31 protein-coding genes (2 of these 31 only partly in view) are annotated in these 57,671 nt (G+C 42.3%); 7 read left to right on the top strand and 24 right to left on the bottom strand.

Annotation, left to right across the window (positions count from 1 at the left end; genetic code table 11):
- From FFJ24_RS06120 to FFJ24_RS06100, 5 genes are all read left to right on the top strand, one after another.
- On the top strand, positions 1–820 hold the 3' portion of the coding sequence (locus tag FFJ24_RS06120; protein WP_168202399.1) for a FecR family protein. The gene continues 206 nt to the left of window position 1, outside the view; only the last 820 of its 1,026 coding nucleotides appear in the window; the start codon falls outside the window, past its left edge; it ends in the stop codon at positions 818–820.
- Positions 821–917: 97 nt separating this feature from the next.
- Positions 918–4,370 (top strand): SusC/RagA family TonB-linked outer membrane protein, encoded by a 3,453-nt coding sequence (locus tag FFJ24_RS06115; RefSeq protein ID WP_138823511.1) that lies wholly within the window; start codon positions 918–920, stop codon positions 4,368–4,370.
- An 11-nt stretch (positions 4,371–4,381) separates the two neighbouring features.
- The gene (locus FFJ24_RS06110; RefSeq protein ID WP_138823509.1) at positions 4,382–5,854 is read left to right on the top strand and encodes a SusD/RagB family nutrient-binding outer membrane lipoprotein; all 1,473 of its coding nucleotides are present in this window, start codon (positions 4,382–4,384) and stop codon (positions 5,852–5,854) included.
- Positions 5,855–5,879: 25 nt separating this feature from the next.
- Positions 5,880–7,166, top strand: a complete 1,287-nt coding sequence (locus FFJ24_RS06105) for a metallophosphoesterase family protein (protein WP_246862753.1) — start codon at positions 5,880–5,882, stop codon at positions 7,164–7,166.
- Positions 7,167–7,169: 3 nt separating this feature from the next.
- Positions 7,170–8,006, top strand: a complete 837-nt coding sequence (locus FFJ24_RS06100; RefSeq protein ID WP_138823505.1) for a glycerophosphodiester phosphodiesterase family protein — start codon at positions 7,170–7,172, stop codon at positions 8,004–8,006.
- 514 nt (positions 8,007–8,520) lie between these two features.
- On the opposite strand, the gene FFJ24_RS06090 is transcribed toward FFJ24_RS06100, so the two are convergent.
- The 22 genes from FFJ24_RS06090 to FFJ24_RS05985 form a co-directional block, all read right to left on the bottom strand.
- The gene (locus tag FFJ24_RS06090) at positions 8,521–10,503 is read right to left on the bottom strand and encodes a DUF4832 domain-containing protein (protein WP_210419474.1); all 1,983 of its coding nucleotides are present in this window, start codon (positions 10,501–10,503) and stop codon (positions 8,521–8,523) included.
- 1,026 nt (positions 10,504–11,529) lie between these two features.
- Complete coding sequence (locus FFJ24_RS06085; protein ID WP_210419473.1) at positions 11,530–12,744, bottom strand: prolyl oligopeptidase family serine peptidase; 1,215 nt, start codon at positions 12,742–12,744, stop codon at positions 11,530–11,532.
- Between the two features lie 59 nt (positions 12,745–12,803).
- The gene (locus FFJ24_RS06080; protein ID WP_210419472.1) at positions 12,804–14,459 is read right to left on the bottom strand and encodes a RagB/SusD family nutrient uptake outer membrane protein; all 1,656 of its coding nucleotides are present in this window, start codon (positions 14,457–14,459) and stop codon (positions 12,804–12,806) included.
- Positions 14,460–14,471: 12 nt separating this feature from the next.
- Positions 14,472–17,294, bottom strand: coding sequence for a SusC/RagA family TonB-linked outer membrane protein (locus FFJ24_RS06075; protein WP_138823501.1), 2,823 nt, complete (start codon positions 17,292–17,294; stop codon positions 14,472–14,474).
- A gap of 33 nt (positions 17,295–17,327) precedes the next feature.
- A complete protein-coding gene (locus tag FFJ24_RS06070) occupies positions 17,328–19,001 on the bottom strand; it encodes a RagB/SusD family nutrient uptake outer membrane protein (RefSeq protein ID WP_138823499.1) in 1,674 nt (557 codons plus the stop codon).
- A 15-nt stretch (positions 19,002–19,016) separates the two neighbouring features.
- On the bottom strand, positions 19,017–22,187 hold the full coding sequence (locus FFJ24_RS06065; RefSeq protein WP_138823497.1) for a TonB-dependent receptor: 3,171 nt from the start codon (positions 22,185–22,187) through the stop codon (positions 19,017–19,019).
- A gap of 496 nt (positions 22,188–22,683) precedes the next feature.
- Positions 22,684–23,628 (bottom strand): DUF4886 domain-containing protein, encoded by a 945-nt coding sequence (locus FFJ24_RS06060; RefSeq protein ID WP_138823495.1) that lies wholly within the window; start codon positions 23,626–23,628, stop codon positions 22,684–22,686.
- Between the two features lie 10 nt (positions 23,629–23,638).
- A complete protein-coding gene (locus tag FFJ24_RS06055; RefSeq protein ID WP_246862752.1) occupies positions 23,639–24,781 on the bottom strand; it encodes a glycoside hydrolase family 105 protein in 1,143 nt (380 codons plus the stop codon).
- 20 nt (positions 24,782–24,801) lie between these two features.
- On the bottom strand, positions 24,802–25,665 hold the full coding sequence (locus tag FFJ24_RS06050; RefSeq protein ID WP_138823492.1) for a family 16 glycosylhydrolase: 864 nt from the start codon (positions 25,663–25,665) through the stop codon (positions 24,802–24,804).
- A 10-nt stretch (positions 25,666–25,675) separates the two neighbouring features.
- Positions 25,676–26,788: an alginate lyase family protein gene (locus tag FFJ24_RS06045; protein WP_210419471.1), complete on the bottom strand. Its 1,113-nt coding sequence runs from the start codon at positions 26,786–26,788 to the stop codon at positions 25,676–25,678.
- Between the two features lie 113 nt (positions 26,789–26,901).
- Positions 26,902–30,984, bottom strand: a complete 4,083-nt coding sequence (locus tag FFJ24_RS06040; protein WP_210419470.1) for a hybrid sensor histidine kinase/response regulator transcription factor — start codon at positions 30,982–30,984, stop codon at positions 26,902–26,904.
- Positions 30,985–31,495: 511 nt separating this feature from the next.
- Positions 31,496–33,058 carry a DUF4832 domain-containing protein gene (locus FFJ24_RS06035; protein WP_138823490.1) on the bottom strand — a complete coding sequence of 521 codons (1,563 nt, stop codon included), beginning with the start codon at positions 33,056–33,058 and terminating at the stop codon, positions 31,496–31,498.
- A 52-nt stretch (positions 33,059–33,110) separates the two neighbouring features.
- Positions 33,111–34,334, bottom strand: coding sequence for a SusE domain-containing protein (locus FFJ24_RS06030; protein ID WP_138823488.1), 1,224 nt, complete (start codon positions 34,332–34,334; stop codon positions 33,111–33,113).
- 64 nt (positions 34,335–34,398) lie between these two features.
- Entirely contained in the window at positions 34,399–36,045 is a 1,647-nt protein-coding gene (locus FFJ24_RS06025; protein WP_138823486.1) for a RagB/SusD family nutrient uptake outer membrane protein, read from the bottom strand.
- Positions 36,046–36,058: 13 nt separating this feature from the next.
- Positions 36,059–39,049 (bottom strand): TonB-dependent receptor, encoded by a 2,991-nt coding sequence (locus tag FFJ24_RS06020; RefSeq protein WP_138823484.1) that lies wholly within the window; start codon positions 39,047–39,049, stop codon positions 36,059–36,061.
- Positions 39,050–39,490: 441 nt separating this feature from the next.
- On the bottom strand, positions 39,491–41,698 hold the full coding sequence (locus FFJ24_RS06015; protein WP_138823482.1) for a glycoside hydrolase family 3 N-terminal domain-containing protein: 2,208 nt from the start codon (positions 41,696–41,698) through the stop codon (positions 39,491–39,493).
- An 11-nt stretch (positions 41,699–41,709) separates the two neighbouring features.
- Entirely contained in the window at positions 41,710–42,480 is a 771-nt protein-coding gene (locus FFJ24_RS06010; protein ID WP_138823480.1) for a hypothetical protein, read from the bottom strand.
- A 14-nt stretch (positions 42,481–42,494) separates the two neighbouring features.
- A complete protein-coding gene (locus FFJ24_RS06005; RefSeq protein ID WP_138823478.1) occupies positions 42,495–45,224 on the bottom strand; it encodes a sugar-binding domain-containing protein in 2,730 nt (909 codons plus the stop codon).
- Positions 45,225–45,292: 68 nt separating this feature from the next.
- Positions 45,293–46,474, bottom strand: coding sequence for a glycoside hydrolase family 88 protein (locus tag FFJ24_RS06000; protein ID WP_138823476.1), 1,182 nt, complete (start codon positions 46,472–46,474; stop codon positions 45,293–45,295).
- 4 nt (positions 46,475–46,478) lie between these two features.
- On the bottom strand, positions 46,479–48,269 hold the full coding sequence (locus tag FFJ24_RS05995) for a glycoside hydrolase family 2 protein (protein ID WP_138823474.1): 1,791 nt from the start codon (positions 48,267–48,269) through the stop codon (positions 46,479–46,481).
- Positions 48,270–48,282: 13 nt separating this feature from the next.
- On the bottom strand, positions 48,283–50,277 hold the full coding sequence (locus FFJ24_RS05990; protein WP_138823472.1) for a glycoside hydrolase family 97 protein: 1,995 nt from the start codon (positions 50,275–50,277) through the stop codon (positions 48,283–48,285).
- Between the two features lie 4 nt (positions 50,278–50,281).
- The gene (locus FFJ24_RS05985; RefSeq protein WP_246862751.1) at positions 50,282–52,459 is read right to left on the bottom strand and encodes an alpha-galactosidase; all 2,178 of its coding nucleotides are present in this window, start codon (positions 52,457–52,459) and stop codon (positions 50,282–50,284) included.
- 185 nt (positions 52,460–52,644) lie between these two features.
- Here FFJ24_RS05985 and FFJ24_RS05980 point away from each other — a divergent pair, with 185 nt between their 5' ends.
- Positions 52,645–53,856, top strand: coding sequence for an AI-2E family transporter (locus FFJ24_RS05980; protein WP_168202398.1), 1,212 nt, complete (start codon positions 52,645–52,647; stop codon positions 53,854–53,856).
- Positions 53,857–54,155: 299 nt separating this feature from the next.
- Here the strand turns inward: FFJ24_RS05980 and FFJ24_RS05975 are convergent, their stop codons facing one another.
- Positions 54,156–55,730 (bottom strand): S41 family peptidase, encoded by a 1,575-nt coding sequence (locus tag FFJ24_RS05975; protein ID WP_138823468.1) that lies wholly within the window; start codon positions 55,728–55,730, stop codon positions 54,156–54,158.
- Positions 55,731–55,793: 63 nt separating this feature from the next.
- A complete protein-coding gene (locus FFJ24_RS05970; RefSeq protein ID WP_138823466.1) occupies positions 55,794–56,639 on the bottom strand; it encodes an AraC family transcriptional regulator in 846 nt (281 codons plus the stop codon).
- 718 nt (positions 56,640–57,357) lie between these two features.
- On the opposite strand from FFJ24_RS05970, the gene FFJ24_RS05965 reads away from it, so the two are divergent.
- A protein-coding gene (locus FFJ24_RS05965; protein ID WP_138823464.1) for an alpha/beta fold hydrolase crosses the window boundary here: on the top strand, positions 57,358–57,671 show its start. Its footprint extends 511 nt past the window's final position; only the first 314 of its 825 coding nucleotides appear in the window; the start codon lies at positions 57,358–57,360; the stop codon falls past the right edge of the window.

Raw genomic sequence — 57,671 nt, 5'->3', positions numbered from 1 at the left:
TTTTGCCAGTATCAAAGAACAAATCCATCCGGCTCCGGTCAGAAAATTGAAAAAATTAAAATGGTGGCCAGCGGCAACTGCTGCAGCAATTATTGGAGCACTGATCTTTTTTATTGCTAAAGATAAAAGGCCATTGACTATTAACCAAAATCAGGTTGTGTGGACAACCAAAACTGCAGCGCCCGGTAAAATCATTAATGTGCTGCTTCCGGATAGTTCCGAGATCTGGTTAAACTCAGGAAGTAGCATCAGCTTTCCGCAAAACCTGAAACGTGCCGGCATCAGAACAGTTAAACTCAATGGCGAGGCTTTTTTTAAAGTAAAAAGAGATCCTGCTCATCCTTTTGTAGTAAAAAGCCAGAATATCCAAACCAGGGTACTTGGAACCAGTTTTAACATCCGGGCATGGAAAAATTACAGGCCAGAAGTAACCGTACTCACCGGAAAGGTAGCAGTTTCGAGAGATTCAGCAGGCACACAATCAGCAGCTGTCCACCTTCTTCCAAATCAAAAAGTAATTTACAATACGAAATTGGCACTCCTGGTACGCGAAGATGTGGAAGATGCCAAAACATCAACTGACTGGCGGATCGGAAAAATGTATTTCAACAAAACGCCGATGGAAGATGTATTCCAGACCATATCACGCAAATATGCCCTTAAGGTAGTTTCAGACAGCTCGTTTGATAACTGTGAACTGACAGCAAAATTTGATAATGTAAGCATAAGAGAGGTGTTGCGCACACTGGAGCTTACATTTGACATCCATTATACCATAAACAAACAGATTATTTATATAAAAGGAGGTAAATGTAACTAAACAACGAGTAAAAGATAGCTGCAGCATGTTGGCGCATGCCGCAGCTAAGAAATTTTAAATTTTATTTTAACCCATCAAGATTAAAACAAACAAAGTTATGAAAAAGTCCGCAGTGACTAGTCAATTAATTTTTAGCGTAATGCGTTTTTTTACCCTTATTTACATCATGCTCTCCACCATGCTCTTTGTAGGGCAGGCATCGCCGGTAAATGCACAACAATTAAACGTTAAAGTAAGTATCAATATTAAAAAGGGAGCATTAACGGAACTTTTCAAAACCATTGAAAAGAAAACCGGCCTGTATTTTGTATACACCAACGAAGATGCCGTAGAGAAACAAAACCTAAGTGGTTTTAAGGCAGAAAATGAGGCTGTAAGCGCTTTGCTCGACCGGATATTACCTACTTTTCAACTCACTTACCTGACCGAGAAAAACCAGATCATTATCAAAAAATCAATACGAATTAAAGGTAAGGTAACTGATGAAAAAGGTGTGCCACTGCCGGGGGTAAACGTAATTGAAAAAGGCAGCAACAATTCTACCAGCACCAACTTAAATGGAGAATTTAACCTGAATGTATTAAACAATCAGGCCCTGCTGGTCTTTAAAATGATCGGTTATCAAAGCAGGGAGATTGCCCTGAAGGGCGAAACTGAACTAAACATCAACCTCTCTCCTGATGAAACGGCGCTCTCTGATGTGGTGGTTACCGCCTTAGGTATTAAACGTGCCGAAAAAGCTCTTGGTTATTCCATTGCCACGGTAAAAGGCAGTGATGTAAACACGGTAAAAGAAGTCAATGTGATCAACTCACTGGCCGGAAAGGTGGCTGGTGTAAATGTAGTAAGCACGGGTGCTGATCCCGGATCAAGTTCATTTATCACCATCCGGGGGCAATCGTCAATCGCTACGGACAACCAGCCTTTATTTGTGGTAGATGGTGTTCCGGTGGCACATTCGCTACGTGCAACATCAGAAGTTGGCCGCTCATCGGTTGATTACGGTAGCCCGATTGCGGATATCAGTCCGGATGATGTAGAAAGTATCACCATATTAAAAGGTGCAAGTGCAGCAGCATTATATGGCAGCAGGGCCGGAAGTGGTGTGGTTTTGATTACCACAAAAAGTGGCTTGGTAAACAAAAAGGGATTAGGGATAAACTTTAACTCAAACGCCATGTACGATCAGGCATGGATGTTCCCACATTTTCAGCACACCTTTGGAGGAGGCGAATATACCGACGATCCGGCATCTTCCACCTCATCTGCCTGGGGGCCGCGGCTCGATGCAGGTACCAAACACCTGCAATGGAACAGTCCTTTGGATGCCAGCGGAAAACCAATTGCCACCGATTGGGTATCGCATCCTAATAATCCACAGGATTTTTATGAAACCGGCTCTACCTACACCAACAACATTTCCATCAGCGGAAAAAATGCGGATGGTAATTATCGCTTATCCTACACCAATCTGGCCAATAAAGGGATTGTACCCAATACCGACCTCAAACGGAATACGCTTAACCTTTCTGCCACCTATGTGCTGCATCCTAAATTAAAGATCAGTACCAATATTGGTTATGTAAACAATAAAAGCGACAACAGACCGTCGGCTTACCGGGAAAGTGTTACGCAGATGCTGTATTCACTTCCACCTAATATGAACATCAACGACCTGAAAAACTACTGGAAACCAGGAAGGGAAAACATCGAGCAGTTTTCAGCAGATGATTCTGATAACCCTTATTTTGTAGCTTATGAGCATACCAATGGCTACGACAGAAACCGGTTAACCGGAAATGTACAGGCTGTTTACGACATCACCAAAAACCTGAGCTTAATGGTACGTACCGGACTTGACATGTACAATGAAGCGCACGAAACCAAACGCCCTTTTAGTTCGAAAAGATTTAAATTCGGTGGATATGGTATAGATAATTCCTTCTTTAAGGAACAAAACACTGATTTTTTACTGAGCTATAAAAAACTGTTAAATCAGGATTGGTCTTTGAGTCTTTCTGCCGGAGGCAATCAAATGGATCAGACCAACAGGTCAACCGCGCAGAAAACAGAGAGCCTGAGTATTCCGGGTGTTTACAACATTGCCAATGCGCAGGCAGGTACTATTGTAAATTCGCAATATAATTCCCGCAAACGCATCAATAGTATTTATGGTCTTGGCCAGGTATCGTTCAGGGATATGGTTTTTCTTGATGTAACGGGCAGAAATGATTGGTCGAGTACACTTCCAGCCGGCAGCAATTCTTACTTTTATCCTTCTGCATCTTTAAGCACAATTGTAACGGATGTGTTCCAGATCAAATCAGACGTGCTTTCGTTCGTTAAACTAAGGGCCAACTGGGCGCAGGTGGGTAGTGATACAGACCCTTATCAATTGTACAATACCATCCCTTTTAACCAGGACTGGGGCGATGTAAAAAGAGCGACCATTGAGTTTAACCTTAAAAACAACTTCCTGAAGCCTGAAATTGCTACTTCATACGAGTTTGGCGGAGACCTGCGCTTTTTCAAAAGCCGTGTGGGCATCGATGTAACCTGGTATAAAACAAACAAAAGGAACCAGATCATTAACATCCCAACCACCATTGCATCAGGTTCATCCAACCGCTTAATTAATGCCGGAAATATCCAGAACAGCGGTTGGGAAATCGGATTAAATGCTGTTCCTTTTGATGGCAGCTTTAAATGGGAAACCAATGTCAATTTCACCAAAAATGAAAATAAAGTTATTGAGTTATCAGAAGGTTTAAAAGAATATTCGATGGGCAGTGCCGACGGGGATAATATTCGTTACCTGATTAAGGAAGGTACAAAAATCGGCGACTTCTATACCCCGAGTTATACCAAAGTAACCAGCGGACCAAATGCGGGAGCAGCCTTGCTGGATAAAACAGGTCATTATATCCGCAACAATTCTGAATACATCAAGGTAGGAAACTACAATCCAGATTTTACTATTGGTTTTAACAATACTTTCAGTTATAAAAACTTCACCTTAAATGTACTTTTAGACTGGCGCAAGGGCGGTAATTTTTATTCTTATGTAGTTAAAAGCCTGATCAATGCCGGTTTGACCGACAACACCCTGACAGGTAGGGATGCAGAAACCGGCGGTTTACCATGGACGGATTCGCAGGGCAGAAAACGGAACGATGGCATGATTATTCCGGGTTATATTGCAGATGCCAACGGAAACCTTACCCCAAATACAGTAATTATTGCAGCATCTGACTTTTATAACAACACTTATAATAAATACTACGAAAGATTAACTTATTCTGCTTCATTCCTGAAAATCAGGGAAGCTTCGTTAACCTATCTGTTTGATAAAAAACTGACCCGCAAACTGCCCATCAGTAACCTATCGTTATCACTTATTGGAAGGAACCTGTATACCTGGACCGCCAATGGACTGGGTTATGACCCGGAAACGACCATGAGTGTTACCGAAGGCTTTAAACTGGGCGTAGGCCACTGGACTTTACCGGGTACACGCTCATTCGGTTTTAAACTAAGTTGTAACTTTTAAACTGTACAAAAATGAAATTCAAATATACAACGCTTCTTTTCTTACTGCTTGCATTGATAACAAGCTGTACTAAAGATTTTGAAGAAATAAATACCAATCCCAATGCACCTGAAACTACAAATACGGAGTTTTTACTATCGGATGTATTGGTTTCCACCGCTTATGCCTACCAGGAAAATGCGGTTAACAGAAGACCGGCTTCGGCAGCGCGCTACCTTACCCTGGTTCGAAATACCGGTTATGATCTGTTAGATTGGGGTCCGGTTGACTGGGATGATATTTATGCGCGCTTAGCGGTGAATAAAACCTTTATGGAAACTGCACAGAAACGTTCGGAGAACCAGTATGTTGCCATCGGTAAAATCATGAAGGCTTTTAACTTTGGCTACCTTACCGATTTATATGGCGATATCCCCTATTCGCAGGCATTAAAATCGAAAGAGGCTAACCTCATCTACCCTGAATACGATCAGCAACAGGCCATTTACCCGGATCTTTTGAAAGAATTAAAGGAAGCGAACGAAATATTGAGGGGTAACAGTCAGGAAATAAATGCTAAGGGCGATGTGATGTTTAAAGGAAAAGCGCTTGGCTGGCGAAAGTTTGCCAACTCGCTGCGCTTAAGGATGTTGCTGCGCATCTCGAAAAACTATACACCTGCCTTTACCGAGATGCAGGAAATTGTTAATGATAAAACAGCATATCCTATCTTCGAAAGCAGTGCAGACAATGCCGAAATGGCCTATTTAGGCAATATTGCGGCTTATAGCTGGCCTGGTGGGCCTTTGGCTATGATCGATTTCGATTACCAGAAAACCAAAGTAAGCAAGGAACTTGTAGACAGGCTGATCCAAAGGACCGACCCAAGACTTGGCGTTTGGGTAGAACCGGTAAAAAGCACCACAGGTTCTACCGTAGATCTGAGCCGGTATGTGGGAGTACCCAATGCCATCGATGCACCATCTGCCTATAACGGTGGCGAAGATCATGTTTCGGTTTTCTCTTCTACGTTTTTCAGAAAAAACGGAGGCGCTTCTAACGCATTGTTAAAAGCCAGCCTGATCACTTATACTGAGCAATGTTTTATTTTAGCAGAAGCCATACAAAAAGGAAAACTTACCGTACCCGGCGAAACGGCAGAATCGCTGTACTATAAAGGCATAAGGGAATCGATGAGCAGTTATGCCGTAACTGCTGCCCAAAGTTATTACGATCAACCGCTGGTAAAATACGATGGTACGCTTGAGCAGTTAATTACCCAAAAATGGCTGGCCATGCTGTTTAAAGGCTCAGAAGGGTGGTTTGATCAGCGCCGTACCGGCTACCCTGCTTTTGTTACTGGTCCGCTCGCTGCCGGAAGAGGTATACCAAAACGTTATACCTATCCTGATTCAGAAAGTGCAAAAAACCGCGTTAATTACCAAAAAGCCGTTTCTGTTTTCGGTGCCGATAATCAGTACACCTTAATGTGGTACCTGAAATAAATTAAATTCCATAACGATGACAACCATGAAATTATATATAAAAGCTCTTTTTCTATTTACACTCTCTGTTTTAGCTGTTGAGGTTAACACTTATGCCCAGGATTTTAAACCTGGGCATTTCCCGGACCGCGTGATTTTAACCTGGGCCGCAGACCCTGCCACCAGCCAGACCGTTAACTGGCGGACCGATACTACGATTAAGGCTTCAAAAGCGCAGATCAAGGCCGAAGACTCCAATCCGGCACTCGAACAATCCATCACCAGTTATGATGCAACTTCTACCCTGTTGGGAAGCGGAAATAATTATGAAATAGCGAAATACCACCATGTTACTTTTACCAACCTTAAACCGGAAACGGTTTATGCCTACCGTGTTGGGTCGGGAGAGCATTGGAGCGAGTGGTTTCAGTTTACCACCGCTTCGGTTAAAAGTAAGCCGTTTTCTTTTATTTACCTGGGCGATGCACAGAACGACATCCGTTCAAAATGGTCGAGAGTAATCCGTAAGGCATTTTCCCACCAACCTGATGCAAGGTTTATCATCCATGCCGGCGACCTGATCAACCGTTCCAATAACGATCAGGAATGGGGCGAATGGCATTATGGAGGTGGTTTTATCAACGGTATGATTCCCAGTCTCCCCGCTCCCGGAAACCATGAATATATACGGGATGACAAAAGAAAACTGGTACTTGATCCACATTGGGGCGTACAGTACACTTTTGCCGGCAACGGACCAAAGGGATTGGAAGAATCGGTTTATTATGTAGATTACCAGGATATGCGTATCATTTCCCTGGATTCACAAATGATTATATTGGACGAAGCTTCAGCCAAAGCTGAATATGAGTGGCTAGAAAAAGTACTGAAAGAAAATAAAAAGCTGTGGACAGTAATCACCTTTCACCACCCTATTTTCTCGACGGCAAAAAGCAGGGACAATAAGGAATTCAGGGAACGTTTTAAACCCTTGTTTGACAAATATCATATCGATTTGGTGCTACAGGGGCACGACCATACCTATAGCCGTGGGCAAAACCTGCCAAGGGGACTATCTGGAAGGGAAATTAGCGGACCCGTTTACCTGGTTTCGGTTGCAGGCCCTAAAATGTACCAGGTAGATGGTGCAAAATGGATGGATGTATCGTTAGAAAATACGCAGCTTTTCCAGGTGATCCACGTTGATGGGGCAAATCTTAAATTTGAGGCTTATAAAACTTCGGGTGAACTATTTGATGCTTTTTCGTTAAAAAAAGCAGACCGGGATCATGCTGCAGCATTTACAGATATGAACCCAGCACTAAAACCTTAAAATATGAGACTTAATGTAAATATACTATTGATAACAATGGTATTGAGCGGTTTCTGCCCCACGGTATTTGCACAGCAGGCGCTACAGCCATTACCTGAAAGCAAAAATGCTTTCATTGTTATTGCCCACAGGGGAAGCCACTTAATCAAGCCTGAAAATACGATCGCCTCTATTGAGGAGGCAATTTCAATAGGGGCCGACTATGTGGAACTGGATCTGCGCACCACGAAAGACGGAAAACTTGTGCTTTTGCATAATGATCAGGTAGACCAGGTGAGCAATGGGAAAGGAAAGATAAAAGACCTTGATCTGGAGGAAGTGAAAAAACTCATCCTTAAAGGCAAAGATGGCGGTTTACACCATATTGCCACTTTCCAAGATGCCTTAAAGACCTGTAAAGACAGAATCAACATTTACCTGGATTTTAAAGCTGCAGATGTAGCACAAGCTTACAGCGAGATAAAAAAAGCCGGGATGGAAAAAGAAATCCTGGTTTACGTTAACAGCAGTGAACAATATGCTTCCTGGAGAAAAAATGCACCAAAAATGCCTTTGATGTCCACGCTCAGCAGAATGGCTGTAACAAAAGAAGATCTGTTGGAATCGCTTAAGAAAATGCCTTTGGAAGCCATAGACAATATCCCATCAAAAGAACTCTTGCCCATCATCAGGTCTATGGGCATCAGTATTTTTGTTGATGTCCAAAACAGTAGTGAAACGCATGAAGACTGGTCGGCGGCGATGAAAAAAAGCATTCAGGGTATGCAAACCGATCATCCGCAGGCACTAATCGAATACCTGGAAAAGAACATGATCAGAAACGGCCTTAAGGAAAATTAGATCTATTCACCAGGCATTATCATCATCACCTCTGTGATATTTTTTTCTAAATAAAGTATCGCTGGGATGAAATTCCAGAAGCCAAAAAAAGAGGCTGTCTCATAAATTGTAATTCAATTGAATTTGTCACGTTGAACCTGTCGAAACGCCTTGTAAGAAACTTAAAACAGGTCCTTCGACAAGCTCAGGATGACAATTCTACATTTATGAGACAGCTTTTTTTGTGTTTAAATAAATCCTGTGTGTTATTTGTTCGTTACTAAGCTAGAAATGTTTTGAAATGGCGGAACTGTTCAGCCTAATTCAATCGCTTTTAAAACTATATCCGGTTTACGTCCGAGTTTTCTCCGGACATAAAAAAGCAGCCCCAGGCGATTACGTTCATGAGACGAGGGTTGCCCATGAAGAGCAACCCATTATAATTAATCAACACATTATACGCAAACATCAGATGATGGTGATCAGCTGAAAAATTTGGGAGGGAACAATCACTTATTCTAACCCTTCTTCAGCATTATTCCAGGGAAAAGGCCTCCCAGCCGGCAATAGCAGCCCTGTTACATTTCATTACCGACTGACCATCTTCAGAAGAAATGTATTTGCCATTACTTCCTTTAAGGGAAATTTTCCCGTTTGCGTTTACCACCCAATCAAATTTTTCCCAATCACTAATGGTTGTGCGGTTGCAGGTGATCCCGGTTGCAGCGCCATTTTCAGAAGATACATATTTGTTCATGCTTTTCAGTGCGATTTTTCCCCCACCTGCATCAACAATGGTAAAGGTTTCCCAACCAGAAGCACTCGCGCGATTACATCTCATCGGCGCTTCACCATTTTCGCCCGATACAAACAGGTTATTGGGACCTTTTAATTTAACGGTTTGACCAATGGGAGGCTCAGCCTGTATCTGCAGGCTACCCAGTTCCAGCCAGCCGTTTTTAAAGTCGCCGGTAACTGCGAGCGCAATTCCAGGTTTGTTAGCATTTGTTTTATCAATGATGGCTACCCCCCATTTATAACTACCAGCAGGCAAGTTAATTGCCGGTGTTGTAAAATTATACGTAACAGGATTATCTTTCAGCCACTTGGAAGGGTCACCATTTTCATCAATAAAAAGTTTTTTTACCACACCGGCAGTATCCAGAATGGCAAAGGCCACTTTATATTTATAATTCCATTGGGGAATGTTATTGGGGCAGTAACCCCAGCCCATATTTCTCCAGCGATGGCTCAATGTAGCGGTGGCACCGTTAGCCATCGCATTTGGTAATGATACCTCATCGGGATAAAGTCGGTAGCCTCCCTCCGCATTGAAGCGTTTTACCAGAGGAAAACTGGTTTGAAACCAGGAAGTTGTTTCGCCAACCCTAAAATCCATCATGTTTACAGCAGCTTCCGCCGACCTGTCAAATTCGCCTTTTCTTACATCTTCAGGATGCCCTTCGCGATATTGGCCACTCGAGTCAATCCAATATCGGTGTGTACCACTCACAATCCATCCTCCTTCCATAATAATCGGGCGTTTATGTTTCCAGGTTGCCGCAAAATTTTTCTCCCAGCTTTGGTAATAATCGGTCATTCCAAATGCATCGTGCCTCAGGCTATATCCTTGATTTATCGCTTTCACCAATAAGCGGTCACTGTTAGGGTTTGCTGCACCCCAGCTGGTAGGATGGCCTATTAGTCTATGATAATTGATCACCAGCGGCACTTTGGTGAAGGTCCTGTTGTAGAGCGCCATGATCCAGTCCAGTACTTCTTCCTTTACGGTTTCTGTTTGTGCGGCCGTTAATACCCCTGGAGCAGCATATACGGTATTATGTGCTTCTCCCCATTTGCCTAATCCATAGGCATCAATAAAAGAGGTGCGAACGGGATCATTAAAGTCTTTGGCGAGCTCTTCAATGAACGTGGTGTAATATTGCCTGAAAACCGGATCCTGTGGAAAGGGTGTTTTCTGTGAAGGCACTGCAGGGTTGGATAACCAATATTGAGCGCCGGCAGTGAACACAAAGGCCGGAGTATTTTCTCCCTGGTCACGTCCATCTACCACAATCCGCAGGGCGATAGGCAAACCCCTGGTTTTAACGCCATTGATTAATTTACCAATCTGCGAGTTAAGGTCTCTCCAGGCATAAACGCCAGGACTGGGATTAAGCGATCTCCAACTGGTGCGGATATAACAGGCAGAGGCATAATCTATCGCCTTTACGTTGGTACCCAATTCAGGGACAAAAAACTGACTGTCCCAATAAGTATCGGTAGCATCACGTTTGCCATACATTACCCACCCGTTTAGTGGATTCCTTAATACCGCCGTACTGTTATATACCGGTTTGACCAGCAAATTATTGGCAATAACAGCCATTTTTTTAGGCCCCTTACTAAAGGTTTCCGAAAAATCTTCTTCCACCTTTTTTGAACAGGAAAGCGAATGCAAGCATAGAAAAGCAAGCAGAGCAGCCTTTCCGGTATGCCCGAAAATGATTTTTTTCATGGTAATAAATATTAAATTTTGGATTAAAAGTTTGCTATATTAATGCTGCATCGATTTTGAAACTTAAGGCAATAGTTTGCTTCTACGCTAAATTGAGTGCGCACCAGTTGTTACCTAACTACGGGATTGACATTAAGAGACATTACCAATTCGGGGAAAGATCGTCGACAAATCTTTGTTCCGAATCAGCATGAAAGGTTAAAAACCGGTGACCAAAGTAAACTGTCTACTTCGGATATGAAAAGCGTTGCGCACGTTTTAATCCATCATATATGAATTAACCGACATGTATCAGCCTTCCATTTCACCTTGCGATCCATTTAATGGAATTTAAGATAGTAGCTCATAAGAATATAATTTGGTTGTGATAAAAATACACAAAGAGCGACCCGGGAGGGTTCGTTTTTGTCCGGAAATGGTTCAATTTTGTACACAATGGAAAAATATGTCTTATAAGGGCTTAAATTACGATCATTTTCCAAAAAAGATAACTTTATATAACTGTAAAGGCATCTTCGATGTTTGATTTAATCAAATCAGAAATGTGAGAATATATAGGTGCACCTTAGCCCCCCCAAACCTCAACTCGTTAAGTGTTGATTTAACCGCAAAGCGCGCAAAGTTTTAACATAAGTACACAGAAAAATAGGCCGTATCAAAAAGATTTATGCTGGCTCACCGAGCAAATTGTATTTTGATACATCTTTGTTCCCAATTAACTAGAAATCCTAATGCTATTGCAGCGCGCTTTAAGATTAGCTTTACTGAGCACTCCGTGGTTCCCGCCTATGCGAGAATGACGCAGAACGAAATAAAATTCAGGCCTTAATTACCAGATTTCACTTTTAATACAGTCTCACGTACTTTATGTTTCAAAGCTATAACAGGGTTTGTGATTAAGAAAACAAAAAAGGAGGCGCTTTGCAGCATGCCTCCATCAACTAAAACTAACCAACTTTCTTTCTTCACATACGCAATTAGAAAAACAACATAATCAACTGCCTAACAACAACATAAGCCCAAACCTCATGATTTAAAGTGGAGATTGGCAAAACGGATAAAATTTGTCCAGTCATAAATATTGAGGTCGTGTTTTCCTTCCCTGAAATGGTAACCCATAGCCGAATTAATTATCGGGATATTGACACCAGGCATCTCTTTGGGAAGGTTAACTTTCTTACCATAGAGGTCGTAAACAGGCTTAGCATGTACCAATGATAGAAATGAGCCATAAGGGTCTGCCCATCGATCTTCTGTAGCATTGGTTGTATAAACCGGCCTTGGGACAATCAGACCAATGAGCATGTGCTGGTCAACAGGCAGGCTGTTTACATCATTGCTATATTTCTTGTAATTATTGTTAAACCAATAACCAAACTGCTTATTGATCAGGCTTATGGTTTCTCCGTATTTACGCCTTGCAAGCGATGCACCTGTACTGCCTGAGCAACTGCTGAATACCATAGCAAAACGTTGATCCTGGGCGGCCGCCCACAAGGCTGTTTTACCACCTCGCGAATGCCCTACCAGCGCAACCTTGTTAAAATCAATTTCTTTATCTGTTTTGAAGTAATCCATTACCCTGCTGGCGGCCCAGGCCCAAACGCCAATGGCCTTCATGCCATTATCTTTTGCCAGTTCTGCAGGAAACAGCTGTTTTAATACGCCATTCTGATAGCTATCCTTACGGTCAGGAGCTACATCCGAATGATGAAAAGCAGCAATGGCATAACCGCTATCGATTATCATCTCTGCCGGCCAAAAAGTACTCTTTTCTATTCTCTCCGGATCTGTATTTCTGCTGCTTCGGTTGTTAATCAGTAAAAATACCGGAGCAGGTGTTTTTCGCTTGTTGGGAATAAAGAGTACTATAGGAAAGGATACCGAATGGCCGCCATTCCATGCCGTAATTTTTATTTCTTTTAAGTGGGCCTTTCCTGCCATGGCATCGACTTTCTCATTGGTAACCACAAATTTTAAACTATCTAAACCGCCCGGTGTTTTTCCATAAACATGTTCTTCAAAAAGGGCTAAAAGTTCTGGTCTACGCTTCTTTTCCCATGCAGAGGTATTTTTTACCTTTTCTCCCTTTGCGGTAAGCAGTATATCGGGTAAGGTATAAGCTGGGACGGTACTTTCATCATAATTAACGATTTCTCCCATAAACTTATCTGTTTTCTGCGCATATAAGCAGATAGAAAGAAAATTTAGCCCAATCAGGCAGATCACTGTTTTTTTCATCCTAAAGCTGATGAGCAATCTGCCTTGATGAGCAAAGGATTTTAATCTGTTCATCATCATCAATACCCTGGATTTTGAATAAGTTTATTTGCCTTATTGAGTTCAGTTTGTTGAAAAGGATACCAATAGTTCTTGCTGGTAAAGATTCTGTTTTCAATTACAAAAGGGCTATAGGTGAGTGCAGTACCCACCTTCGTGATTTTCATCCCCCTAACCGCTCCGTTAAAATTACTTTCCCCATCCTTCCAGCGGCGGACATCGAAAAACCGTTGTTCTTCAAAACACAATTCCACCCGGCGTTCATTTTTAATCCGGTCACGCATTTGCGATTGTGTTAACCCGGCCAGTGCAGGCATTCCTGCACGGTTACGTACAGCATTTATGGAAGCATAAACCGCTGCATCCGGACCGCTAAATTCATTCAGGGCTTCTGCATAGATGAGCAAAATTTCTGCATAACGAAACAAGACCCAGGGCCGTCTTACACTTGTGGTCCCCGTGATGTTGTAAGTAGCGTTACCACTCAAAAACTTTCGCAGGTAATAACCGGATTTTGTACTGTTTACATTGGAAGGCACATTATCACGCCCGCCTTCATAAGTTTCCACAGCCCGGGTCAGACTGCCTGTTTTAAAATTTGCACCGTTAAAAACAATAAACTGGTTTAAACGCGAATCTCTGTTCGCATACGGATTTTGCGGATCATAGCCTGATGCAGGGTCGGTTATGGGCTTACCATTGGTCATCTCGAAAGCATCAACCAAATTCTGAGTAGGGTTTGTTCTGCCCAATCCGCCTGTGAAGCTAATGGGCGCATTGTTTGCTTCTATTGCATTGGTATTACTTGCCGGTGTGGCGAAGATAACCTCATTGTTGTAAGAAGTTGCAGCAGTGGTGTAATCCCATAAGTTCGGGAATAAGGCCGTACTCAATAAGCTGTGTTTATTTAAGTCGATTAAATCCTTTGCGGCATTTGCGGCATTTTGCCAGCGTTGCAGGTCGTTACCCGGGTTATACAAAGGACTTGCGTAAACCAGCAGTGTCTTAGCTTTCAGCGCCATTCCCGCAGCCTTTGTTGCACGTCCGTAATTGGCAGCGTCCCAATCTCTGGTAGAAGCTGCAGGAATCTGATTGATTGCCGAATCGCAATCTTTAACAATTTGTTTTACCACATCATCAACAGCATTGCGGGGAATGTTCAGGTCTTCTACAGGTGAAAAGGACCGGGTGGCCAGGACAATTCCGCCATATCTTTTAAACAATTCATAATGAAATAAACCCCTCAGAAAAAATGCTTCTCCTCTTAATCCGCGAAGATCGCTTGCCGGGAAGATTACAGCCGTGGGCGATCGCTCCAAAAACGTATTCACCACCCATAAGCCATTATAAAGATTGGTATACTGCTCATCAAAAGTCCTTAAACTGCTCCAGTTGCCATTATTAAAGATGTTTACGTTGCTGTTTAAGTTTGAATTTACGGCTTCATCACTTCCGCTGGCCATTAATGCACCTGAGCCGTCAACGTTGTACCTGGCCAGCATATAATTGTAACCGTTGTTTAAATACTCCCGCACACGCCTGTCGGTATTCCAGATGGCTTCTTCATTAACGGGACCTTCACTGTAGGAAGGTTCAAAGAATTCATCTTTGCAGGCAGCAAAGCTCATCAGCACAACAGCCAAAACAATTTGCATTACATATATTTTCTTTTTCATCTTCATTTTGAATTAAAATTTAACATTTAAGCCTATTGCAAAGGTTTTTACGTAAGGGTAAGACGAAAAACGACCTGCATTGGGTGTTTCGGGATCAATACCCAGTTCACCGAGTTTAGAAATTGAGAAGATGTTATTGCCACTTACAAAAATCCTTGCGCCTTTAAATCGTAAGCGTTGGTTCAGGCTTTGTGGTGTACTGTATCCAATTTCAGCAGATCTGAGTTTTAAAAAATCTCCTGAATACAACCAAAAGGTAGAGTTGGCTGTGTTGTTTCCATTGTCTGAGATTCCGATACGCGGATATTTTGCCGTAGTCGCTGTGGCTGGAGTCCAGGTATCTAAACTCAGCTGGTTTAACCCGTTTGGACCTGCATATACAATATCAGAGACATCTACGGTTCTGCCACCAACACCTTGAAACTGTGCTCCGAAATCAAACTGTTTATATTTAATATTAAAGCCAAATCCATAAAATATTTTCGGAATATCTGTATAGTCGCTTGAGACTGCATCATTTGCGTCTATTACATTGTCATTGTTAACATCCCTGTATTTAAGATCGCCCGGCACAACAAGGCTTGAAAGGGTTTGTTTCGGACTGGCATTAATCTCTGCCTGACTCTGAAAAATACCTTCCGCAATGTAATAATTTCCGCCATTCACATATCGGCCTATTGTAGATTGACTAGGCAATACGTTTTCAGTTCTTTCCAAAATTACATTTTTAGCATAGGTAAAGTTGGCGTTGGTACTGATCAGCACTTCACCAATTTTTTTATTGAAAGTTCCGCTGGCATCAAACCCCTTACTACTTACCTTGCCCGAATTTACCTGCGCGATGGCAATTCCAACTATACCTGGTAGGTTTGCAGGCCCCAGTATATCCGTTCGTTTTTCATCAAAATAATCAAAAGAGAAGGAAAGTGCTCCCTTAAAAAAGTCTGCATCTGTACCTACATTCAGGCGGTCAATTTTTTCCCAAGTGGTTAAGGGATTACCCGCCGGACTTACCAGTCTTGCGGTGGTTGAAGTAGAAAAAGTAGAGCCCAAGAATGGGCCTGCATCTCTGGTAAACAGCGTACGGTATGGCAACCTGACCACATTACCATTTGCATCGTAAGTTGGACCAATATTACCCGAGCGACCATAAGATCCCCGCAATTTAAGATAGCTAAGCACTGAAGCATCCTTCAGAAAATCTTCTCTGGATATTAGCCACCCGGCCGATACTGCCGGAAAAAAGCCAAAACGTCTTCCCGGAGCATAGTTCTCAGACCCGGAGTAACTCCCCGTAAACCCCAGCATATAGCGCTGTCTGAAACTGTAATCTGCTCTCCCCACGAGCATACGGGAACGATAATCCAACCGGTCTACCGCTGCACTTACATATTGCTGGGCACGTATATTGGCTTTTAGCTGATGATCTGTAGCAAAGCTCCTGTTGTAATCTAAGCCAAACCAGAGTTCATTATTTTTGGTATTGGTTTGGAATGCTGCAGTCCGGTAAGCAATAACCGCCGGCGTACGATAAGTTTGTACAGGAGTGACTGTCTGATTGAAAACTGCATAATTTTCGGATAGGCCATCACCATAATTACCATAACCATCGTAAGAAAAGAATAAGTTAGCGGATAGGCCTTTGGTGATAAAATACAGTTTTTGGTCGGCCATGATACTGGCCAGTAAAATATTAGTTGTGGTTCTGGAGAATCCTGTAGCCTGTAACTGACCAAGGGGATTATTTTGAAAAAGTGAAGTTCCGCCGTAAGATCCATCTGCATTTAAAATAGGAAAGGCATTTGGCGGCAAGTTATACAAGTTACTAAAAACAGTGCTGGTGCCATCTCCAACATCATTGCGTACCTCACTCCTAACCCCTGCCAACAGCGTAAGCGTAAGTGTTTTAGTAACATCATAGTCTAAATTGATACGGAAATTATAACGTTTATAACCATAATTAGAATTGTAATTAGGTGTTTCAGTTTCTTTAAAAAGACCTTGCTGATTAAAGTAACTAACGGAGCTGAAATAACGCACCCTATTACCCCCTCCGCTGAAGGTAAGCGCATACCTTTGTGTAGCCGCCCTTTTGTTTAGAAAGCGATCTAAGTAGTTGTTGTCCGGATAGAGAAATGGATTAGTATGGTTTTTATAACCTTCCAGGGCAGCATCATTATAAGCCGGTGCCTGCCCCACATTAGTTAACCCGCGATTATACAGGGTAGCGAAATCAAAGGAATTTAAGGGTTTAATGAGGTTGCCGGCAGATTGAAAACCACCCTGGGCATCAAAAGAAATGAGGTTCTCTCCTACTTTACCTCTTTTTGTTGTTACCAGAATTGCGCCATTGCCTCCATTCAGGCCATACCAGTTTAAGCCAGCAGCATCTTTCAATACCGTTACACTTTCAATTTCGCTAATATCCATATCTTCGAAATCACGTTCAATTCCATCAACCAGAAAAGCCGGTGAAGCACCTTGCGCATAAGATGATTTTCCGCGGATTTGATAGGATACGTTTCCCCCGCCAGGCTGATTACCTGTCCACCTGAATAAAAAACCACTCAACCTCCCGGCAAGTAAACCAGACAGGTTGCTGATGGGCACCTTACTGAGCTGGTTGTAGCGAAGCGAACTCTGGGCATAATTTAGTTCTTCTCTGCTGCGTGTACCAAATGGAATTTCTATTAATTTATCTGTTGAGTCTGTCAGATTAGCATTTTCGCCTGTAACAGTCTCCTGCTTACCGGTAGTTTGTGCTAAGGCTGTACAGGTAAACAGATAGCAGATGATGCCCAGCATAATGCCCGAACATTTAATATATCTTGTCATTTCTTATCTTTTAAATTATGTATAACTGAATAACTACCAGCCTGGATTCTGTTTCAAGGCACCACTGGTCTTATTCATTTCTGCTCTGGGAATCGGGTATAAATACATGTTATTATTGAATACCTTTTTAAATGCGGGTAATTCTACCACATTATAGCTGAAAGATCCATTCGCATTTTTAATCACTTTCATGGCCTTCATTGGCTGAGCAACGATTTCAGGCCCTTTTTTCCAGCGAAGTATATCCCACCAACGCATGTCTTCGAAAGCGAACTCTATGGCACGCTCGTTTCTGATGCGTTCGCGCATTTCAGATTGACTGAGACCAACTGGCAAAACCGGCATTTTAGCCCGCAGGCGAATGGCATTCACCGCATTATAAACTTCAGCAGTTGGCCCTGTTTCTTCATTTAAAGCTTCGGCGTAATTGATCAGTACTTCAGCATATCTGTAGAAAACATAATTGAGCAATGCTGATGCTGTTGAGCCCGAACGTGAAGCTTCCGGCCAGAGCCTTTTCAGGTAGTAACTGGTTTTGGTTATTGACGTGGCGGTACTGATATCAGTTCCATAAGTTATAATACCCTGCGCATTGGGTTCAGATTGCCAGGTTTGCACCGCCCGCCCCTGCCAGGTGGTATTGTTGTAAAGGATGTTCACATAAAACCGCGGATCTCTGTTGAGGTAAGGATTTTGTGGATTGTATCCCGAGGTGGCATCGGTAATCGGTTTACCATTCGCCATTTCATACAGATCAACATGATTCTGAACAGGTGAAAGGTTAGATTGTGCTCCTCCATAACTCGTAGGAATCAAAAAATCGCTGAGGTAAGTACCAATAAATCCACGGCCTCCACGCGGCCAGATCCGGATATATTCGTTAGAGTTTGCTACAGTAAGTACGTTGGCATAATTGGGCTCCAGTGAAAATTTATTCAGGTCTATAATTGCCTTTGATGCGGCTGCAGCCTTTTTCCATTTTGCCAAATCATTGCCAGGGTTATTTAACGGGCTGGCATCGAATAGCAAAGCTCTTGCTTTAAGCGCCATCACTGCAGCCCCCGTAGCCCGGTTAGATTGTGCTGCCGGGTTGGGCCAGTCGGCATTGGTTAATGGCAACAGCGTGATGGCCTGTTCCAGGTCACTTAAAATCAGCGCAAAAGTTTCTGCATAACTACTGCGGGGAAGATCTGTAGAGGCCTCGGTAAAATCCTGTGGCTGGGTTAATATCACTACTCCGCCAAAGCGTCTTAAAAGCTCAAAATAAAAATAAGCACGAAGATAAAGTTGTTCACCTTTAATGTAATTAGGATTGTAAAGATCTGTCCATGGTGTTTTATCCATGTTGGCCAGCATCAGGTTCGCATTTCTAATTCCACGATACATCTGGGTGTAAATGCCTGTTACATCTGAGGCCCCGGGATCTAAAAACTGACCACTGTTCATTGCCGCCACTTCTATCTGACCATTGTTGGCAATGGATTCATCTGTAAATTGTGAGGTCATTCCCTTGTACCCACTCAAGCGACCATAATCTGAGATAGAAAAGGTATAGGTAAAGTCACCAAAACGGGAAGCCAGCAGCGGGTCTTTAAAAACTTCTTCAAGATCGCTCTGAATACCCACATCACGTTGTAAAAAATCCTTTTTGCAGGAATAACCAGTAGAGAGAAAAAGTAAAAACAAAAGATATATGAATTTTTTCATGATTGTAACCTTTAATTAGAGTGATAAATTGAGGCCAAAATTGAAAACCTTGGTAGTGGGAATAGTGGCGATGGAAGAAGCGTAGGCATTTCCCGACAAACTATTTTCAGGGTCTATTCCATAGAAATTGGTCCAGGTTTTTAAGTTCTGACCACTAACAAATACGGTAAGACTATTTAACCGGAGTCTTGTTATCCATTTTTTAGGCAAACTGTAACTGAACTGCACATTTCGTAATTTGATATAGGAAGCATCTTGCAGTATAAAGTCGTTGAGACTTTCATTAGGATTTGCATTCAGCCCCGGACGAATTACCGGCCAGCTTGCATTGGTATTGCCAGGCGTCCACCTATTTAACATCGGTGCATAATACTGATTAAGGCCACCGCTTTGAAACACAACATTTGAGCTTACATTCGTTACCGCATTAAACAGTGCCGATAATTGAAATCCTTTATACCCAAACTGCATATTAAAGCTTGCATTGTACTCCGGGATATTAGGATGCCCAATGGCTATTACATCCTGGTTATTGATTATCCCATCGCCGTTTACGTCCTGGTATTTAAAATCGCCCGGTATAGAAGGATAAGCGGTAATTTTATTCAGCGGACTGCTGTCTATATCCTTTTGATCTGCATAAAAACCCAGAACATGGTATCCGAAATAGGTACCGATTGGCTTGCCAGATACCCGAAGGTTTTCTGCAAGACCAGGCGCTTCGTCGAGTACTTTGCGCTCATTTCTGGCATAACTCAGATTTCCCGTAAAGGAATAGGTAAAATCTTTAATCTTATCCCGGTAAGTTACCGAGAGCTCATATCCATGGTTGTAATTAATACCATAATTGGTACTTGGCACAGTAGCTCCATAAGTAGCAAAGCTGGTTGCCGAACGGGTAGTTAAAATATCCGAACGTTCATCATCAAAAAGGTCTGCGGTGATGTTCAGCTTATCCTTGAACAGAGAAAGATCAAGCCCGATATTTCTTTTTAAGGAAACCTCAAAGGTGATAAATGGATTGCCATATTGCAACTGGGTATAAGTCGGAGCACTGAAGTTACTGTTCGGGTTGCCAAATACTACGTTTGATCCGGCCCCAAACCTGTTCTGGTAGTAAAAGCGGCTTGTTCCCGGACTCGGAATACCTACCCTTCCAATAGAACCGCGTATTTTGAGCATGCTGATCCAGGTAAATTTTTTCATCCATTCCTCGTTGGCCAGGTTGTAACCTAGCGTTGCTGCCGGAAAAAATCCGTAACGGTAACCTTTGGCATAGTTTTCCGAACCATTATAAGTGGCGCTGGCCGTTATAAAGTATTTATTTCCATAGTTATAGGTGGCCTCTGAGATGATTCCCTGATTGGCATAAGGAGCAGCAGCCGCAGCCGAGCCCTGAAGTTCGCGTTGACCGATTAGATTAGCACTCAGGTTATGCTTGCCAAATGACCTACCGTAGGTTAAAAATAACTGGAGATTCGTTTTGGTAAAACCACTTCTTGAATAAGCAGGTGCCCCAAAAAAGTCATTATAGGTACCACCTACAGGTGTTAGTGCCAAAGTCGCTCTATCCAGCTCTAGATAACCTATACTTCCACGTTGCAGCTTTCCGGATAATTGTGTAGCATCATAACCAAATTGAGCCTTAAAACTCAGGCCCTGGGTTAAAAAATCAAGTTTTTGCTTTAAGGTGAAAATCGATTCTGCAATATTATTATCGGTAAAGGCATATCCGCCGTAGGTGAGCAAAGCATAAGGGTTGAAAGCATTTACCCCACCTAGTCCATAATTTACGATGTGGTTATAATTTCCATCCAAAGCAATAATTTTAGGATCATCGGAATTGATATATTCTTTAAAAAACGGCGCTGCCCATGAAGGCATTTTCAACGCCCGGCCCACAAGCCCTTCAATACCGTTACTTACTACCCCCGCAGGGTCATTATATTCGCTCATGCCTGCCGGACTGTAGCGGTGTTCGTTCCGGCCTGCAAGATTAACCTCAAAATTAGTGGTTTTGGTCAGGTCTATGCCAACCCTGGCCCTGAAGTTGTAACGGCTATAGCTCGGGGAGGTAGAATAATCTAATGGTGTTTTAAATTCCTTAAAATTTCCTTCCTCGCGCATGTGGCTGAACGAGGTAAAGTATTTTACTTTTTCATTGCCGCCTGATATGGTCAGGTTTTGCTGGTTTTGCATCCAATGGTCCTTAACCAGTTCATCATACCACATCACATTTGGATAAAGTAGCGGATTGCCGTTTCCGGCTTTAAAGATGGCTAAATCCTGATCGGTAAAGGTTCGCGATTCACCAACGTTTTGCTGGCCTTCGCTTAACAGCACGGCACTCTCATAGGCACCCAGAATTTCCGGACGGGAGGTTGCACTGATGATGCCGAGATTACCTGAAAGTGTTACCCTTGCCGGCCCCTCCACGCCTTTTTTGGTCGTAACCACAAACACACCATTTGCACCTTTCAGGCCATATAAGGCGGTAGATGAAGCATCTTTGAGGACATTGATACTTTCAATTTCATTGGGATCAATATCCCCGAAGGAAGTCCGTTCAACGCCATCAACAATAATAAGCGCTGTAGCTGAGGGAGATACCTGTCCGCGGATATACAAAGCTGCACCATTAATCCCCGGACGTCCGGAGGTTTGCTGCACCACCAGGCCAGGTACGCGACCGGCCAAAGCATTGTTAACATTGGTTACCGGTGCTTTTAATAAATCCTGACCAGAAACGGTACTGATGGCAGCAGTAACGGCTGATCGTCTTTGTGTAGAATAACCGTTTACCACTACTTCACTGAGCGAGCTGCTTGCTGAGTTTAAAGTAACGCTGATTACGCTGGTAGCACCAACCGTTATCTCTTTGCTTTCAAAACCAATGGTTGAAAAAACAAGCACCTGCCCAGGGTTAACATTAATTTTATATTTTCCATCCAGATCGGTTTGAACACCAATAGTGGTTCCCTTTATTCTTATGGTTGCACCGGGAATGGGTTGATTTTTCTCATCCTTAACGGTTCCGGTTATTTCCTGAAACAGCGGTATGGAGCGTTTGGTAAGGGTGCTGCTGGTTATTTTTATGGGCTCGGCCGGAAATGCCTGTGCCTGACACCAGAATGCAACAACCACAGAAAGCCAGCATTTGGACCTTAGGTTTATTTTTTTTATCATCTATCTGATATATGGTTAGAGTTATAAGATTATAAATACTTCCACTTTCGTGCATAACGAATCTCCAGGATACCTTACAGGTGTCCTCGTAAATTCTCTAAAAGGGTTCAGTTTTTATCAGCTGAATTTAGGAAAGGAGATAGGAAAGCAGTACAAAAGCATTTTTATTGAATTTGATGCAGACTTTTAAGCTAAACATGATGCCGGGAAATGATAATTAAACGGAAGGGCCTTATCAATGTACTGGCTCGTAATTCAGATTTTGTGTTTTCCTCGTTTGCAATAGCGGGAATAGTTGGGAAATGGGTTGTCATACTTAGTTAGGTTTATTATTTGGTTAACACAAATCTATATGCTTATCTGCTTCAGAGGGTTCACTTTTGTACGGAAATGGTTTGTTTTTGTACGGATGAGTAATTTCTGCAATTTATTTTCGAAAAGTTTGAGATTTGCGAACCGAAAATAGCCCAAATGGAATGAGGATGAGCATCGCCAATTATTTTACGGGCTGTTTTTTACTTATGGTATGGGCTGCCACTTTACGAAGATATCGGGCAAATTCTTCGGAGACTGTTTCTGGCTTAAACCGTATATTTTTAACTGAATCATCAAACAGGATGCCATACCAGATTAATCCACCTAAGTATTTCCCTGCATCGTTGGCATGATTAGGATCGAACACCAGCTCTTTTTTACTCCAGAAGTACCCGATGTTGATCGAATGGGTTTGATCTGGTAGATTTGGAGCTGTAGGCTGATTATAATTAAATAAAAGATCGGGTTTGAAGCCATATTTTTTGTGGTTAGCCACGACTTCAAAAGCATCACCCACTGGTAAAATCCGGGCATTGATCCGCTTTGCCAGGAGATGATAAGCCGCACGTGATTTCTGCCACATTTCCTTCTGGCTCATTGCGGGTTTGCCTTCGGCTATACGCCCAAACTTCTTTGCATCGGTACGGTACGCCCAGGTTTGATGGATGACAATACGCGCCTGAGGTTGCAACGCCTTAACATAGGCAATTAGTTTGCCGGCATAGGGATAGTAGCTGGAGGAGTCTGCCGAAAGGAAAGAATACTGCTGGATAGTAACAATATCCCATTTCCCTTGGCTCAACAACATTTTTAATGATTTTCCGCTGTAAGGTTTTCCCTTGGGGTCATCAGGATCGGCTTCTGCTTTTTCTACATAACCCCAATGCTGCTCAAGTGAATGCCCTCCAAGTTCAGCGCGCCCGATAATGAGCGTTTTTCCTCTTTCTTTTGCCAGTTGCGGCAAAAAGGTGGATGCATTTTGGGAAAAGCTATTGCCTATAATAAATAAGCGTAATGTATCCCGCCGGGTTTGAGCAGAAACATTTGCAGCCAGGCAAATCAATAGCAGAAAATGAATGCTGAACCTAACTAAAGCCGGAAACCATAGTTTCATATTAATCTTCATATCAATAATTTTAATGTGCCTGTTTTGGCTTCTTCAGGTATTCGTACAATTGAGTTCCTGCCAGCAAAAATGCGCCCACGCCATAAACCTCGGTACTACTGGCATTTACGGCATCCGGACTTGCACCAATTGGCTGTACATACCCCAGCATACCATCTTCATGAACAGCAGAAGCCAGGGCTTTCCATGATTTTTCTACAACAGGAAGATATTGCTGCTTTTCTAAAATACCATGATTTAAACCCCAGGCAATAGCATAGCAAAAAAAGCCGGTACCGCTCATCTCCTCAACCGGGAAACTCGCAGGATCTAATAATGAAGCATGCCAGCTACCATCTGACTGCTGTAATCCGGCAACCCTGGATACCATATCTTTATAAAGCTGAACCAGTTTATTTCTATCCGGGTGGTTTTTCGGCATATTCTCCAATACCCTTACCAGACCAGCTAAAACCCATCCATTGCCTCTCGACCAAAATATTTTTTGCCCGTTTTTCTCCCTTTTATTAAAGAAACTCTCATCCCGAAAAAACAGCTTCTCCTCAGGATCATATAAAAATTCGGTTGTCTTCCACCACAATTTAACAGCCGTATTCAGGTACTTTTCGTTTTTGGTAGCGGTACTCAGGTATGCCAGAGAAGGAGGTCCCATGAAAAGCGCATCACACCAGGCCCACTCTCTTTTTTGGATATTGTTTTTCCAGTTCAAAGGTTCGTTATGGGGTTGGCTGATGATACTATCGGCCTGCAAAATAAAAGGTGCAATCATCTTTTTCTTTTTGAACTTAATGTAGAGTTGTGCATAAGTTTGTCCTACGCAATAATCATCTGCATGAAAGCGCAAATGCCCGGTATTCCAGCCTAGCTCATCGCCAATATCAACCAGCGTTTTCAGGTAATGTTCATTGCCCTTCAGGTTACCAAAAGCAAAAATGCCCGTGTAGCAGGCACCATTGGTCCAATCTGCTTTTCGATGATTAAATCCCTTATTCTTCCAGGTATTTAATTGCCAGTCTGCAACCCGCTGCATCGTTTTAAAAATGTTTGTGGTTTCTAAAGTAGAATCCCTTTTTACAGGTGTTTCACCTGAAAAGGCGCTAAGTCCGCTGTAACAGCTAAATACTAAAATCAGAAGCAGTTGTTTTAAATTCATATCTTTCATTTCTTAATTGATTATTTTTGATAAACCCTGATATAATCTACTTCGAACCTTGCCGGGAATGTAGTCTTTGAGGGATCTCCACCCTGTTTACCCCCTATTGCCAAATCGAGCAGCATATAATGCGGTTGTTTAAAAGGATTAATATTGGTGCCATTCTGGTTTACTAACCGGTCTAATGATACCTTATTTAAAAGCTGGTTGTCAACATAAAGCGCAATGCTGTTTTCATCCCAGTCCATTCGCCAGATGTGAAATTGATCTGACCATGCCCGACCACCCAGGGAATCTATATTTTTCTCTGTGCTAAACCAGGAATCTTTTCTATCCGAACCCATAAAAGCGATATTGGCGAGGAGTTTTTTCCGGTAGTATTCCATGATATCGATTTCACCGGTTGCAGGCCAGGATCCTTTTGTTCCCAGTGTCCACCAGGCTGGCCAAATGCCTTCGCGGATATCGATTTTGCCGCGCATTACAAACCTGCCGTAAAGCCAGCTGTGCAATCCTTGTGTTTTGATACTGGCAGAAGTATAATCGGCTTCTCTCCTATTCTTTTTCCAGTCGCTGCTTCCCTCCTTAAAGTTAGGATTTGCCTTTTTCTCTCTTTTGGCCTCAAGGATTAGTTTTCCGTTTTCACACCTTGCATTTTCCCGTTGATACCATTGAGATTCTTCATTGCGTTCAAATCCGAGTTCATAAGTCCAGTTAGCCGGATTGGGTGCGCCATTGCTGTTAAATTCTTCGGCCCATACCAATTTGTATCCATTGGCACGGAGTGCAGGAGGCTTAGGATGTTTTTTTTGCTGCGCATTTGCAGATAAACTGATGCAGAAAGCACAGCCAAGCAATAATGGTTTAAATAAATGTTTTTTCATGGTGAATAATTTATTGGTATCCGTTTAAACGTAAAGGCATGAGGGTTGGGAATGTCCAGGCATAATCATGTGTGGTATACATAATGGGACGGTATGGAGTAAGAAAGTCATCAAATTGCGGCGAAGGGTAAATTCCATTCATCGCCTCCAGCAGGTTGGCCGGCCAGAAGCCTGTTATTGTACGGACAGATCCTGTATCCGGATTTTTGAAAAATTTCCACTCTTTAGGGTGTTGATTGTAGTAAAACAAATAATCAAGCGCCTTTTTAAATGATGCACCATCCTTCGAGGCTTCAAAAAGGTTTTCACCCGTGTGGTTATAGATTATCCAACTGGATGCAGTGAGCGGTGCCAAAGAAAAATAAGTATACCAAATACCCTTTCCCTGGCGCTTTACTTCTTCCACCAGGTAGCCATCTGGAGCAATCTTATCAAAAAGGTCCTTTTTAATCAAGTTAATGTTTTGCTGCAGATCTTCATGGTCTTCCAGGTAGGTATCAGCAAGGAGAGAGGCAAAACGGGACCAATCGCCAGAGTTATTATTCCGATACCGGATGCTGTTTGCAGCAGCACGAAATACATTTTTAGTCCACCATTTAAACTGCGTTACGTCCCTGGGCTGCCATCTTTTATAGTCCTTGAGCAAATCGGCGCTGATCATTAAGGTGGTACCAGAGTATGACATCACGAGCGAACCATCCAATTGAGAATACTTTTTATTAATGGATGCCCAGGCATTTAGAAAATAAACTGCTTTATCAGCATATTTTGTTTTCCCACTCAGCTGATAAGCCAAGGCGCAACTATAAGCTGAAAAACCATCAACCTGGAGGGCCAGAGAAGTTCTGCGGTGTGTTTCCTTGTCTGAATAGAAGCCCGGAATACTGAAATCTTCAACTGCATGTTGTGTCACTTGCAGCGCTGAATCTGCTTTGATTATCAACGCTTTATAAGCAGACAGATAAGGCTCTTTTTTGGCTTTGATCTGCTTTTTAACAAAATCAATCTGTTGTTGCGGATGCATCCCCTTGAGTTGATGTTGCGCAAAGACTTGCTGCCCTGGCAGTGTACACAAAAGGCCGGTTGTAAATAAAATAAAGAGAAAAATTTTTAAACGATTCATGTGTTTTATTTGGTTAATTGCAGGGCTTCAATAATTCAATAGCCCCTTTTATAGATATTATACTAAACCAGCTTATTAGCTGCTAACGGTAGATTATATGCCCGGCATGCGTTTTAAACGGTATTACTCTCTGAACTATAGCGTTTCTTATATTCAGATGGACTGGCTTCAAATTGTTTTTTGAAGCAAACACTAAAATATTTCGCGTTGTTAAACCCGGTTTGATAAGCTACTTCTGCTACTGTTAAATCTGCATGTTCAAGCAAGTAGGCACTTCTTTTCAGTCTGATGTTTAGAATAAATTCTTTGATAGACATGCCCACTATATCATTGATCTTTTGGTACAGGATTGTTCTTCCAGTGTTCATATCAGACACAAAATCGTCGACAGAGTAATTCGGATTGGCCATATTCTGCTCAATAAACTTCATGGCCTTAATCAGCAATTCCTCATCCATAGAAGTAATGGTCACATTAGCAGGATCGACTACCAACCGCTTGCTGTACATTTCCCTCATCTCCTGCTGATTTTTCAAGATGGTATCAATCTGCTGAATAAGGTATTCTACTTCAAAAGGTTTATCAATAAAAACCGTTGCGCCATGTTCCAGCGCTTTAGTTTTATTCTGGTGTACATCGCCCATGCCCGAAATCATGACAATAGGAATATGGCTGGTTTTAAAGTTCTGCCGCAAATGGCTGCATACCTCAAATCCATTGGTATTGGGCATCACCAGATCGGTAATGATTAATTGAGGGTAGATTTTTTCAGCCTTAATAATGCCCTCCATACCATCGCTGGCTAGGTATACATTATACTTTTCAGATAACCTGCGTTCCAGATAGTTTCTTAGGTTAGGATCATCATCAATTAATAAAATGCTGGTAGATTTCCTGACATTCTTTAGTGAATGGCCGGGTTCTTCGGCTTCTAAGAGGATATCGTCAATTTCAGAGATGGTATAATCGTATACGTTCGACTGCATATCGCCGGAGCCTGCTTCTTTTTTAAGCGGGAGCATCATGGTAAAAGAGACTTTATTGGTTTTATTTACCATCCAGATTTTTCCTTCAATGGCATCAACCAGTTCTTTTACAATGGCAAGGCCAAGGCCCGAGCTTTCTTCAAAAGTAGGGCGGTAAGACGATAACCGGTTAAAGGAGGTGAATAATGTTGCAATCTGCTCTTCTGAAAAGCCTATACTGGTATTTAACACCTCTACAGAGATGTATTCCCGTTCAAGGTGATCTGGCTCAACACCTGGCCGCAACTGCTCTTCGGTCGTAGATTGATAAATCCTTACCCCTACATAGCCCTTGTTTGAAGTATATTTTAAGGCATTCGAGAAAAGATTGGTCAAAATCTTTTCAATAACATCATAATCGAAGGCTACAAATAAATGGTCTTCGTGGGCAGTGATATTGGTTTCTATTTCTTTTTTGTTCGCGTAGAGCTCAAAAAGGCCAAAAACATCGTGCACAAAACTGATAAAATCACCAACCTGAGGATTTAGGGTCACTTTCTGACTTTCGATCTCTCTAAAACGTAGCAACTGACTGATCGTACGCTGTATGCGGGCAACATTTTTCTCAATTAATTGCATATAACCTGTTGCATGGTCATTTTTCTGAACAGTTTCTTTTAACTGCTTCAGTGGTTCAAGTACCAGGGTAAGCGGGGTTTTGAGGTCATGGGAAATATTAGTAAAAAAATCTGTTCTCGCCTGGTTTAAATCCCGCATATTCTGTTCTTTCAGCACTTCCAAAGCCAGTCGTTCCTTAAAAACCTTCTTATTGGTATAATACCGCATGATGAAAAACAAAAGCCCCAGTGCAATTAAAGTGTAAATGGAATAGGCCCACCAGGACAAGAAAAATGGTGGATTTACATGAAAATAGAGTCTAGAAATTTCGTCACCCCAGAGTCCGTCATTGTTGGAGGCCTTGATTTCAAAAATGTAATCTCCACCTGGCAAATTAAAAAACTGAACAGCGTGTTGACTGGTATTCATCTTAAGCCATTTATCACTTAAGCCAACCATGCGATACGAAAATTGATTTTTATCTGCAGATAAATAGCTATTTGACGAAAAACGGATTTCAATATTCGACTGCTTACTGGAAAGTGAAATCCTTCGCTCATTGTGATTGCTTAGCGTAGAAATGTCTGTGACTAATGGAGAATCTTTGGAGGCATTGCTTACCTGCTGGTTGTTGATTAATAAGCTGGTAAAAAACACCCTTGATTTTTGCAGGTTTTTGTTGAGGTATTGCGGATCAAAAAGTAAAAACCCGTTTGTACCTCCAAATAACATCTCTCCATTTTTGGTTTTATAGGCCGACCGTAAATAAAAAGAACCACAACTGTTTGCTTTATAAAACCTGGCTTTTTCAAACTTTTGAGTTTTTTGATCGAAAAAGTATAATCCTTCATTGGTGCTAAACCAAATATTTCCTGAAACATCGTCTTCAAGAATACCAAAAACAATTTTAGGAAGAAAACCATTGGTACTGTTAAAATTAAGGTAACGCCCGTCTTTTTTTAAAATATTGACACCTCTTCCCGAAGTACCGAGCCAAAGGTCTCCATTTGATGCTTCATAATAGCTGCAAAGGTGATTTACCGAATAAGGGCCATTTTTGATCACATAATGTCGCAGCACTTTAAGCGTTTTTGGATCTGCGATATACAGGCCCTGATGGCTAACCAGACGAAGATGCTGCTGCTTGTCGAGCGAAATCGCCTCAATTTCCAGGTCCAGCGCCTGGCCATTAGCCGCGATAAGTTTAACCATCTCCGTTTCTGTTGCCTGGCTTTTCTTCCGGTGGAAAAAGTTTTTATCGGGATCAGTCATCCACCAGGTTCCGTCCGCATCACGTACAAAATCATACACTGTTAAAGGCTGTTTGCTTCCGGGTAAAAGGATGTTAAGGTTACTGAAACGCTTTGTAGCCATTTCATAGGCAGAAATACCCCCGTTGAAAGAAGAAATAAATAAGTTTTTTCGCCCGGGATCAAATTTTAAGCGCTTAACCATGTTAGAATTGATGGAATTGGCTTCTGCCTTGGTAAAATGGCGAAAAGTATCATCCTTCCTGTTCCAATAGTTGAGCCCACCGCCCTCTGTAGCAATCCAAACATTGCCCAGATCATCTTCCTGAAAACCACTTACTACCGGGTGGTTTAGTCCGCCCGGGCTGGGTGTAAAATATCGGACATAAGCATCGTAAAGTGAACAATAAGCAATTTTACCTCCATAAGTACCAATCCAGGCACCCTGATCCGGGTCACCGTAAATGGTCCATATAGAGTTATTTGGCAGCGAAAACGCATCGTTCAGGTTCATTTTAAGCAGCTTGCTGACGTGGGTTTGCGGATCATAAAGCATCAGCCCCGACTGTGTGGCTACCCACATCATGCCCACCTGGTCAATAAAGATTTTTTTAGCCATAGTGGTCTGGTTACCCGGAGCAGCTATTGGGATATTTTTCTTAATTACACCTTTAGCATCGGTCACGAAAATGCCTCCCCGCGGGGTAAGGAAATAGTAATCGCCCTGATAGGCCACAGCATCGTTCACCGCAAAGGAGGTTTGACCCAGATCGGTAAAAACCGAAAAGCGTGCTGCCCTGGTATCGAAGCTGTAAAGTAAATTTTCCTGAGAGAGGTAAACATTTCCCTTCAGGCTGATCACATTATTGAAATACTTGCTGGTAGGTAGCTTGATTTTTTTAGAAACCTTTTTCTCCCGATCATATATGAACAGGCTTTCGCCAGAGAGCATATAAAGATTGCCGTCGTCATGAACACAGATCGAACGGATTTTTCCAGGGAGAATCAAATCAAAATTAAACTGGCCATAGTTAAACTTCAATAAACCGTGATTGGTGGCCAAAAATAGCCCACCCTTTTTATCCGTTACCAGAGAACCGTAAGCCCATTTTACCTTGGGATTGCTCTTTGAGGCCAATTCATTCAACTGATAAAAGCTGTTCCCGTCGTACATAAAAACAGCATCCGGACCAGTATACCAGATTCTCCCCAAACTGTCTTTGGTGATGCTCTGAATACCTCCATAATATGATGTTTCGGGCATCACATGGAACCGATATCTTGAAATATCAATTGCAGCCGCACTTTTCAGCAGAAATGCACAACAACAAAATAGCAAATAAGAGATTTTCCGGATATCCATAAGGTTAAAAGGCAGAAGCAGGTAAAGTCTTGAGTTTTGAAATTACCATTAAAAATTTTTATCTATAAATTTATTTCGATTTCTATTTGATTTTATATCAATCGTGATTGGATTCAGTTAAGACCCGCACTATGATTGCCAACGGTTAGCAGGCTGTATGACATTTAAAACAGGTCCTAATAAAAGCTCACTACCATTGACAGAATCCACTGGTTCGATCGTCATCCGATAGCTATTGGATCTCGCGCATGCGGGAACCACGAAGTGCTCAGCAAAGCTAATCTTAATGCAAACGTTTTAAGATTATTCATAAGTATTCCCTTGTTTCAAAGCTATTCGTGAGCACTCCGTGGTTCCCAATCAACCCGATAGTTATCGGGTTGGGAATAACGATTTCCCGAGGGATATTACCTAATTAAATTTTATATGTCATTCATATCGATTTTTATCCAATAAATTATCCCTCAGAATGACAATTCTATATTTATAATACAGCCACTTTAAACTGCGATTATTGAATAGCTACATCCATAAGTTTCAGCCATCCTGTAGAAGTGATATCACCATTTACGGCAAGTTTTATTCCTGGCTGGTTTTCTTTTGTGGTATCAACAATTGCTACCGCCCAGGTATAACTTCCGGCAGGAACTCCTATGTTTGCTTTTAGTTCGTAGGTAGCCGGACTATTTTTCAGCCAGGCAGAAGGTTCGGCTTTGGTATCAATAATTACCTTCTTTACATTTCCATTGCCATCTAAAAGTGCAAAGGCTACTTTATACTTGTAATTCCATTGCGGAATGTTGTTTGGAAAATAACCCCATCCCATGTTTCTCCACCGGTGGGTAATCGTTGCTTCTGCTCCGCTATTCACTTTTTCGGGCAGGTAAACCTGATCCGGGTATAAGCGATATCCACCTTCAGAGATGAAACGCTGAGTGAGGTTGAAAGCTTTTGAGAACCAGGATTCGATATCACCAATGCGGAAATCCATCATGTTCACGCAAGCTTCTGCCGACGAATCAAACTCGCCCTGGCGTACATCTTCGGGATGCCCCTCCCTGTATTTTCCACTCGGATCAATCCAGTAACGGTGTGTACCGCTGGTAATCCAGCCACCTTCCATAATAATAGGACGTTTAAAGTTCCAGGTTTTTGCAAAATTCTTTTCCCAGCTTTGATAATAATCTGTCATTCCGAATGCATCCTGACGAAGACTATATCCCTTGTTGATTGCCATTTCCAGCAAACGGGTGCTATTGGCATTAACCGAACCTCCACTGGCCGGATCCGCAATTAAACGATGATAAGTCATCATCAAAGGCACCTTAGTGAAATACCTGGAATATAAAGATGTAATCCAGTCCATTACTTCGGTTTTATATTTTTCGGTATTGGCCGCTGTAGCGGTATTGGGATCTTCATATATCACACCATGCCCCTCACCCCATTTCCCAAGTCCATAACCATCAATAAACGATGTACGCTTCGGATCGTTAAAATCTTCGGCCAACGCCTGAATAAATTTGGCATAGTATTGCTGAAAAACCGGATCCTGTGGATAGGGAGATTTCCGATCCGGGAATTTACTATCTGCCAGATAATACCTGGCACCTGCATCAATCACAAACTGCGGTGTGTTAAGGCCCTGATCCTGCCCGTCGGCCACAAAACGGAAAGCAATGGGCAAACCTTTATCGTTTGCTGCTTTGATCATTTTATAAATTGCGGTGCTTGGATCTCTCCAGGCATAAACGCCGTTGGCCGGGTTAAAAGTGGCCCAACTGGTACGGATGTAGCAAGCGGAAGCATAATCAATCGCTTTTACTTTTTTCCCAAGATCCGGCACGTAATATTCTGTGTCCCAGTAGCTGGCTGAACCAGAACCTGAACCATACATCACCCAGCCGTTTAACGGGTTTCTGAACATCGTACTTCTGTTATAATTGGGTTTAACCAATGTACCTTCGGCTTTGGTAATTTCCTCAGATCCGCTTTTTTTACATGCAAATACCATGATACATATCAGGGTCATCGCAATTTGCGATAGGATTGATTTATAATTTAATGTTTTCATCTTTTTAAAATCTTAATGTGATTGATAAATGATTCACTGTTTTGATGGAGATCTATCTTTTTTCTGAGAGAATAGTCATATTACGCAGGTCGAGTACCAGCACATTAGTGCCTGACGGGATGGTGTAGTATGAGTTTCGCTGTGCACTTGTTGACCCTCCGGATAGCGTAGCTACTGTTCCCTGCACCAATGTAAGGTCTTGCGCAGTATTAGTGGCTGAAAGCGGGGCACTAAAGGCGTAGGCAAGATTTTTATTGTTATCTGTGCCACCGTAAACAATGAATTTTGTTTTTCCAACCCTTGCTCCCGTGTAAACCAGGATTTGCGGGTCGGCTAAACTCACCCTGCATTCCATTTTTATTGGTGTACCAAAACTGTTGATCGCGCCGTGCATCCATAAATCGGTAATGGTTGTGGTTTGAGCTACCGATCCGTCGCCTGTCCAGTTTACCACTTTTGGGGTTAAGGCCTGCAGGGGCGAATAGATGGTGGCAGTTGCTTTTTGCATATTTACCACTACCCGGTATTGTCCGGCGGTTTCTATCTTCCATGAAAATGCGGTTTCCCTGGTTTTTATGGCCACCGCACTGCCATCTTGTAAAGCTGTATTTGCATCAGCAGAAGCGATATAGTTGGTTGCACCTTTATAGTCTACCGGAATCTGTAAATCACCAGGCTGAAGGTTCAATACGTAAGCGTACTGATTCAGGTTTTCGAATGTTTTTGTCATTTCAACCTTGTTTATACCAGGCACAGCACTTCCTGATAAAAAAATTTTGTCTGCATCAAAAACGACAGCTTTAATTGGTGTTACTTTAATTTGTACCGTTCGTACTTCGGGAGCTTCGAAAGTGGCGCCTCCTTCCCATTGGGCAACAACCCTGAACTCTAAAGTAAATACTTTATTGTTGGGGATTCCCCATTTCTGACTGGCCCAATTCTGCAATTGTTCGGAAGTAAAACTTCTGCTAAAAGTCCCGTCATCCTCATAGTTCATAATCGCTGTAGAAGAGCCGAAATTATTCCCGACCACATCCAGCTTAGTGGTATAAGATACCAGATGGTCATCCGATTGCGGCCGGGCAGGCTTCCAGTTAAATGTGATAATATTTTTGGACAGGTTGTTCTCGTCAAGTACAATGCTTTCTGACGAGGGCATAATAACCAGTTGTTCCTGAACTTTTCCGATATCATTGATGCCCTTTTTACAGGCAACCAAACCAATTATCAGTAATACCAAAGGCATTATTTTATATAAATATTTATTTCTTTTCATCCTTAAATGAATATGGAGTGTAATTAATGGTTATGCTATTTTCAAGGTAGTTGCAGGTTCATCATTATTTACCGTAACCAGGATTTTGTGGAAAAGGTGCTTCCCTGTTGGCATCTATAATTGCCTGTGGAACGGGCCAGAGGTTATGAAAATCCATGATTTTATCTTTGATTGCTGCATTATAAAGTTTTACACGGTCAACCAGTTTACCTGTACGGATCAGCGTGAACCGGCGGGTTTCTTCTCCCACCAATTCACGAATACGCTCATCGAGGAGAAAATCTATCGTCATCTGACTGGCGGTGATTACTGAAGCACCGGCACGCTTACGGACTTCATTCACGGCATCGGCTGCTCTCGATGGATTGCCCTGCCCCAGGTAGGCTTCTGCCAGTAATAGATAAGTTTCCGCCAGGCGGAATTTCATACGGTCTTTGTAACTGCCTGTTAAACTAAGATTTTCGGCACGGCCGTAGAAAAATTTTGTGATGGCAGGAAACAAAGTTTTTGTTGAGAACCAGGTTTGCTCGGTAATATTTGCTTTTTTACCATATAAAGATGTTTCTCCGGGGTTGTTATAATACCAGTTGCGTTTGATGTTATAGTTTGAATTACGAATATCAGCGGTTTCAAATATACCGGGTACGTTGCCTGTTGCATTGGTACCTGTAGTGCCAACCCACCATTTCATTGGGGTTAACTGCGCCAGTCCACGCCCACCCAGCGTGTCAGCCAATACAAATCCGGTAATGGAAGAATAGTTTGGAATCCACGCCCTGCGCGTCCAGTCGTCAGAGTTTGTTCCACCACCAACGGTATTAAATTCAAACTGTAATACCCAGATGCTTTCTTTATTGGCATTTTTTGTTCTGTTCTGGTTATTTTCCACGAACAAATCACTAAATACATCGCCAGCCTTATCTTTACCGGCTCCGAAACGGGTTTTCATAAGGTTATAATAACCGCTATTAATCACTGCGAGAGCGGCCTGTGCAGCAGGTTCATATTCTTTGTTGAGTAGATACATCTCACTTAGCAAATGATAAGCAGCCCACTTAGTCAGCTTTCCATCTTTCACCTGATCTGGATTTGCCGGAAGATTTTCTGTTGCAAATTTCAGGTCGTCAATAATATGCCCCAGCACTTCAGCCTTTGGTGAGCGGGTAAAATTGAGTTTAAAATCGTATAATATGGTTTCTACATAGGGTACATCACCATAAAGGTATATCAGATACCGGTATGCATAGGCCCGGAAGAAACGTGCTTCAGCCTGAAAACGGGCTTTATCAGATGGGCTATCCCAGTTGGTATTTTTTTCAGCATAAACCAACATGAGATTAGCAGAGGAAATCAGGCTGTAAGCCCAGTTCCAGTAAGTCCCTACAAAACGATCGGAAGAAGCAAGCGTAAGATTGGCAAATGGCAATAACGATGCATCACTATTAATCACATCGGCGATATCTGTTCCCGCCTGTAAAGCTTCGTACGGACAGGCACCATTGTGAATGAAAGCACCACCTTCACCATAAGTATTGTATTCAGACCGGGTTAGCGCATACAATCCGGCACTGCCAACTTCAAATCCATAAGTACTGGTATAAGTATTGGTTGGTGCCAGTTCTGATTTTAATTCTTCTACCAAAAACTTTTTACAACCACTTACTGAGAGTAGCATTATAAGTGCCAGGCTTGTTTTTATAATAATTTTCATGTTGTGTAATGGGTTAGAAGTTAACATTTAAGCCGAACATATAAGAGCGGGCAGTGGGGTAAGAGGCCATCCAGGTATTGTCATAATTGAGTACCTGCCTGATGTTGGAGAAGGTATCAAGATTATTCACACTGACGTTCACATCAATTCCACTTACTCCAACTTTTTTAGCCAGTTGTGGTGCTACCCGGTAACCAAGTGTGATGTTTTTCACCTGTACATAGTTAACTTTCTTATAGTAACCATGCCCAAGACTATTGGTATACCCCGGCGAAACAATGGTTGCACCAGGATTTTCAGGGGTCCAGTAATTGGCTTGATGAACATAGTTCGTGATGCCAAATGTCCATGCGCCTATGTTGGCCATGTGATCATCACGCCATACACCGAATACACCGGTAAGCAGGGCAGACATATAAAAATTTTTATAGCTGAAACGGTTGCTGAATGAAGCAGTATACCTTGGCATTTTTGAGCCGATTACTTTCCTGTCGGCGAGTTCTATTTTTCCGTTACCATCCACATCCTCCAGTTTCGCAGCTCCGGCGCCTGCTCCCGGCTGAGGGGCATAGTTCTCTCCCTTTTGCCAGATTCCGATCATATTGTAATCATAGAAAACCCTCAGGGGCTTGCCAATGAACCAGTTGTTACCGATATCATCCAGGCCATCGCCTCTAAGTTCCACAATCTTGTCGCGATCCAAAGAAAACACGGCTGTTGAATTCCATTTAAAATTTTCCGAATTGATGTTAAGCGAATTCAGCGTAACCTCGAAGCCCTTATTCTGGGTTTGCCCGATATTATCCCAGATGCGACTGTAACCGTTCATGATAGGCACCGTGCGAATCATTAATAAATCTTTTGTATTGGAGAGATAGGCATCAATTGTTCCGCTCAGGCGATTTTTAAACAATTGAAAATCAAGGCCGACATTGGTTGTATAAGTAGTTTCCCATTTCAAATTAGGATTTCCGACACCATCGCCTGCCAGGTAAGCGGTATTAACCGCAGTGCTTCCATCTCCCCAGGTATATTTCACACTTGAATTCAGGCGGTCTAAGGTTCTGTAAGCTGTTATTGCCTGATTACCATTAGCTCCGTAAGAAACCCTTAGTTTTACCAGATCAATCCAGTTTATATTATCTTTTACAAACTTTTCTTCGCTGATGTTCCAGGCCAAAGCTGCTGAAGGAAAAAAAGCATATTTTCTGTTTACCGCGAATACGGAAGCTCCATCTGTGCGGCCGGTAAATGTAGCCAGGTATTTGCCTTTATAGGCGTAATTGAGGCGCCCCATGTAGGATAACATGGCTGTTTCTGAAATACCGGAAACGTTTGTAATGTTACGGCTGGCATTACCCATGATGAAGTAACCCGTATCATCGGTAACAAAGCCTTCTCCATTTTGAGTGGTATTTACACTTCTGGTCTGGTTCATACTGAATAAACCTGTAGCATCAATACGGTGATCGCCGAAAGTACGCTCGTACTTAAGGATATTCTCCCAGGTATAATCGTTATACTGATTGTTGCTAACGCTTGCTTTCCCTCCCACTAAACCTGCCTGTTCTCTTCCATCAAAAGTATCGCGGCCATAATAGGTTCCTGTAAATCCGTTACGGTAATTATAACCAAAGTTTGATCTGGCAGTTAAGCCTTTCACCGGCAGTTTGAGATCAGCATAACCGGTAAGGAAAAAACTACGGTTAATCCGATCCTGATCTGCATTAACATTACGCATTGGATTTACAATCAGCGAATATTCCATTGGCTCTGCAACGTAATAACCTGCGGCATCTTTATACTTTCCGTACGGGCTTTGTTTAATTGCGTGTTCGATGTTTGGGGTAATTCCTCCATCACTTCTTTGCGTAAACTGTGTGCCAATGCCTACGGTTAACCAGTTATTGAAAGTCTGATCAATGTTGGCCGTAACGTTTAATCTGGAAAGTTTCGAATTATAAACTACCCCCTCCTGACTAAGCGACGATGCAGCCGCCATGTATTTGGTATTTTGCGTACCGCCTGAGATACTCAACTGATGATCCATGGTGATCCCCCTCTGAAAGATGTAATCCTGCCAGTTGCTGGTAATTCCGTTCTTGTAATTTTCACGTTCAGTAACGCTTATGATGTTTCCGGCAATTGGATCAAGCTGTTCGCCGGTATAGCCTAATCTTAATCTGCCGATATCCTGTTTAAACCTGATGTATTCATTGGGTCCCATCACATCAATTCGCTGCATGGGTTCTGCAAATCCCAACTGTCCTTTATAATTTACCTGTGCCTTACCCAGTATCCCTCTTTTGGTTTGAATAAGGATAACCCCGTTTGAGCCACGTGAACCATAGATAGCGACCGCTGAAGCGTCCTTTAAAATAGTGAGGTTTTCGATGTTATTCGGGTCGAGGTCTACAAGCGAGCCGCTATATGGAATTCCATCTAAAATGATTAATGGATTGTTGCTGGCGGATAGTGAGTTTTCGCCGCGGATCAGTAATGTCTGGTCTTGTCCGGGGGCGGCATTACCTGTAGTGATATTGAAACCAGCTACCTGACCAACCAGACGATCCATTAAGTTCGGGGTAGAAACCATATTGATCTGCTCCTTACCTACTACTGCTAGTCCACCTGTGAGATCCTTTTTTTTGGCTGTACCATAACCTACCACTACAACTTCGTCGAGTTGTTTATCTCCTGCCATTTTTATGTTAACTACTCCCGTAGCGTTTACGCCCGCTTCCTGGTTACTGAAGCCAACATAGGAAAATACCAAAATGGCAGCAGGGGCAGCCTGCAGGGTATAATTACCATCTTTATCAGTTGAAGTGCCCGTATTGCTGCCTTTAACCCTCACGGAAACCCCAACGAGCACCTCTCCTTTTTCGTCGGTAACTTTACCTGTAACTTTTTTCTGGTCTTGCGCATAACTAACGTGTATGAATAATAACAGCACCAGCGTTGTAATGTAGCCTTTAAGTTTGATTTGTATTTTTTTAATCATTTAGCGTGATATATGGTTAGTATTTGAATTATTTATTTCCTGTGCACTGTCATGGAAAACTTAACAGCGTGTTTTGAAGTTCAGGGGTCTGGTGGCTTACTGTTAAATTTGAAGCCTTTTATGGTTGTTTTTTTAAAAGAGGAAACAGCGCGGCATTAAAATCTGGTTTTACCGCGAATCGCATTGGCGATTTTTGAGGTATGCCGGCAAACCTCAGCTTAGCCTTTACCGGAATGTATGCTAAGGTAAAATTAATGATCTGTACTGTGCTCCTCATATTTGGTTCTTATATCTGGTTAGCACAAAACTAGTTCTAAACCATAGTGTGAAGGGTTCGTTTTTGTACGGAAATGGTTTACTTTTGTACAATACAGGCCAGAAAATCATTTTTGTTATTCAACAGCACAGCATACTGTTGCCGGTTAGGCCGCTGAGGAAGAATTATTCCTTCAGCAGCTCAAGTTTTATCTTTTTGTCTTTAACAATGATATAATAGTCGCCTTCTTCAACGAATTTCTCACCTCGGGCATTCACAAAGCCCAAATCTCTTTTTGGATCAACCTGGAAACTGAACACTTTTGTTTCACCCTTTCTGATGAATTGTTTCTGGAAAAACTTCAATTCCTTTACCGGACGTGAAATGCTACTCACCGGATCCGATATATACCAGTGAACGGTCTCCATTCCATCGCGGTTTCCGGTATTTTTTACGGCAACCTCTACCGTTAAAGTTTCATTTACTTTAATGCTCGAGGAAGAGGCTTTCAATTCAGCGTAGTCGAAAGTGGTGTAACTCAACCCATAGCCAAATTCATACAAAGGTTTACTGGGAATGTCCTGGTATTTTCCCTGGTTTGGGCGGGCACTTTGACGGTGATTGTAATAAATTGGAATCTGGCCGCTGGAATAAGGGAAAGTGATGGCCAGCTTACCAGAGGGATTAGCTTTTCCAGATAATACTTCGGCAATTGCCTTTCCCCCTGTTGTGCCCGGTTGCCACATACTCAGGATGGCATCGCACATGGGTTCTAATCTGCTTAAATCCAAAGGGCGACCACTGGAAATCAGTAAAATAACCGGCTTACCACTTTTTTTCAATTCTGCCACTAACGCTTCCTGAATTGCTGGTAGCGAAATAGAAGATCTGGAAGCATTTTCGCCGCTCCAGTTAGCTTTCTCCCCCAAACAAATTACTACTGCATCTGCATTTTGGGCCAGGCGGTTTGCATCTGCAAAACCTGACTGGTCTGTGCCATCAAAATCGCAGCCCTGCGCATTAGTTACCGTCACTTTATTTCCAAATTCCTGTTTGATGTTATCATAGATTGTGCCGGCATCTTCGGCATTTCCGTGCGCCCTCCAGGAGCCTAACAAATGCCATTTGCTGTTAGACATAGGGCCAATCACGGCAATATTTTTCACCGCTGTTAAGGGTAAAGCATTATGCCCGTTCTTAAGCAATACGATAGATTCTTCGGCCAGACGGTCTGCTATAGCGCGACTTTGAGGCAACAGAAAACGTTGCTTTTCCGGAATTTCTGGGGTATAAGGTTTGTCAAAAAGGCCCAAACGAAATTTGACGCGCAGGACTCTTTTTACCGCATCATCCAGGACTCCCTGTGTTACTTTCCCTTCCTTTACCAATGCGGCAAGATGTTTATCATAACTTTGATTCATCATATCCATCTCTACACCAGCATTAAAAGCTTTCAAGGCAGCCTCTTTCTTGTCTTTAGCAACCCCCTGACTGCGAAGCTGTTCTATTGCGCCCCAATCAGAAACTACAAAACCATCGTGCTTCCACTGCTCTTTTAAAACTGTTCTCAGCAGGTAAGTATTTGCGGTGCCTGGTGTACCACTGATATCATTGAAAGAACTCATTAAAGTTGCAGCTCCGGCCTTTACAGCTGCTTCATAGGGAGGAAGATAAGTATTCCAAAGTGTCTGATCGGAAATTTCTGTATACACATAATCCCGGCCAGCTTCAGATGCACCATAACCCACATAATGTTTCAGGCACGCGGCTACGCTCACCGGACCCGACAGGTCTTTTCCCTGGTATCCCTTTACAGAAGCCACAGCAAATACGCCATTGGTGTAGGGATCTTCACCATATCCTTCTGCAACCCGGCCCCAGCGTCCATCCCGGGCAACATCAATCATGGGAGAGAATGTCCAGTCTACCCCCGACATTCTGGACTCCTGAGCGGCTACGGCTGTAGCTTGCTGCACCAAATCCGGGTTCCAGGAGCAGGCCTGTGCCAGCGATATCGGGTAAATGGTTTTGAAACCATGGATTACATCATAACCAAATATAATCGGAATTCCCAAGCGGCTTTGCTCCATAGCCCTTCGCTGCACCCGGTTGCGCAGTTCCGCATTGCTGCTGAAATAGATCAATGAACCAATTTCAGCCGGAATATCATTTACCGGATCGGCCATGTTATTGGCATTGTCGTTCCTGCCCAAGGTGTACTGATTTAACTGCATCACCTTTTCTTCTAAAGTCATCCTCCCCAGCAGGTCGCTTATCCGCACTTCAACTGGCTGGCGCGCATCCTGATATAAAAATTTTGTTTTTTTAGTCTGCGCTGATAAAACATTGCTTATCAGCATCAAAGCAGTTAAAAGGGTTATCTGTTTGGTCATTTTTTTAAATTTTAACGAAATATGGCTTGCGTACTGAGCTTCATATTTTTCTGCCCGAGATTTTTTAATTCGAATACAACGATCTCATTTTGGCCGGTTTTAAGCACTTCTGAAGGAATCTGAATGGATTGTTGTTTTTCCTCTTCCCAGTAAGCACCAACATAGGTGTCATTCATCCACACCTCCCCCATGCCCCAGCCAGAAATGTCGAGGTAATAAGCTGATGGTTGTGGTATGCTAAATTCAGCTTTAAATAAACAGGGTAAGGCTGACGCTTTTCTCTGCTCAAATACCAGTTTAGAAATCTCAAGGTTTTTAACGGGCAATGGCGTAATCATCCAGTCCTCAATTTCGTTTCCATCAAGGGTGATACTTCCGAACAGTCCTTTCGAATTATCCAGGATCTCAGGGCCGTAGGTGATGCGGCCAATATTTTCTACAAAAATCCGGAGTTTATGCTTTCCAGCTCTTGCATTCAGCGTAAGCTGTTTATGTTGATCGGCAAGCGTTCCCTGCAATTTATCGTCGAGAAACACTACCGCATAATCGCGGACATTTTCTAAAGTGAGTTTAGGGTTTTCCGTAGATGTATCAATTTCTGCCTGGTATAAGGCGTAGCCTGTTTCCACGCTCAACTCATTCATGGGCAACAGGTTTTTAGATTCCTGAGATTTTAAATAAACCTGGTTTATACTGGCTTGCTGATCAAACCTGATCTCCTGTGCAATGCCTTTACAGGATAGAACTGTAAGAAATAGAATGATGGAAGTTATTTTTTTCATGGTTTATTTTCGAATTACCTGACCATAAACGACTGAATAAACCGCTCATCTATCGTCACTTTAGGATTAAACTGATCGCCCTTCACGTAAGTATCAATGCTTTTTAGCAATTGCCGGGTCGCCGGACGTTTATCCATATCTTTTTTAGTATCTACTGCCAGTACCAGAAGCTTACCTTTCCCAACCCGGGCTTCGAAACCTATGCCCAATTTTTCGTTATTGTCGTTGGCATCGATTACCTGAATAAAAGGCCGTAATGCCTGCGGTGCATCTTTCATTTCAATTACCCTTGCATTGTTTAAAATATCCCACCATTGCCAATCGGTATGATTAGCAGTGATAAAATCTGCAAAAACCGGCTCTTCGTTGTGGATAAGGCAACCAATGGTCATTGGTGGCCAGGCGAACATAATGGGGTTCCAGAAGTGGTTATGAAAAACAGATTTGCGACCCTGTACCTGTTCAGGCAATGGTGTTAAAACAACCTTCCCTCCTGCAGCGAGTTTTTGTTTCGCCTGTTCATCAAAAACTGTGGTATAAAGCACATCAGCAGTTGTGGTCAAAAGTTTTTCGTTTCGGGGATATACCCAGATGTTCCAGTTGTTTTTAATGGTATCGTTAACTACTACTGAAACTGTTAGCTTTTCTGCTTTTTTGATGTCCCTTAAATCGAATGTAAATTTGCCCATAGGAAAAACACCATCATTACCCAGTGTTTGGGTTTTCAAACGCGCCTGTTTTAACCTTTTACCAGATTCATCCTGAAGCAGCCATTCTATCTTTGCATTTTTTAATATAGAAGGGCTAAAGTTATACAGTTCAGCATCTCCCTGAAATACCTCGTCATTAAAATAAGCGCTTTTGGCATAACGCAGTAATGCGACAGTTGGCCCGCAGAACTCCCGCCATTTCTCCTGACTGATCAAGCCCTTCGAATCCCAGAAAGGATCTAAAATACCTACATAGGCATATCCTTGCCCGGGAAAGTCGTTAAGAGACAAAAGCTGGAATCCTGCTGATTTTGCCGAACGCAGCAATGCCTCTACTACCGCCTTATACTCTACCACAGTTAAGGCTCCTGAAGCTTTGAAAAAATCGTTGGCCTGGTCCAGCATCCCGTTTTTTTCCAGTAAGTCACGAAAAATCTCAAAGTTTCTGGGTTCCACCGGACTATTGGCATATTTTTTTATTTCCTCAAAATTCGGATAAACGGCACGCTGTCCCGATTCGTGAGAGATTACCGGAACGTCTACATCCGATTGCTGACTCACATCCCAGTTGGTGTAAGGCAATCCCTCATAAACTTTAACAGGTCCTTTATTGGTTTGCTGAGACACGTAGAACTGATCTGATTTTACCCGTGTCCGGGCAGTAGAGCCGCAAAAAAGATGTCTGTTATCTTTCAACCTGCCCTTGGCCGTTAGCTCTTCAATAAAATCAAAATTGCCGGTAATCTCATTTCCATTGCAGTACAGCAAAAACGAAGGGTGGTTTCCATACTCTTTTAATATGGCTGTCATCTCTCTCCTAAAGAAATTATATCGTGCTTCATCCGGCTCAGCATCTTTACCCCACATGGGCATTTCTACCTGGAAATAAACACCAAATTTATCGGCCATTCGAAATGCCGCATCTGGCGGACACCAGGAGTGAAAGCGTAAGTGGTTCAACCCATATTGTTTCATCAGCTGCATGATCCGCGCCCATTCGTCCTCTTTTACCGGTGCATAGCCTGTTTTTGGGAAAACGGCATTTTCTACGTTTCCACGCAAATGGACAGGTTTGTTATTGATCAAAATATGATTTTTCCCTTGTTTTACTTCACGCATGCCAAATGTTGCCTTTTTTTCATGTTCAAACCTTGCACCTTCAGGATCGCTGCTTACTTTGCAACTGAGCGTATAAAGATTGGGATGAAACTCATCCCAAAGTTTGATTTTTTTACCGAGTGATATTTTACCTTCAAAATGGATCAGCGAGTCTTTACCGGTTACTTTCATCACCTTTTCCAGATTATAATCCTTACCGGCAACATTAAATGTAATACTACCCGAAACCAGTTTACCTGTCCTGTTAGCCAGATCCATCTTTACATCAACAGATTGCTCACCGATATTGGGATAGATTTGTAAATCTTCAATATAAACGGGATCAACCGCTATCATTTTCATTTCACCAAGGATTCCATTCCAATTAATTTGTGTAAATTCGGTATGCGCATGGTCCCATTTATGCGTATTATACTGAAACCGGTTATCGATACATACGGTTATGCGATGGGTTTTACCAGGTTTAAGAAAAGCTGTAAGGTTATGATTATGCGGAACACTTACATAGTCGTTTTTACTCACCTCTTTGGCATCCACATAAATGGAACTTAGCCAGCTGGTACGCTCAAAATAAATAAAGATCTGTTTCCCTTTCCACGACTGGGGAATCTCGATATCCCGCTGATACCAGGCTGGTCCGAGATACTCATATTTTCGCGTAAGCCTGTCGATATATTTATAGGGTACCTTGTAACCTATTTGATAATCATCCGTTATTCCGGGTAACCGGATCTCGCCCTGCAGTTCATGGTTGTATCTTGGAGAAAGCGAAGCCCGGCGAAAATCCATCACATCGGTTTGGAAACGCCATTTGCCAGATAAATCTACGGTCTGGGTTTGAGATTTTACAGTTAAAAAGCTTAAAAGAATAAATGCAGTTAATAATGGTTTGTAACAGGGTTTTATCGTATTCATAGAAAGATATAGGGTATTTCAATGGGATTTGGGCTGGATATATCCAACATCATTTGCTGAACTGGGGGTTACAATCTTTTCTTCAAACGACTGAGCGCCTCCAGATAATAATAGTCTGCATAGGTTAGTGGTGCATCAACTTCCGATTTAAACGGAAATGCCCCTGTGCTGTGCATCAGGATAAAATTTCCGTTTTCGCCCAACTTTGCCGTATACTCATCAGAAGCGAGTGTACGGATTTGCTTTTCTACCACCTCCATGTATTTCTTCCTGGTGTCAGCATTTACAAAATCACTCAATTCGGTCAGTGCTGAGGCCATAATGCAGGCAGCTGAAGCATCTCTTGGCGTATTAGCTTCCTGTGGAGCATTATAATCCCAGTAAGGAATAAAATTTTCGGGCATTTTAGGATGATTGATCAAAAAGCTAGCAATGTGATTGGCCTGATCCAAATAGCGTTTTTCTTTGGTTTCCCGATAGAGATAAGTGTAACCATAGAGTCCCCAGGCCTGGCCGCGGCTCCATGCAGAATCATCAGCATAGCCCTGATGGGTTTGTTTTTTATGCGGAAGACCAGTCCGGCGATCATAAGAAACCAGATGGTAGGAACTGAAATCGGGCCGAAAATGATGCTCCATAGTTTTATCGGCGTGCGAAAGGGCTATTTTTTTCAGTTTTTCGCTGCCCGATTGTTTACTGGCCCATAAAAGCAATTCCAGATTCATGATGTTATCAATGATAACCGGATACTGCCAAACGGTTTTATTATGATCCCATGACCTGATGAGCCCTACTTTAGGATCATAGCGGGTAGCCAGCGATTGCGCTCCCGTAAGCAAAACTTCCTTGTAAGATTCTTGTCCTGTTAAACGCAGACCATTTCCAAAACTGCAATAGAGCATAAACCCCACATCGTGATTATCGGTGGTATATTTTTCGCGTTCTACCCGGTCTGTGTAGAGCCTGGCATATTGCAGCAGCTGAGGATTTTTACTGTGCGCATAAAGATACCAGAGCGAGCCAGGAAAAAATCCGCTACACCACCACCGTGAATCAGATATCGTGTTTTTCCAAGCTTCAAATGAACGGGGCAATACTCCTGCTTCATGTTCATATTTCCTGGCCATTAAAAGACTTTGCTGTTCAGAAAAAGCCAGGGCCTTTTCAACAACTGTTTTTAATGGTTGTGCATTTGCAAGGTTGCACCATAATAACACCGTTAACAACAGGGCTAAAAAATATCTCCTCATAAATTTATTTGATGTTTTTGTAATAATCTGCTATGATGTACCAGGCTTTTTTACGGAATCCCTGATCAGAAACCAGTCCTTTTCTGTTCCAGCCATCCTGATAAGTAGGGTGAAAGCGGAACGGTGACCGAAAATCGAACAATACCCAGGGTGAAATTCCATTGAGATTTGGAATATTTTTAAACATTTCCAGGTTGTGTTTATAAAGCCGGGCCTGATAATCCTCGCTCCATGAGCTCGCTACATCAGCATCACCTGATTTACCGTACAATGCCTCTGCACCAAATTCAGAAATAATCAATGGCTTATCTCTGGCAACCTCCCAAATGGCCTTATCTGGCGTAACTGGCCAGGGATGGTACCAACCCATGTATTTATTAATGGCTACTACATCTATTTCTTTAATAAAAGGATCGTCCATAACAAAGCGTTGTTTATTCCGGTCAAACCGAACCAGATCGAATGCAGCAGTAATTAAACGGGTGCTATCAATATCTTTGGTGCATTTGATCAGGTATTTCAGGAATTCATTACGGGCAACAGATGGCTGCGTTTCATTGGCCATGCCCCAAAAAGAGAGGGCGCACCGGTTTTTATCCCGCATAACCATCTCTCTGATCATATTTCCGGCTTTCTTTTTGGTTTCCTGGTTTTCAAAATCAATTCCCTGCCATATTGGAGTCTCTTCCCACAACAGAAAACCCATTTTTTCGGCTGCGCGTACCGTATATTCATTTTGAGGATAATGTGCCAAACGAATCATATTGCAACCTAAAGCCTTCGCTTCAGATAAAAGCATCATGGCATCTGCTTCAGAGAAGGCTCTGCCTTTGCGTTGTGGAATCTCCTCATGAAAACTAATAGATTTTAGAAAGACCGGCTTGTCGTTAAGGTAAATCTGTGTTCCTTTTACAGCAAGGTTTCTAAAGCCAATCATTTCTTCTACCCTATCTGTCGCAGTAGATATAAACACCTGATAAAGTTTCGGAGATGCCGGCGACCAGCGCTGTATTTTTTTTACATTGGTGATTGACATTCTCGCAATCCCCTGTTGATCGGTAACCAGTTTTTGTTTTATATTCAATTCCGGGATTTCGACGATTACCGCTACATTATGTTGGTTATCACTGATTTTAACCTGCGCATTAATTTGATCACTGCGATGTTTGTCCAGTTGAATAAAGTAATCCCGGATGAAAACTTTAGGCGTTGAAACCAGCATTATATCGCGTGTGATGCCACCATAATTCCACCAATCGAATGATTTCGCCGGAATGGCATCTGCAGTTCGGGTATTGTTTACCTCCAGGGCTAAAAAATTGTCTGATTGCTGCACCAGGTCTGTTATCTCCACCTGAAAAGGCGTAAAACCACCTTCATGTTCAGCAATTTCTTTTCCATTAAGATAAACCTTACAACGATAACTTACCGCAGCAAAGTAAATAAACAAACGCCCCTGATGTTTTTTGGGGGCATCAAAATGTTTTGCATACCAGACAGTGCCTTCATAATATTTCAGTTCGGATAGCTGACTGTTCCAGTCTGAAGGCACATTCAACTTTAAGCCACCATCAAAGGCATATTCATAAAAATCTGTTTTTCCTTCAGGTTTTTTATTGAGGTAGATTTTGTTTTTCCTCCCCTGATCGTACTGGTCTATAATTGCCTCCCATTTCCCGTTAAGGGATTGTGTTTTTCTACCATATACATTAACCAAAGTCTCCTGTGCAGAAAGATTCGACAGAAAGCAACACATCAGTAGGAGGAAATTAAAAATGGTTCTAATTGGTTTCATAAAATTACCACGTTTATTTTTTAAAAATTTTCATCGCGAAACCACCGCCTTGCGCCATGTTAACGGATAATTTCCGATCAGCAGGGATAGCAATTCGCTCCTTTTTGTAGTCTGTAGCGATTTTATTGGCATTCATACCATCCTGATAAATTTCTGCAGCATAATCTCCGGTGCCAAGAAAGCTGAGATCGAGATCAAGTTTGCGCGCTTCCCAATTGGTTAAAGCACCCAGGTACCAGGTGTTTCCTTTCCTGCGGGCAGTAGTGATGTATTGCCCAATCTCACCATTAAGTACAATGGTATGATCCCAAATCGTAGGTATAGCGCTGATAAAATCGGTACATTCCTGCTCCTTCGCATAATTATCAGGGCTATCACAGAGCATATTTAGGGGAGATTCAAAAACCACATATTCTGCCAGCTGCCTGCAACGGGTTCCCTGACTCATGGGTTCATCATTTATTCCCCTATGGCTGCGCCGGGTGGCATTACGCATTGCTCCCTGGGTATAATCTACCGGGCCAGCTATCATCCTGATAAAGGGCATGGTCACATCGTAGGTAACCATATCCATTTCAGACCCGGTCCATTTCATCTGCTCAAGACCATTTACTGCCTCATAGTTGATTACATTTGGAAAAGTTCGGTTTAACCCTGTGGGTTTATAAGTACCGTGAAAATCGACCAGCAGTTTATATTTAGCAGCCGTTTCTGCAGCACGGTAGTGAAAATCAACCATATCCTGATCATCCCGATCCATGAAATCAATCTTAAAGCCTTTTATCCCCAGCTTGGAATAATGCCTGCAAACCTGCTCTAAATCGCGTTCAAAGGCATAGTATCCGGCCCAGAGAATAATATCTACATTTTTGGTTTTCCCGTAAGCAATGAGTTCTTTCAGGTTAATTTCAGGTACAATCTCAAACAAACTCGCCTTGAGGTTCACCGCCCAACCCTCATCCAGAATCACATATTCAATTTTATTTTTGGCAGCAAAATCTATATAAGCCTTATAGGTTTCGGTATTAACCCCCGAAACAAAGTCTACCTTACTCAGGCCCCAGTTATTCCACCATTCCCAGGCAACTTTTCCTGGTTTTATCCACGAAATATCCTTTAACCGGCTGGGTTCGGCTAACTTGTAAACCATATCATTATCAGCCAGGGCTTTATCGCTGGTTGTTACGATGGCCATTCGCCAAGGGAATTTTGCGCCAGCCTTACTTTTAGCGAGATAAGGCTGGCGTGAGGTCACTATTTGTTGCAGCTGGTTATGTCCGCCTTGTTCGGTAGATTTTGGATACGTGGCAAAGTTTGTCTCCAGAACGGTTCCACCGGCAGAATTAAAAAGAAACATACCCGGATAGCTTTGCAAATCAGCTTCTGCCAAACACACTTTCTTTCCCTTATCCAATTCTACTACTAGAGGCGAAAACGCAAGTTTACGGTTATCCATTTTACTCAGATTGCTGTAGGTATAGGTATTTTCAAATGAATTGAAATATTGTCCTTCCAATGCCTTTTCCTTAGTCTTCACATAAGGGATGTAGGCTTTGTAATCTTTTGGAAAATGGAAAGCGGCCAGTTCTTCATTAACGATAAAATCCTTGCTACCAGTAGATACAAAACGGTAAGCCATTCCTTCATTGTAAAGTCGAAAAATCAGTTTAAAATCTTCCCTGAATTCCAGTGTTAATTCTGAGTAGTGATCACTTATATGGTTTCTTTTGTAAAAATGAGCGGGAATATCTTGTTTAACCGTAATGGTTTTAGCTTGTTTTAAGTGAGATTTGATACCGAAGGTTTTCCCATTGCCTAGTTTCATGGCTATTGCACCAGAACTCAGTACCCCTTCTTTATCGTGTTCCAGCTGAAAACAAATACTATCGGCAATGCTTACATCCACCTGCAACCTCCTGTCGGGAGAATTAACACTAACCCTCTTTTGGGCGGTTGCGGGGATGCTAAGGAACGTTAAAAGGAATAAGTATAATATAATTTGTTTCATTGGTTTATCTTAAAATGGTATAGCTGTACATCACGAAATCATTTATAACGGGTAATGTTACCTTCAGGGAACCTTTACGACCAGTGGTCTGGATCATCGCCTTCCCCCGTCCAAGCAGCGGCTTCAGCTGTATCCGGACATTTTCCGGAAACCACGTCTCCAGTATGCCTGCAGCATCCAGAGTGTTTTCCCTGAACACAATCAGATAACCCCTATCTTTTTGAAGAGATTGAAATCCTGTCCAGGATTTGCCCGAAGGCTCCTCACCAATTGGCAAAATGGTTCCCTGATGGAAATCGTGCTGAACCTTTTTGTATTTTGCGATTAGTTTTCCCAGTCCCAATGCTTCTCCAGGAAGCCCTGTTCCTTCGAACCAGGCCAGGGGCTGGGCAGCCATTGTACTGGCAAATAAATATTCAAAAGCATACCTCGAAGGAGCGAAAGGATCATTGCCATACTTGTCGGCATTTCTCCATTTATTTAAAAATTCTATCTGTAACTTCTCTGCCGGAACATATTTAGAAAGTTGCCATAAGTTACGAAGTGTCCAGTAAGGATAGTAGTTTTGCCAGTCGGTGTAACGGTTTTCAAGAAAAATGTTACCGTATTCAGTAAAAAGATGGTACCCGCCCCGGCGACCTGCGGTGGCATCGAGATTGAAAACAGCCTGGTTTTCTGTTTCGCTTAACACTTTACTAAACATTTTACCAAGATTAATTTCCGATTGCTTGTTGGGGATGGAGAGTCCATCAATTTTAAATGTCCTGATTCCGTACATCCGGTAGAGTTCAACCATCGCCGAAGCGTCTTTCTCCCAGTCTGCATAGTCTTGCTGAATACTAGGGTTAAACCATAAGCAAATCTCAATGCCCAGCGCCTTGCCCCTCTTTACGATCGGACCAAGTCCGTTAGGATATTTTGCAGTATCAGGTTTCCAATAATTGGCATTGTCCCAAATATTTTTAAAAGATCCTTTTGCTAAAGCAGAATTCGGACTTTTTCCGCGCTGCCATCCATCATCGATCTGAAAATGTGTGATTCCCAACTTTGCTGCAGCTTCCAGTTCTAAAAGGCTAAACCGTTCATTAACTTTAGCATCCTGGCTCCTATCACCCCAGGTATTCATCATCACCATTTCGTCTCGCTGCGGCTCATTTTTACGGATGGTTTTCTGATAAGCACGTAATGCCTGTAGCTGATCTAACTCCTGTCCGCTATAAACGCCCAACACAACCATATAGGCTTTGCGCCACTCATCTGCACGGATATCCCTGGCACTTAGCCCCAAACCGTTTACGGCAAAATGGCCAAATTCAGTCGTAAAATCCTGACCGCCATAGGCCAGCTGTACACTGGAAGCTGGCGCTTCCTTTAAGAAAAAAAAGCCGGCCTCTTTTTCCTGGTTGTGCGCGAAAAGCAGGTTGCCCCGGTAACTTCTTTTTCGATAGGGGATAAACTTATTCTCCAGTACAAGATTGTTGTTCCAGTCGGTTACGTCAAAAAATTCAACTGCTTTAGCCTGCCAATGGTAACCTTCCAGCTTTAATTGATCTAAAACTGCAGCAGAACCGTTAACCTTCATGTCATCAGCAAATTCAATGTTTTTTTGGTCAGCGACATTGGCCGGTTGCCCTCCTGCTATCCCCTCAACCTGTCCTTTCAGATAGGTTTCGCAAGCAATCGAAGCACTTTGAGCATTAACCCGGTAAATTCGTTTGATATCAAGACTGCCTATAGAAAAAGAAATAATGGTTTCCTGTGCGGAGATCTGGACAGTATTGTCTTTTCTCACTAACACCTCATAATGCCCATTTTTTGCGCCGGTGCCGGCTTGAATGTAAAAATCGGGGTTTCTGAGCTTGTTAAACCAAACTTGCCTGCCTTTTTTGTCGCTTAGGCTGTAAGTGATAACATCCCCCCCGTTCCAGATAAACTTACGCTCTATAAATTGATTGCCTATGGTAAGGGTATCCTTATCCAGGCGGCTGTAGCATCCATCCTGTGCGAGGCAGGGTAAACCGGCCATAGCAGAAGTAAGAAACGGTAAAAAAGCATAAATTGCCCATTTCCACCCGCTGTTAATCTTCTCAAAGATTGGCATCGATATAAACGGTGTGGGAGAATTTCCGGAACTTTGCGGAATGCCCCGACTGTCGATCTCATAATAATTTGTAGTAGTCATATTTGGAGACTCCAAAACTAGCTACTTGTGCCTAAGCAAGGGTTCGGTTTTGTACGGAAATGGTTCAGTTTTGTACAAATCAGCCATGATGTATCTTGTTACAGCGCTCCTCACCATAAGATAAAATAGATTTGGTAAAGTGTAAGATTTTAAGGCTTACCTACACAGACTCGAAAAAGATGGCCATGGCGGATGAAAACCAGTTGCTTTTTTTTTTGCGAAACTCCCAGATGGAAGGGCAGAAAATCCCCATCATTCCACCTACATTAAAACTCATGCAAACTTTTTATCCTTATCCGGGGTTAACTTTACACATGAGCATCAAAACAAACGACGGGATATTCAGGACAGTAACCTCAATCATCCTTTACACAGCAGGACTGGTTATTCTGCTCTGGTTTTTATTTAAAATCCTTAGCGTAGTACTTCTTGGCATTTTTGCCATTGTTCTGGGGGTGATCATTAATGCACCGGTAAGCCGCCTTGAAAAAAAAGGCATGAGGCGCTGGCTGGCCAGTCTGATTGTGTTTTTCGTGATTTTTGGAATTACCGCACTACTCGGCTGGATGGTAGTTCCACACCTGAGTGACCAGCTGGATGTGCTAATCGGAAACCTGCCAAAATATTATGCAAGCGTGTCTGGCTATCTGGATTCGCTGCTCAGCAAATTTCCAGAACTCAGAAAGGAGATCAGTGATGGCGGAACTTCGATTTCCTCAGCAATACCTTCCATCGGCAATACGGTTATGGGCATCGGAAATTTTTCATTTTCTGTTCTGGGTGGCGTTTTCGTTTTTATCGTTTTTATCTGCATGGTCGTATTTTTCGTAGGAAATCCAAAACCTATTATTGAGCTCTATCTTACCGTATTTCCGGTCAGGCAAAGGGAAAAAGCAGAAAACGCGATGAAACATACGTCGGTCATGCTTGTCGGCTGGATGAAATCCAATCTGATTGGTGGCGCAATAGAGGCTGTGCTGGTATATGGTTTCCTTACATTGATGAATGTTCCGGGCGCACTTGTCTGGGCAGCACTGGCCTTCTTTTCTGAGCTTATCCCAAAAATCGGGTTCTATATTATGGCTATCCCCCCTACGTTGGTGGCGCTATCGGTAAGTCCTGCAACGGCCCTCTGGTGCCTGGTATTCTTCCTGTTGCTTAACGAGCTGGTTTCTGATTTTCTAATGCCAAAACTCAGGTCTTCAACAATGAATATCCACCCCATGTCATCACTATTCCTGCTGCTGGCTATGGGAACAGCATTCGGCCTTACCGGCGCCTTGCTTGCAACGCCGCTCGCTGCAATCATCAAAGCGTACTATGAAGAGTTTTACCTGCGCCAGTTCCCCGCAGATCCAAAACTTGAAGAACGAACCAATGATATCATCTACCATTAGTTGGTTTGACGCACGTATAATTTAACTGGCCTGGCCCAAATATTGATGAACATCGGACAATGGTTTGCCAGTGCATCTTACCTAAAAATGGGATTAGTTTCTCCATGCCCGTCTGAAAATGCGCCGTAAACGTTAACATGTTACAATCGGCTAAAAACAGCAGTACTGGTATGAACACCTGGACAGACAACAGAAGTTTCCTGAATAGCCTGAGAACTTCCATGCCATCTAATTAAACGCTATCCAGATCAAAATACCCATTTACCCAGGCGTTCCTCACCATCACGACCTTTATGAATTTAATTACTTTTCTCCAGTTCCAATATTTTTTGGAACATAGGGTCGTGTTTTAAAAGAAAAGATTTCCCAAATATTTCATCTTTTGTTGTTGTGCGCAGATATAAATCCTGAATCGTGTAGGGAACCGGATATTCTACATGGTTCTGAAAAATATCACCTACTGCTTTGATATCTGTGAGATCGATCTGGGGCTCAACCCTAAAAATAAATTTGCTAAAGGGTAACATCATCATCAATGTACTGGCCTGAAGTCCTCCCAGTAAATCAGGCGTCTCACCGATGCTGACCAGCTGCTCACTGCTATTTGCCAAACTCGATAAGTTGCTGGCAGATGAGTAAATGAACTTATCCTGGAGCACATATATTTTTCCATCAAAATCATAAGTAACGCTATCAGGAACAACGAAATTAAAATCCTGTTTGATATAATACATCTTTTGCGATTTCAATATCGGACCGCCAGGATTGAAAGTATAGATACTGCTTTTAAGTACAGAGTCCCTGTTGATATGATAGTGCGCCTGAATGTAAGGACTAAAATTTCTGGCTACAACTACGTTCTTCTTTAGCGTGTCTTTAACTAATTTACTGAGGAATTTGTTATACGTATTGTCACTTCCCCCTCCATTGCCCCTGATATCGATTACTACACCTTTTACTTTATGGCTCCGAAAAACACTCCCCAACCGGCGTTTTATCGTATCGCCCAGTTCTTCCCGCATCGCCGGGATTTTGGCATAAAAGATCCCCTGTTTCTCAAAAAAATGGGTAATGACCGTATCGGTCTGGCTAAAATAACCATAATTGTTATGTTTAACTGCAAGATAACTTACGGTATCCTTACTGGAAATGTTAAGCTGGTGCCTGATGTTTTTTTGATCAAGAAAAGTAAGCTTAAGGATTCCGTTTTTATAGATTTCTGCCGGCCAGTAAAAATTTTCATCATAAACCCTGTTCCTTACCTTATCCCATCGCAATGGAGATACAAGCAGAGTGAGTGATTTTACAAAATCATGAATATTTTTGCCGTTACAGCTAAGGAGTTTCATGCTGGCGGGATATTTTTTTCCCTGATAGCTAAAGGGCAGAAGATTATAATATTCTCCCGAAGTATAGATCAGATTGAGCTCAGCTTTAGAATAATAGGCCTCTTTTAAATACCTTGCATACTGATACATGTTTGAGGTTTCACTACTGTCAAAAGATACCAGCTTAGCGGGAATCCAGTATTTTTTAACAATGTCGAGCAAAGTGGAATTTACCTGGCTTGTGTGACCGTCTTGTGCAGCATTCAGTGTTTTTTTAATGATAATGAGATACTGCCCCATCGTGGTTTGAGGAGTAATTTTCTTTCTGAGCTGCTTTGCATGCAAACTGAAGTCGATACCCCTCACCTCTTTGTTATAGTAAACTACCGGACTGATCTGTTTGATGTAGGAAACGAGGGTATCATGCTCTTTAAGCATCTGGTGATAGGATATTCCGGGCAATTCTGATTCATCCCTAATTTGGGCATTGGCAACCAGAAAAGGCGTCAAAAGGAATAAGATAGCTATCGAAAAGAGGTATTTCATTGTATATTTTTTTCACAAAGAAACTAAGACATTGTTTCTTAAAATTGTAAAAATCGTTCACAATTACTTTTTGTTGAAAATCCAGGCCAGGTCATTATGTTCAATGGAAATTTTATCGATGAGCTGGTTTGGAGAATGACCGGAAAATGATCTGAAGTCTTTAATGAAGTGGGCCTGATCATAATATAAATGTGAATGCCCTGCACTCGTTAAGGTTTTCAAAGCACTTCGCTTATCAAGTATTTCATTCAGTATATTTCTAAAGCGCCAGGTCCTGATATAAGATTTTGGATTCAGCCCCACATTATTCTTGAATAACCGGAACAGTGTAGGGTTACTTATTCCAAGTTTTCCGGCCAGGGTTTCAACAGATAGATGATGTTCGCCACCCTTTCCTATCAGGTACAAAGCCTCTTTGAGTTTTTCGGGCTGCCTGTCATTTAGATTTGCCAGCAGTAAGCTTTCAAGTTTATCAGCTCTGATGGAAAAATTTTCTTCTTCAAATATCTGCTCCAGAATAAATTCATTCCTGTTTTTGAATATATCAAATACATGATCTGAGCTTATTAAATCCTCAAAAGATTCACGGGTAAAAACGCTTAATGCCGCCGGATGAAAAAGAATGCATACCTGATCAAGAGAAGTTCTGATCTCAACATTGAAAGGCATCTTATGAAACCCGAACAATCTGCTTTTGAAGTTAACCGTGCCCGGTGTAATTAAGCAATTATTGCAATCTGAATCTTTAATGTAATCGATTTTGTTTTCCCTGTAAATTGCGAGGCAAAGGTTGTTATTTGGAAAAGTAGAATAGTTTAAAATATTTGCATCAGTCTTCTTGAAAAATAAAAAGTATTGAATGTACTTTTTCAATATCTCATTTTTCGGCCTGATTATTACGGATTGCATTCTGCTGTAAAAATAGTTAATTGACTACAGTAAACCAACCCGATCTAAATCTCCTGAGATGATATATCTCATAGAACAATAAAATTTATCCCATAGAATGGTCGTCATCCTAATCCGATAGCTATCGGATGTAGCGAAGCGAAATGGAGATATTTTTGTACCGGGTTATTTGAAATCTAATTTAAAAGATTTCGCTTCGCAGGGCCTTCGGATTCTCCACTACGGTCGAAACGATACTTCGAGACCATTCACCTCTCTTGTACATCTGTCGTTCATATTGATTTTTATAAAAGAAATTATCCTTTAGCGTGACAGTAAAATGCTATGTAATATTTGCTATAAAAATTTAAACAGGCTCTAAAACATTTCCTGTGTCAATACGTTTATAAACTGATTCCGGAGTGGTTCCCGGGATACATTAGTTTGGTTAGTTGATAAGGGATATCCTCAAGGTAATCCCTTTCTTTTTATCCAGACGATCCTGTTATCAGACAAAAGAATTCTTCGTTTCCAAGCATTTCAAATCCCCGGTCCTTCCTGAAAGCGCTAACAGCAGTATAAAATATCTTTAAAAAACACGATTATTGACCTGATTCCATTCAAATTCTTTAGTCTATCCCCATTTTCAAAACCTCCGGAAGTAGGATATCAGTGCCGGTTCAAGAACATAATCTCTTTTTCCAGTGTTTAAAAGGCATAAACATCTTTAATTTAAACTATGAAATTTATAACATCAAAAGCCCAGGATGGCAGCGAAGTAAATATCCACTATCAGGATTTAGGATCTGGAAGACCTGTAGTACTGATCCACGGCTGGCCGCTCGACCACCAGATGTGGGATTATCAGGTAGCTGCTTTAACTGATGCAGGATACCGTTGCATCACTTACGATAGAAGAGGATTCGGTAAATCAGATAAACCATTGGCAGGTTACGATTATGATACTTTGGCAGATGATTTGAAAGCTGTAATTGACGAGCTTGGAATTGAAAACGCTGTGCTTGTTGGCTTCTCTATGGGCGGTGGCGAGGT

The organism is Pedobacter sp. KBS0701 (genome assembly GCF_005938645.2).
GTDB lineage: Bacteria > Bacteroidota > Bacteroidia > Sphingobacteriales > Sphingobacteriaceae > Pedobacter.
The sequence above is the reverse complement of the archived record's forward strand: the minus strand, read 5'-3'. Positions and strand labels throughout refer to the sequence as shown.

Excerpts from the sequence above, each read along its gene's own strand:
- FFJ24_RS06115 (WP_138823511.1), top strand. The coding sequence starts at position 918 with ATGAAAAAGTCCGCAGTGACTAGTCAATTAATTTTTAGCGTAATGCGT.
- FFJ24_RS06110 (WP_138823509.1), top strand. The coding sequence starts at position 4,382 with ATGAAATTCAAATATACAACGCTTCTTTTCTTACTGCTTGCATTGATA.
- FFJ24_RS06105 (WP_246862753.1), top strand. The coding sequence starts at position 5,880 with ATGAAATTATATATAAAAGCTCTTTTTCTATTTACACTCTCTGTTTTA.
- FFJ24_RS06100 (WP_138823505.1), top strand. The coding sequence starts at position 7,170 with ATGAGACTTAATGTAAATATACTATTGATAACAATGGTATTGAGCGGT.
- FFJ24_RS06090 (WP_210419474.1), bottom strand. The coding sequence starts at position 10,503 with ATGAAAAAAATCATTTTCGGGCATACCGGAAAGGCTGCTCTGCTTGCT.
- FFJ24_RS06085 (WP_210419473.1), bottom strand. The coding sequence starts at position 12,744 with ATGAAAAAAACAGTGATCTGCCTGATTGGGCTAAATTTTCTTTCTATC.
- FFJ24_RS06080 (WP_210419472.1), bottom strand. The coding sequence starts at position 14,459 with ATGAAAAAGAAAATATATGTAATGCAAATTGTTTTGGCTGTTGTGCTG.
- FFJ24_RS06075 (WP_138823501.1), bottom strand. The coding sequence starts at position 17,294 with ATGACAAGATATATTAAATGTTCGGGCATTATGCTGGGCATCATCTGC.
- FFJ24_RS06070 (WP_138823499.1), bottom strand. The coding sequence starts at position 19,001 with ATGAAAAAATTCATATATCTTTTGTTTTTACTTTTTCTCTCTACTGGT.
- FFJ24_RS06065 (WP_138823497.1), bottom strand. The coding sequence starts at position 22,187 with ATGATAAAAAAAATAAACCTAAGGTCCAAATGCTGGCTTTCTGTGGTT.
- FFJ24_RS06060 (WP_138823495.1), bottom strand. The coding sequence starts at position 23,628 with ATGAAGATTAATATGAAACTATGGTTTCCGGCTTTAGTTAGGTTCAGC.
- FFJ24_RS06055 (WP_246862752.1), bottom strand. The coding sequence starts at position 24,781 with ATGAATTTAAAACAACTGCTTCTGATTTTAGTATTTAGCTGTTACAGC.
- FFJ24_RS06050 (WP_138823492.1), bottom strand. The coding sequence starts at position 25,665 with ATGAAAAAACATTTATTTAAACCATTATTGCTTGGCTGTGCTTTCTGC.
- FFJ24_RS06045 (WP_210419471.1), bottom strand. The coding sequence starts at position 26,788 with ATGAATCGTTTAAAAATTTTTCTCTTTATTTTATTTACAACCGGCCTT.
- FFJ24_RS06040 (WP_210419470.1), bottom strand. The coding sequence starts at position 30,984 with ATGGATATCCGGAAAATCTCTTATTTGCTATTTTGTTGTTGTGCATTT.
- FFJ24_RS06035 (WP_138823490.1), bottom strand. The coding sequence starts at position 33,058 with ATGAAAACATTAAATTATAAATCAATCCTATCGCAAATTGCGATGACC.
- FFJ24_RS06030 (WP_138823488.1), bottom strand. The coding sequence starts at position 34,334 with ATGAAAAGAAATAAATATTTATATAAAATAATGCCTTTGGTATTACTG.
- FFJ24_RS06025 (WP_138823486.1), bottom strand. The coding sequence starts at position 36,045 with ATGAAAATTATTATAAAAACAAGCCTGGCACTTATAATGCTACTCTCA.
- FFJ24_RS06020 (WP_138823484.1), bottom strand. The coding sequence starts at position 39,049 with ATGATTAAAAAAATACAAATCAAACTTAAAGGCTACATTACAACGCTG.
- FFJ24_RS06015 (WP_138823482.1), bottom strand. The coding sequence starts at position 41,698 with ATGACCAAACAGATAACCCTTTTAACTGCTTTGATGCTGATAAGCAAT.
- FFJ24_RS06010 (WP_138823480.1), bottom strand. The coding sequence starts at position 42,480 with ATGAAAAAAATAACTTCCATCATTCTATTTCTTACAGTTCTATCCTGT.
- FFJ24_RS06005 (WP_138823478.1), bottom strand. The coding sequence starts at position 45,224 with ATGAATACGATAAAACCCTGTTACAAACCATTATTAACTGCATTTATT.
- FFJ24_RS06000 (WP_138823476.1), bottom strand. The coding sequence starts at position 46,474 with ATGAGGAGATATTTTTTAGCCCTGTTGTTAACGGTGTTATTATGGTGC.
- FFJ24_RS05995 (WP_138823474.1), bottom strand. The coding sequence starts at position 48,269 with ATGAAACCAATTAGAACCATTTTTAATTTCCTCCTACTGATGTGTTGC.
- FFJ24_RS05990 (WP_138823472.1), bottom strand. The coding sequence starts at position 50,277 with ATGAAACAAATTATATTATACTTATTCCTTTTAACGTTCCTTAGCATC.
- FFJ24_RS05985 (WP_246862751.1), bottom strand. The coding sequence starts at position 52,459 with ATGACTACTACAAATTATTATGAGATCGACAGTCGGGGCATTCCGCAA.
- FFJ24_RS05980 (WP_168202398.1), top strand. The coding sequence starts at position 52,645 with ATGGCGGATGAAAACCAGTTGCTTTTTTTTTTGCGAAACTCCCAGATG.
- FFJ24_RS05975 (WP_138823468.1), bottom strand. The coding sequence starts at position 55,730 with ATGAAATACCTCTTTTCGATAGCTATCTTATTCCTTTTGACGCCTTTT.
- FFJ24_RS05970 (WP_138823466.1), bottom strand. The coding sequence starts at position 56,639 with ATGCAATCCGTAATAATCAGGCCGAAAAATGAGATATTGAAAAAGTAC.